Source organism: Streptomyces sp. NPDC059003 (assembly GCF_042740445.1).
In the GTDB taxonomy this organism is placed as follows: Bacteria; Actinomycetota; Actinomycetes; order Streptomycetales; family Streptomycetaceae; genus Streptomyces.
This window is the reverse complement of record NZ_JBHYJH010000013.1, coordinates 1-56,994: the sequence shown is the minus strand read 5'-3', so window position 1 is coordinate 56,994 and position 56,994 is coordinate 1. Positions and strand designations below refer to the sequence as shown.

Sequence of the window (56,994 nt, the reverse complement as noted above, 5' to 3'; positions counted from 1 at the left end):
GGGTCCAGACGGTGGCGGCGAGTTCGACGGCGAGGAGCACGGCGAAGGCCCGGCGCACCCCTGCGGCACCGGGCGCGTCGCGCCGTACGGCCGCCGTGAGCAGCAGCATCCCGATCACCGCGCCCGTCACCGCCACGCCGCTGCTGACGGTGTGCGCGGAGTGCGCCCAGGGCACCTGGCCCGCCTCCTCACGGGCCGCGCAGGCCGCGTCCACGGTGGGCGCGCAGCTCAGCGGGAGCCGTGAGTCGGCGGCGGTGGCCGCTCCGAAGAGGGCGATCCCGGCCCACCCGGCGACGGCAAGGACCCCGGGGTGCCGCACTCCGGGCAGCGCGGCGGCGCGCGGCCGCAGCAGCGCGCCCCCGGCGCCCGCGCACACGAGGACGCCCGCCGCGAAGTCCACCCCCCGGAAGAACGCCCCGTACGGCTGGTCCTCCGCGGCGAGTTCGCTCACGTACGTCCGCAGCGGCGACAGGCCCGTCGGCAGGAACGCTTCGAGGGCCCAGGAGGTGTAGGCGAGGGCCCCGAGCGTGAGGAGGACGGGGACGGCGGTGCGCGCCGCCGCGGTGGCCCGGAGCTCGGCAGGCATCGGCGTTCGGGTGCTAGTCCGCGCGGTTCGCGCTCTGGTGGTCAGGGTGGATCCACTCCGGTTTGCGGAACTTGAGGAACGCGGCGGGCGCCGCGACACCGATGGCGAGGAGCCCGCCGCCGACGATGAGGAGATAGCGCCACAGGGGCGCGTCGCCGAACTGGTCGGGCGGTACGAAGCCGATGACGAGCGCACAGGCCGAGGCGATGAAGCCGACCCCGGCGACGAGCGTCACGGCGGGCACGACGAAGCCGCGCTCCACCTGCGGCTGGGTCTTCCGCAGCCGTACGACGGCCACGAACATCAGCAGATAGGCGATCAGATAGATCTGCACGGTGATCACGGAGAACATCCAGTACGCGCTGGAGACATCACCGCTGAACGCGTACAGAACACCGATCAAGGTAGTGATGACGCCCTGCGCGACCATGATGTTCAGGGGGACGCCGTGCTTGTTGAACTTCTGCAGGAACGGCGGCAGATACCCCTCCTGCCGCGCCAGCGTCACCAGGCCCTTGGCGGGCCCCGCGAGCCACGTCAGCATGCCGCCGAGCGCCGCGAGGACGAGCATGATGCCGACGACCTTCGTCATCCAGCCGACGTGGAAGTGGTCGAAGAAGGCCTGGAAGGCCTGCATCAGACCGGCGGTGAGGCTGAGTTCCTCGGACGGCATGACCCAGCTGATGGCGAGCGCGGGAAGGATGAAGATCAACAGCACCAGCCCGGTGGCGAGGAAGATCGACCGCGGGTACTCGGTACGCGGCCGCCGCAGCGACGAGACGTGCACGCCGTTCATCTCCATGCCCGCGTACGACAGGAAGTTGTTGACGATGAGGACGAGGCTGGCGAGGCCCGTCCACGGCGGCAGCCAGTGGTCGGTCGTCATGGGCGCGGCGGGCTCGTTGCCCTGCCCCAGGAAGACGATGCCGAGCACCACCAGGACGACGCCCGGCACGAGCGTGCCGATGACGAGCCCGAGCGAGGAGAGGCCCGCGACGGTCTTGGTGCCGCGCGAGGTGACCCACACGCCGGTCCAGTAGATGACGACGATGACGATCGCTACGTAGAGACCGTTCTCGGCGAGGTCCGGGTGGACGACGTACGCGAAGGTCGAGGCGACGTACGCGAGCAGGCTCGGGTAGTACGCGATGGTCATGGCGAACTGGCACCACACGGCGACGAAGCCGAGCGGCTTGCCGAGCGCCTCGCTCACCCACCGGTAGATGCCGCCGGTCCAGCCGGAGGCCAGCTCGGCGCCGACGAGGGCGGTGGGCAGCAGGAAGACGACGGCGGGCAGCAGGTAGAGGAAGACCGCGGCGAGCCCGTAGATGGCCATGGTGGGCGAGGGCCGAAGGCTCGCCACCGAGGCGGTGGTCATAAGGGCGAGGGTCACCCAGGAGATGGTGTTCGGCAGGGGGACACCCCGCTGCGCCCCGTGCTCCCCGCTCCGCCCTTCCTGATCCGCTTGATCCGTCTGGTCTGTCTGGTCTGTCTGTGCCTTCCGTGCGACAACATCATCGATCGCCGTGACCGCGCCGCTGTCCGCGCCGCCGTCCGCCCCACCGGGTCCGCTCTGTCCCGGCCTGTCCGTAGTGCTCATGCGCCAATGATCAACGATCGCTCCGGGCCCCGCGAATCACGTGATACCGGGTAGGGGTAGGCTCCCGCCCATGACGACGAGGAGGACGACGACCGCGGGCAGGCTCCTGCTGCTCGTGGCACTCCTCTTCGGCATCGTGGCGATGCATACGCTGGGACATCCCCAGGAGCACGAAAGCGGGCCGCAGGCCACCGCGGCGCAGCCAGCGGCCAGGCACCAGGGGACACCGCACGGCGAGACCCCCGAAACGAAAGCCGCAGCGAAAACAGCCGCAGCCGCCCATGACGAGCAGGCAGCCGCACCCACCCCCCACGCTGCACCCGCGCCACACGCCGCACCAGCGCCCGAGCGCCCGCCGTCCCACGGCACAGGAATGAGCAGCACAGGCATGGACCCGCTGTCCATGTGCCTGGCGGTCCTGGGCGCGGCCCTCACCTTCGCGCTGCTACGCAGGGCAACACGGTCCCTGACGACCGCCACCACCGCCCCCACGCGGAAGCCCACCGGCGTCCTGGACGCGCTGCGCCCCAACCCGCCCCCGCCCCGCGCCCTGCTCTCCCGTCTGTCGGTACTGCGCATCTAGACCGGCGCACCGGCTGCTTCAGGCTGCCCGCACGTCCGCCTTCCCGAATCGGGAACCCACTTCCCGAATCGGGAACCCGCGGACGCCGACCGGTGTACCAGAAGCAGCAGACGCGCCCATCTGCACGCACAGCACACACCACACAGACGAGGTGCACTCAGCCATGCGCACACTCACCACCCGTACATCGCGCCGCGCCCTGCTCGGCGCCGCGCTCGCCACCGCCGGGACGGGGCTCGTGACCGCCTGCTCCGGCGGCGGAGGCTCCCACTCCGGCCACGGCGGCAAGGGCGGCCCGTCCACGGCGGACTATGTGACGCCCACCGGCCAGGAGGTCGCCGCCGCCGAGAAGAAGCGCCCCGGCGGCGGCCGGCTGCGCGAGCTGAAGCTCATGGCCATGCCGGCGACGCTCGACCTGGGCGACCGCACGGTCAAGTCCTGGGCGTACGGCGACGACCTGCCCGGCAAGGAGATCCGCGCCACCGCGGGCGACACGCTCGCGGTCACCCTCGCCAACCACCTCCCCGAGCCGACGACCCTGCACTGGCACGGCCTGGCCCTGCGCAACGACATGGACGGCGTCCCCGCCCTCACCCAGCGGGACATCAAGCCGGGCGCCGACTTCACGTACCGCTTCAAGGCCCCGCACCCGGGGACGTACTGGTTCCACCCCCACTCGGGCACCCAGCAGGACCGCGGCCTGTACGCACCGCTGATCATCGACGACCCCAAGGAGCCGCTGGCGTACGACAAGGAGTGGGTGATCGTCCTGGACGACTGGGTGGACGGCGTGGACGGCTCCACGCCGGACGCGATCCTGAAGGAGCTGCGCGGCGGCATGGGCGGCGGCATGGACCACGGCGGAGGCGGCGCCCACGAGGGCCACGACATGTCACAGATGTCCGCACCCACCCCTTCCAAGAACACCGCCCCCACCAAGAAGCCCACCCCCTCCCCCACCAAGGAACCCACCCCCTCGCGCACCAACAACCCCGCCCCCTCCCGCATGCTGATGGGGGCGAACAGCGACGTCCTCGGCCCGGACGCGGGGGACGTGGCGTACCCGCACTACTTGATCAACGGCCGGACGCCCGAGTCCCCCGCGTCCTTCCGCGCACGGCCGGGCGACCGCATCCGCCTGCGCCTGATCAACGCGGGCGGTGACACGGCCTTCCGCGTGGCCCTGGGCGGCCACGAGCTGACGGTCACGCACACGGACGGCTTCCCCGTGCGGCACACGAAGACGGACGCCCTCCTCCTGGGCATGGGCGAGCGCTACGACGTCCTGGTCACCGCGAAGGACGGTGTGTTCCCCCTGACCGCGGTGGCCGAGGGCAAGAAGGCGGCGGCCCAGGCGATCCTCCGCACCGGCACCGGCACCGGCACGACACCGTCCCCCTCCACCCGCCCCAAGGAGCTGAAGGGCCGCGTCCTGCTGGCGGACAAGCTCACGGCGGACGAGTCCGTGGCCCTGCGGCCCCGCAAGCCGGACCGGACGCTCAAGATCCGGCTGACGGGCGGCATGGCGAAGTACGACTGGGCGTTCGACAAGAAGCCCTACTCCCCCGACCAGCGCCACCCGGTGCGCGCGGGCGAGCGGGTCCGCCTGGAGTTCACCAACTCCACGTCGATGTGGCACCCCCTCCACCTCCACGGGCACACCTTCGCCCTGGCGAACGCCCCCGGCCGCCCCCGCAAGGACACGGCGATCGTGCTGCCGAACGGCTCGCTGACCGTGGACTTCGACGCGGACAACCCGGGCCTGTGGATGATCCACTGCCACAACGTCTACCACGCGGAGGCAGGCATGATGACGGTCCTGGGCTACCGCCGCTGACACCCGCCCCGTGAGCGGGCGGGAGCCGCCAGGCCCCCGCCCGCCGCAGCCCACAGCGCACCACCCACCGGGCCGCAGCCGCGAAACAACGGGAGGGGCCGTGCCGGTATGTCCGAACGGAGCCAGGTGACACGGGACGACCCGCGTCCGCCGTACGACGGATGCCATGCGGGCGAGTACGGACATACCGGCGCGGCCCCGCACCACGACGGACGAGGCGCACGCCGGGGCACACCCGCACCGAAAAGACGCACCCGGCGACCACGGTGCACCCTCCCCCGAAGGGGCCTCGCGGCCCCACCCAGGAGCATCGCGTCGCTTTGACGATTAGACTGAGCCCGTGCCTCAACTACGCCTCGCCCTGAATCAGATCGACTCGACCGTCGGCGATCTCACCCAGAACGCCGAGGCGATCGTCCACTGGACCCGGCACTCCGCCGAGCAGGGGGCGCACCTCGTCGCGTTCCCGGAGATGGCGCTGACCGGCTACCCGGTGGAGGACCTCGCCCTGCGCTCGTCCTTCGTCTCCGCGTCCCGCCACGCCCTGGTCGCCCTCGCGACCCGCCTCGTGGACGAGGGCCTGGGCGAACTCCCCGTCGTCGTCGGCTATCTGGACCGCACCGACGAGGCGAAGCCCCGCTACGGCCAGCCCGCCGGCGCGCCCCGCAACGCGGGCGCCGTGCTGCACCGGGGCGAGGTGGCCCTGACCTTCTCCAAGCATCATCTGCCGAACTACGGCGTGTTCGACGAGTTCCGCTACTTCGTGCCCGGCGAGACGCTGCCCGTCATCCGCGTCCACGGTGTCGACGTGGCCCTCGCCATCTGCGAGGACCTGTGGCAGGACGGCGGCCGCGTCCCGGCGACCCGCACGGTGGGGGCGGGCCTGCTCCTGTCCGTCAACGCCTCTCCGTACGAGCAGAACAAGGACGACCAGCGCCTCGAACTGGTCCGCAAGCGCGCCCAGGAGGCGGGCTGCACCACCGCGTACCTCGCGATGATCGGCGGCCAGGACGAGCTGGTCTTCGACGGCGACTCGATCGTCGTCGACAGGGACGGCGAAGTCATCGCGCGGGCACCGCAGTTCGCGGAGGGCTGCGTGGTCCTCGACCTGGAGCTGCCCGCGGCCGCGGCGACGCCACCGTCGGGCGTGGTCGACGACGGCCTGCGCGTCGAGCACGTGACGATCTCCGCGGACCCGCTGCCGCCGTACGAGGCGGAGCTCACCGGTGGCTACGCGGAGCGGCTCGACGACGACGAGGAGGTGTACTCGGCGCTCGTCGTGGGCCTGCGCGCGTACGTCGCGAAGAACGGCTTCCGGTCCGTGCTCATCGGGCTCTCCGGAGGCATCGACTCGGCGCTCACCGCGGCCATCGCCTGCGACGCGCTCGGCGCGCAGAACGTGTACGGGGTCGCCATGCCGTCCCGCTACTCCTCCGAGCACTCCATCGGCGACGCGGAGGAGCTGGCGCGGCGCACGGGGCTGAATCTCCGTACCGTGCCCATCGCGCCGATGTTCGACGCGTACATGGAGTCCCTGGGGCTCAGCGGGCTCGCCGAGGAGAACCTGCAGTCGCGCCTGCGCGGCACGATGCTCATGGCGATCTCCAACCAGGAGGGCCACATCGTGCTCGCGCCGGGCAACAAGTCCGAGCTGGCCGTGGGCTATTCGACGCTGTACGGGGATTCGGTGGGCGCGTACGGGCCCATCAAGGACCTGTACAAGACCGCCATCTTCCGGCTCGCCAAGTGGCGCAACGGGGCGGCCGCCGAGCGGGGGCAGACCCCGCCGATCCCCGAGAACTCCATCACCAAGCCGCCGAGCGCGGAGCTGCGCCCGGACCAGGTGGACACCGACTCCCTGCCGGACTACGAGGTCCTCGACGCGATGCTCGATCTGTACGTGGACCGGGATCAGGGGGCCGACGCGATCGTCCGCGCCGGGTTCGACGCGGGGCTCGTCGCGAAGGTGCTGCGGATGGTGGACGCCGCGGAGTACAAGCGGCGGCAGTATCCGCCGGGGACGAAGATCTCCGCGAAGGGTTTCGGCAAGGACCGCCGCCTCCCCATCACCAACGCCTGGCGCGAAAGCCTCTGACCAACCTTTCCCACCCGCCCACCCGTTTCCACCCCCACGCGGGGTGGACGCCCCTTGTGGGGGTTACTCGCCGTCGGCGCCCGCCCCTCCCCGCCACTACCGCGGCGATTCTCTCCCACCCGCCCACCCGTGACCCCCTCCCCCAGGGCGAACACCCCTCGTGGGGCTTGCACACCATCGGCGCCTGCGGCTCTCCGCCGCTACCGCGCCGGCAGTTCCCCACCCGCCCACTCGTGCCCCTCTCCCGCAGGACGAACGCTCCTCATGGTGGTTGCACACCATCGGCGTCTACCGCCCGGCAGACAGCCCCGCCGCTACCGCGGCGGTTGTTCCCACCCGCCCGCCCGTGACCCCCTCCCGCGGGGTGGATGCTCCTCGTGGGGGCTGCGCACCATCGGCGCCTACAGCCCGCAGACGCCAACGACGAACCACCCCCGCAAGGGGCGTCCACCTCACGTGGGGGTGGAAACGGGCGGGCGGGTGGGAAAAAACCGCCGCGGCAGCGACGGAGAGCCGCGGTACCCCAACGACGAGCAGCCACCGCCAGAGGCTCCCACCCCGCGTCCGGGTGGAAGCTGAGCGGCAGGGAGCCGCAGACGCCGGTGGCGGGCAACCAGCGCCAGGGGCGTCCACCCCGCGTGGGGGTGGAAACGGGCGGGCGGGTGGGAGAGAGCCGCGGCGGTAGCGGCGGGGAGGGGTGGGCGGGGAACCGTCGGGGTGGGTCAGGTGTGGACTCGGGTGGGGTGGGTGTTCGTGGCGATGAGGCGGCCCCCGGCGGACCCTCGACGGACGTCGACCGCGTAGGCGAGGCCCGCCACCCCCACCCCCAGAACGGCAAGCCCGGCCCCGGCCACGGCGGGGGACGTGACCCCGAAGCCCGCCGCAAGGGCGAGCCCCCCGATCCACGCACCACCGGCATTCGCGAGGTTGAACGCCGCCTGGTTCGCCGACGAGGCGAGGGACGGCGCGGCGGCGGCCTTCTCCATGACCATGAGCTGAAGGGGCGACCCCGTGACGAAGGCGGCCGTACCGAGCAGGGTCACGCCGACCGCGGCGCTCCACTCGGCCCGCATGAAGAGGGGGAAGAGCGCGAGGACGAGGGCCAGGGAGGCGAGCCCGCCGAAGAGGGTGCCGCGCAGGGCGTGGTCGGCGAGCCGCCCGCCGAGCAGGTTCCCGGCGGTGGCGCCGACGCCGAAGAGGGCGAGCAGCAGCGTCACGCTGGCCTCGGCGAACCCGGCGGAGTCGGTGAGCATCGGCGTGACGTAGCTGTACGCGGCGAAGAGGGCCCCGAAGCCCGCGACGGTCGTACCGAGGGCGAGCCAGACGGGCAGCGAGCCGAGCGCGCGCAGCTCGCCGCGCAGGCCGACGGCGGCGCCCTCACCGTGGTCGGCGGGGACGAGCAGGGCGAGGGCGGCGATGGCGGCGAGCCCGATGGCGCTGACGGCGAGGAACGTGGCGCGCCAGCCCAGCTGCTGGCCCATGAGCGTGGCGACGGGTACGCCGACGACGTTGGCGACGGTCAGACCGAGGAACATCAGCGAAACGGACCGCGCCTTGCGCTCGGGCGCGACGAGCCCGGTGGCGACGACGGCGCCGACGCCGAAGAAGGCGCCGTGCGGCAGGCCGCTGAGGAAGCGGGCGGCGAGGAGCAGGTGGTAGTCCGAGGCGGCGGCCGACAGCGCGTTGCCGACGACGAACAGGACCATCAGGCCGATCAGGACCCGGCGCCGGGGAAGGCGCGCGGTGACGGCGGCGAGCAGCGGGGCGCCGATGACGACGCCGAGGGCGTACGCGGAGACGAGGTGCCCGGCGATCGGGATGGATATGTGGAGGTCGTCGGCGACGTTGGGCAGCAGGCCCATCATCACGAACTCGGTGGTGCCGATGCCGAAGGCGCCCACGGCGAGGGCGAGCAGGGCCAGGGGCATGGAGGAACCTTCCAGGGGCGCGGGGGAAGCGGGCGAGGGGAACCCGTAAGTTTACGTACGGAACAAAGGCGGCCGCACCGAGTATTCCGCGCCGGGGTGCTCCACGGCGTCAAGAACGGATGACGGGCGACCGTCAGAGATCCACCCGCGCCGCCACCGGCAGGTGATCGCTGCCCGTCCGCCCCAGCGTCCAGGAGGCCACCGGCTCGACGCCCTTGACCATGATCTGGTCGATGCGGGCCATCGGGAACGACGCGGGCCAGCTGAAGCCGAAGCCGTCGCCCGCGGCGCCCTGCGTGGAGCGCAGCTGCGAGGTGACCGCGTTCAGGGCGCGGTCGTTCATCGTGCCGTTGAGGTCGCCGAGCAGGACGACCTTGCCGAGCTGCTCGTGGGAGATGGCCTCGCCGAGCGCGTCGGCGCTGTTGTCGCGCTGGTTGGCGGTGAAGCCCGCGTCGAGCTTGACGCGCACCGACGGCAGGTGCGCGACGTAGACGGCGACCTGGCCCTTGGGGGTGTTGACGGTCGTGCGCATCGCACGGGTCCAGCCCAGCTTGATGTCGACGGGCTTGGTGCCGGTCAGCGGGTACTTGCTCCACAGGCCGACGGTGCCCTGGACCGAGTGGTACTTGTACGTGCCTTCGAGGGCCTTCTCGTACGTGGGCACGGCGGCGGAGGTGAGCTCCTCGAGGGCGACGACGTCCGCGCCGGACGCGGCGACGTCGCGCGCGGTGCCCGCCGGGTCGGGGTTGTCCGCGTTGACGTTGTGCGTGGCGACCATGAGGTCGCCGCCGCTGCCGGACTTGTCGGTGATGAGGCCGCCGAAGGCGTCGAGCCAGACGATCACCGGGAGGAGGAGGGCGATCAGGGCGGTCACGGACTTGCGGACGACGGCGATGACGAGCAGGACCGGGACGAAGACGCCGAGCCAGGGCAGAAACGTCTCGGTGAGACTGCCGAGGTTGCCCACGCCGTTGGGGATCTGGGCGTGAAGGAGCATGATCAGGCCGAGCAGGACCGCGAGCCCGGCCGTGACGAGGCCGCGCCGCCAGATGCCGGGGTGGTCCCGCCAGCCGTCGGCGAAGCGCCGCAGCCGGGAGCCCGGGCGCTCGGGCCGCGCGCCACCGCTGTCCGTCTCCGCCTTGTACGCCTGCGCCATACTCTCGTCGCCTCACTGACTGCCGTGCACACCGTCGTCCCCGCCCTGGAAACCCTAGGCGATGATCGGGTGCGTCCCCGCCGTCCTGGAACGGCCGTACGGGCACGAGGACGAGCAAGGGGGCGCGAGAGGTTCCGGATGCGCCCGCAGGTCCGCGTACTGTGACGAAACGTGCATATTGCCCGCGGGTCATGGGCGGTTCAGGGGGCGCCACGCTAGCATCCCGGGGCCCGCGGCCGGGCGCACTCCGGGGCCTTGCTCCGGCGCCTCACTCCACGCTCGTACGCCCCGTCCGGTCCAGGGGCCGCAGCCCTTCGAGGACCGTGTCGACGATCCGCTCGGCCAGGTCCTCGTCGAGGGGGGCGTCGGGGCGCAGCACGGTGCGCAGCAGCATGGGGCCGACGAAGAGCTCGTTGGCGAGGACGATGTCGACGTCCCGGCGCAGCTCGCCGTTCTCGGCGCCGCGCCGCAGGACGTCGTACACCCTGCGGCGCTGCGGGTCGATGACCATCGCGTGGTAGGCGTCCCACAGCTTTGGCAGGCTCTTCATCTGCGCGAAGACATTGTGAAGAAGTGCGGAGGCGCGCATGTTGAGGCCGCGGCGGCGGAGCTGCTCGACGAGGGCGACGAGGTCGTCGCGCATGGAGGTGCCGGGCAGGACGGCGGGCGGCTCCTCCAGGGTGCGCAGGACGTCGACGAAGATCTCCTCCTTGCCGCTCCAGCGCCGGTAGATCGTGGCCTTGCCGACGCCCGCGGTGCGGGCGATCCGCTCGATGGACAGCTCGGCGAGCGGCACCCCGTCCTCGATGAGCGCGATGACGCCGTCGAGGATGGCCCGCTCGACGGCCTCGCTGCGGGGGCGGCCTCGGGCGGGGGCGCCTTCGGCGGGGTGGCCGTTCTCCACGGTGTCGACTCCTCTGCGGTTGTGCGGGTCCCGTGATTCTCCCTGGTCCCTGGTCCCGGGGCGTCCCCCTGATCCCTGAGCTCCGACTGGGCGGCGCCCGGCGCGTGGGCTGTGCCCACCCGTCCCGCCCTGCGGGACGATTGCCCACAGCGGTAGCGGCAGCGGCACCCGGCCCGCTGTTCCCGCTGTGGGCAGCTGGTCCGCCCAGAGGGCGGGACGGGTGGGCACAGCCCGCGCGCCGGGCGCCTGCCGGTAGAGCTCAGGGCATCCCCGGTCGGAGCTCAGGAGGACTTCGCGGGTACCGGGGCCTGGTCGTCCGTGGACTCGGTGGCCCGGTCCGTCGGCCGGGTGGGGGGCTTGCCCGGGAGGAACAGGGTGACGATCACTACGCCGAGGAGGGCGACGCCCGCCCCGCACAGGGCGGTGACGTGCATCGCGTGCAGGAAGGAGTCGTTGGCCGACGAGACCAGCGCCTCGCCCCGGGGCCCGAGCCGCGCGGCGGCGCCGAGCGTGGCCTCGATGGACTCGCCCGCGGTGTGCCGCATCCCCTCGGGCAGCATCCGCAGCTCGTCCTCCACCCCGCCGCGGTACGCCGTGGAGAGCACCGAGCCGAGCACGGCGATGCCGAGCGCGCCGCCGACCTGCCGGAAGGTGTTGCTGAGCGCGGACGCGGAGCCCGCCTTCTCGCGGGGCAGCGCCTGCATGATGACCACGCTGGTGGGCGTCATGATGTGCGCCATGCCCGCGCCCATGACGAAGAAGATGACCTCCATGACCCAGATCGGGGTGTCGGCGTCGAGCGTGGCGAAGCCGATGAGCGTCACGGTGACGAGCCCGAGGCCGCCCGCGCACACCGCCCGGACACCGAACCGCTCGACGACGAGCCGCGACCGCGGCGCGAAGATCAGCTGGGCGACGGCGAGCGGCAGCATCAACAGACCGGTCTCGAGCGGCGAGTAGCCGCGCACGCTCTGCGTGTAGAAGACCGCGAAGAACGTCACGCCCATGAGCGCGAAGAAGACGAGGGCGATCGCGGTGATCGCCGCCGAGAAGACGCGGTTCTTGAAGTACGAGATGTCGATGGACGGGTGGTCGCTGCGCTTCTCGTACCAGACGAAGCCGACGAGCACGGCGAGACCGGCGAGGACGGTGGCGAGCACCGCCGGGTCGGTGAAGTCGGCGAGCTGGCCGCCCTTGATGATGCCGTAGACGAGCAGCACGAGGCCGACGACCGACAGGGCGACGCCGACGAGGTCGATGCGGCCGGGCCTGGGGTCCTTGGAGTCCGGCACGAGGGCGAGCATCAGGACGACCGCGATGATCACGATCGGTACGTTGATGAGGAAGACCGAGCCCCACCAGAAGTGGTCGAGCAGCACGCCGCCGGTGATCGGGCCGATCGCGACGCCGAGGCCGACGCCGCCGGCCCAGATGCCGATGGCCTTGGGCTGCTCCTCGCGCTCGAAGACGTTCATGAGGACGGCGAGCGTCGCGGGCATCACGAAGGCGGCGCCGAGGCCCATCACCCCGCGGAACGCGATGAGCTGGACGGGCGAGCCGGACTGCGCGGCGAGCGCGGAGCCGATGCCGAAGACGACGAGTCCGCCGATCAGGATCTTCTTGCGGCCGATCCGGTCGCCGAGCAGGCCCGCGGTGAACAGCAGGCCCGCGAAGACGAGCGTGTAGGAGTTGATCGCCCACTCGAGCTCGCCCTGGGTGGCGCCGAGGCCGGTGGGTTCGGGTGTCGAGATGGTCTTGATGGCGACGTTCAGGATCGAGTTGTCGAGAACGACGATCAGCAGGCTGAGCATCAGGACGCCGAGGATCGCCCAGCGGCGCCGGTGGACGGCCTCCGGTATGCGGGGAGCGCCGGGGGCGGCAGGTGTTGTCATGCGATCCAGCCTAGACACATTTCGATACGAGACCGTCTCGTATTGGAAAAGGCTTTACCGGGGTTTTCCCTCCCGGGGAGCCACCAGAAATGGCTGGAAGAAACCCCCCTAGCCGCCGGGCGGCACGCGATGCCACCATGGAGGTGATCCGGGGACGCCGTCAGGGCGCCTCGAGACGACAGAAGGAGCCGTTGCGATGACGCAGCTTTCGGCTGCCCAGAGCCCTGCCCCCCAGGGGCAGACACCCGACAGCAGCAAGGCGCTGTACGGCGGCAAGGGCACGCGCCGCATTACCGTGCGCGACATCACCGCCGCCAAGGAGCGCGGCGAGAAGTGGCCCATGCTCACCGCGTACGACGCGATGACCGCGTCGGTCTTCGACGAGGCCGGCATCCCGGTCCTGCTCGTCGGCGACTCCGCGGGCAACTGCCACCTGGGGTACGACACCACCGTGCCCGTCACCCTCGACGAGATGGCCGTGATGGCCTCGGCCGTCGTCCGGGGCACGAGCCGCGCCCTGGTCGTCGCCGACCTGACCTTCGGCTCGTACCAGGAGGGCCCCGTCCAGGCGCTGCGCTCGGCGACCCGCCTGGTCAAGGAGGCGGGCGTCGGCGCGGTCAAGCTGGAGGGCGGGGAGCGGTCGCTCGCCCAGACCGAGCTGCTCGTGCAGTCCGGCATCCCCGTCATGTCCCACCTGGGCCTGACCCCGCAGTCCGTGAACACGATGGGCTACCGCGTCCAGGGACGCGGCGAGGAGGCGGCCCAGCAGCTGCTCCGCGACGCCAAGGCCGCGGAGGCCGCGGGCGCGTTCGCGGTCGTCCTCGAACTCGTACCGGCCGAGCTGGCCGCCGAGGTCACCCGGTCCCTGCACATCCCGACCGTCGGGATCGGCGCCGGCGTCGAGTGCGACGCCCAGGTCCTGGTGTGGACCGACATGCTGGGCCTCACGCCGGGCAAGATGCCGCGGTTCGTGAAGCAGTACGCGGACTTGCGCGGCGTCATGGGCCAGGCCGTGAAGTCCTTCGCACAGGACGTCGTGGGCGGTGCCTTCCCGGCCCCGGAGCACGCCGTCCACTAGCGGCCCCCCTAGCCATCCGGCACAGCGTGCCGCATCGCGAGGCACATTTTGAGCCACTGCGGCACCCTCGACAGCCCGCCGACAACCCCCTATCGGCGGGCTGTCGTCTGCCTGTAGGAGATCTGTCGGTGGATTGTCGGTGGTGCCTGATCTCATGGAAGGCATGACACGCATCGACAACAAGCCCCAACGGGGAGCGGGCGGCGCGGGCAGCGCCGTTTCGGTACGGGGTCTTGTCAAGCACTACGGCGAGACCAAGGCGCTGGACGGCGTCGACGTGGACGTCCACGAGGGCACGGTCCTCGGTGTCCTCGGCCCCAACGGCGCCGGGAAGACCACGCTCGTCCGCTGCCTCTCCACGCTCATCACCCCCGACTCCGGCACCGCCTTCGTCGCCGGGTACGACGTGCTGCGCCAGCCTCGCCAGCTGCGCCGCGTGATAGGCCTCACCGGTCAGTACGCCTCGGTGGACGAGAAGCTGACCGGCTGGGACAACCTCTACATGATCGGGCGCCTGCTCGACCTCTCCCGCAAGGAGGCCCGCTCCCGCGCGGACGGGCTCCTGGAGCGGTTCTCGCTCACGGAGGCCGCGCGGCGCCCCGCGAGGACGTACTCCGGAGGCATGCGCCGCCGCCTCGACCTGGCCGCGTCGATGATCGGCAGCCCGGCCGTGCTGTTCCTCGACGAGCCGACCACCGGCCTGGACCCGCGCACGCGCAACGAGGTCTGGGACGAGGTCAAGCGCATGGTCGGCGACGGCGTCACCGTCCTGCTGACCACGCAGTACATGGAGGAGGCCGAGCAGCTCGCGAGCGAGCTCACGGTCATCGACCGCGGCAAGGTCATCGCGGGCGGCGGCATCGAGGAGCTGAAGGCGAAGGTCGGCGGCCGCACCCTGCGCATCCGCCCGGCCGACCCGGCCCAGCTGCACCCCACGGCCACCGCCCTGGACGAGGCGGGCCTCACGGGCCTCGCCACCACCACCGTCGACGCGGAGACGGGCACGGTCCTGGTGCCGATCCTCAGCGACGAGCAGCTCACGGCGGTCGTGGGCACGCTCACCGCCCGCGGCATCACGCTGTCCGACATCGCCACCGAACTGCCCAGCCTGGACGAGGTGTTCCTCTCCCTCACCGGTCACAAGACCGGCGAGTCGCAGGACGCCGCGTCCTCGAAGGCCATCGACTTCGAGGGAGTCGCCGCATGAGTGCCACCACCGTGGAGGCGCCCTCCGCGCCGCCCGCACAGCAGCAGTCCGCCGCCACGTCGGCGCCCGACGCCCGCATCGGCCCGCGCGCCCACGTGCGGCACACCGCCGCCCTGGTCCGCCGCAACCTGCTGTGGATCAAGCAGGACGCGGAGTCGATGTTCGACGCCGTCCTGATGCCGATCGTCTTCACGCTCCTGTTCGTGTACGTCTTCGGCGGCTCGGTCGGCCAGGCCCTCGGCGGCGGCCGCGAGGAGTACGTCCAGTACGTCATCCCCGGCCTGATGGCCATGATGGGGATGAACATGGCCATGGGTGTGGGCACGGGCTTCAACCAGGACTTCCAGAGCGGTGTGATGGACCGCTTCAGGTCGCTGCCGATCGGCCGCTCGTCGGTGATGGTCGCCAAGATCGTGGTCGAGCTCCTGCGGATGCTCGTCGCCACGGCGATCCTGCTGGTCGTCGCCCTGATCATCGGCTTCTCCGTGGAGAGCGTCCCGGGCCTGCTCGCGTCCATAGGTCTCGCCCTGGCCTTCGGCGTGGGCCTGATGTGGATCTTCCTCACCATGGGCGTCGTCATGAAGAGCGCCCAGGCCATCCAGGGCATGGGCTTCCTGGTCCTGATGCCGCTGCAGTTCGGCTCGTCCATCTTCGCGCCGACGGAGTCCATGCCCGACTGGCTGCAGGCGTTCACGGACTACAACCCGCTGTCGTCGCTCGCCGACGCCGCCCGCGGCCTGATGAACGGCGGCGCGCCGGTCGCGCACGACGTGTGGGTGACGCTGATCTGGTCCGTCGGCCTGACGGCCGTGATGGCGCCGATCGCGATCCACAAGTTCCGTACGAAGACGTGAGCGTGACGGCGTGACGTCAGCCCCGCACGACGACGTGCACGTGTCGGCCGCCGGTCACAGGCCGGCCGCGGCGACGGCCTCCTCCCAGGTGAGGCCGTCGCCCTCGGCGTACGCGGCGGCGTAGGCAGCGTCGCCGAGCACCGCGCGGGCCGCGTGCTCGGCCGCGTCCCTGATCTCCCGCTCCAGGGCGGACGGCACATGGCCGGGCGGCAGCCGCAGGTCGGCCACGGCGAGCATGCGGGCCGCCTCGCGGCCGCGGTCCGGGTGGGCCGACGCGAGCGCGCGGGCCATGGTGCCCAGGTGGATGGCGAGCAGCTGCGGGGCCACCATCACCGACAGCGGGTCGGAGGCCTTCTCCAGGGCCTCGCGGGCGCGCGCGAGCGCGTCCTCGTGCCGGCCGTCGACCGTGTCGAGCCAGGCCTGCGTGGCGAGCACGGTGCCGTCGAAGACGGCGAAGCCGATACTCGTGAACTCCTCGCGCAGCAGCTCAAGTTGGGCGCGCGCCTCGGGGACGCGGCCGGTGCGGCCGAGCAGCCCGATGAGATAGATCCGGGCGGCGGGCAGCGCCTGGTGGACACGGCTGCCGCCCTTGTCCGCGACCCGCCTGAGCAGCGCTTCGCCCCGCTCGGCCGCGCCCGCCTCGACGAGCGCCGCGCCGAGCCGGGCCGTCAGGAGGGACACCTGCGCCTTGGCGCCCAGGCTCTCGGCGTACGCGATGGCGGCCTCGAAGTCCTCGGCCGCCCGCAGATAGGCGCCGCGCCGCTCATGGGCCTCACCGCGGGAGGCGAGGGCCTCGGCCATGCCCCAGGTGTCGCCGAGCCGCGTGAAGATCTCCAGGGACTCGTCGGCGTCGCGGCCCGCGTCGCCCGCCCAGTCGGTGCGGTTGGCGAGGATGTTGGCGCGCCACTGCAGGGATCCGGCGAGCTCCCAGGTGTAGCCGAGGGCGCGGCAGGTCTCGACGGTCTCGTCGACGATCGCCCGCAGTCGGCGGAAGTCACCGGTCATGAGGACGGCGTAGAACCACAGGGTGCCCGGGTTCCGGCAGGTCTGCGGCAGGCCCGCGCGGTAGGTGTCGCGGATCGCGCGCAGCTTGGCCTCGGCCTGCGGGGTCTGCCAGGCCTCCGGGTCCATGTCCATGCAGGACAGCTCCACGAGGTGCACACCGCGCCGGGCCTCCTCAAGGACCTCGGGGCGCAGGGGCGGCGGGGTGTCCGTGCAGCGCTCGTACAGCGGCGCCACGGGGGTGACGGGCTCCACGAACGGGTCGGGGCCGAGCGCGGTCACCTCGCGGGACCAGTGCCGGGCCTCGGTGCGCAGGTCCCGCATCAGCCAGAACCACGACAGGGAGAGGACCAGGCACAGCGCCTCCTGCTCGTCGCGGGCGGCGACGGCGCGGCGCAGCGCGGTGCGCAGGTTCTCGTACTCGGTCTCCAGGGCCGCGATGGCCTCGCGCTGCCCGTGGCCGCGCAGTTCGGGGTCGGTGACGCGGGCGAGCTCCCGGAAGTGCGTGAGGTGCGCCCGCTCGGCCGCAGTCCGCTCCCCCGCCTCGTCGAGCCGCTGCGCCGCGTACTCGGACACGGTTTCCAGGAGCCGGTAGCGCATCACGTCGCCGCGGGCCGAAGGGGCGGCCACGACCAGGGACTTGTCGACGAGCGACCCGAGCAGCTCAGGAATGTCCGCGACATCCATGACGTCCATGGCATCCGTGACGTCCGTGGCGCAGACGGCCTCCGCGGCGGCGAGGTCGCAGCCGCCCGCGAAGACCGAGAGGCGGCGCAGGACGGCGCGTTCGGCGGCGTCGAGGAGGTCCCAGGACCAGTCGACGACGGCGCGCAGGGTCTGCTGGCGCGGCAGGACGGTGCGGGCGCCGTTCGTCAGGAGCCGGAAGCGGTCGTCGAGGCGGTCGGCGATCTGGCGCGGCGTGAGCATCCGCAGGCGGGCCGCGGCCAGTTCGATGGCGAGCGGGAGGCCGTCCAGGCGCAGGCAGATCTCGGCGGCGGCCCGCGCGTCGTCGTCGACGCGGAAGCCGGGGCGTGCCGCCTGTCCCCGGTCGGCGAGCAGGCGCAGGGCGAAGGGCTCCGGGAGCGGTTCGACGGGGCGCAGCGACTCGCCCGGCACGCCGAGGGGTTCGCGGCTCGTGGCGAGGATCGTCAGGCCCGGGCAGTGGGCGAGGAGCCGCTCGGCGAGGCGGGCGGCGGCGTCGACGACGTGCTCGCAGTTGTCGAGGATGAGCAGCATGCGGCGCCGGGCACAGTGCTCGGTGAGGCGTACGAGGGGGTCGTCGGCGTGCCGTTCGGCCGCCGCCCGCAGCTCCTCGGCGCCGGCGCCGCGCAGCCGGGTCTCGCGGGCGCCGAGTGCGGTGAGTACGGCCTCCGGCACGTCGTCCGGGTCGTCGACCGGTGCGAGTTCGGCCAGCCACACGCCGTCCGGCGCGGCCTCGCCGACGGTCTCGGCGGCCTCCTGCGACAGCCGCGTCTTTCCGGCCCCTCCGGGCCCGATCAATGTCACGAGCCTGGCCCGCCGCAGGTCCCCCCGGATGGCATCGATGTCCCCCTCCCGCCCGACGAAGGAGGTGAGCCGGGCACGGAGGTTTCCGGGGGTGGGGGGTGAGGTGGGGGTTTGGGGGGTTGGGGTTTGGGGGGTGGGGGGCGGTGCGGGGATTTGGGGGGTTGGGGCTTGGGGGGTTGGGGTCTGGGGGGTGGGGGTCTGGGGCGGAGATGGGGGGCCGGGTGGGGTGGGGGTGAGGGCTGTGGGGGCGGGGGTGGCCTCGGGGGGCGCGGGAGCGGCGGGGGCCGCGGGAGCGGGGACGGGAGTCGCGGGTGCAGGGGCGGGGGGCGCGGGTGCAGGGGCGGGGGGCGTGTGGGGGGTGGTCGGTTCCGTCGCGTCGGAGGGCGCGGGTACGACGCCAGGGGCGCCGGAAGCAGGGGGAGTTGCTGGAGCGGAGACGGGGGTCGCGGGGCCGACGCCGGGCGCGGCGGGAGCGACGCCCGGGGCGGCAGGATCAGCGCCCGGGGCGGTGGGAGCTGCACCGGGGACGACGGGAGCGGCGCCCGGAGACGCGGGAACGGCGCCAGGGACGACGGGAGCGGCGCCCGGAGACGCGGGAACGGCGCCAGGGACAGCGGGAGCAGCGGTGGGAGCCGTGTGGGGGACGGCCTGTCCGGCGGCGTCGAAGGGTGCCGGTACGGCGCCCGGAGCGCCGGGAGTCGTGGTCGTGGCGGTCGGTCCCGTGGGGGGTACCTGGGGCGGGCTCGTCGGGGTCGGCCCGGGTGTCGTAGGGGCGCCGTGGACGGTGCCTTCGGCGGCCGGAGGTGTCTCGGTGGCGGCCCCACGGTTGGCCGGGGGTTGGCCGGAGATGGCCCCTCCGGATGCCGGGGGTGTCCCGAAAGTGGCTCCTCCGGATGCCGACGGCGACTCGGAAGCAGGCCCTCCGGACGCCGGGGGTTGGCCTGAGATGGCCCCTCCGGCCGCCGAGGGTGGCCCGAAAGCGGCTCCTCCGGATGCCGGGGGCGACTCGGAAGCGGACCCTCCGGACGCCGGAGGTATGTCGGAGGCGCCCTCCTCGGCGGCCGGGCGTGAGCCGAAGGCGGGCTCTCCGGACGCCGGGCGCGCTTCGGTGGCCGCGGGCGCCGGGGAGTCGGCACCGCCGCCGTCCCGGGCACCGCCACCCTCGCGAGCGGGGGCACCGCCCGGAGCAGGGAGGCCGTCCGGGCCGAGGACGCCTTCCCAGCCGGGGAGACCCTCCGGACCGGGGTCACCCTCCCCGCCGAGGGCACCCTCCCGACCAGGGACGTGCTCCCGACCAGGGACGCCTTCCCGACCAGGAACACCCTCCCCGCCGAGGACACCCTCCCGACCAGGGACGCGCTCCCGACCAGGGACGCCTTCCCAGCCGGGGAGACTCTCCGGACCGGGGACACCCTCCCGACCAGGAACACCCTCCCCGCCGAGGACACCTTCCCAACCAGGAACACCCTCCCACCCAGGAGCCCCCCCACCCCCCGACAAAGCCGCCGCCCCAGGAATCGCCGTGCCCCAAGGTGTGCCCGCCCCGGCCGAGGTGGCCGTTCCCTGGTGGAGCAACTGGTCGTGGAGGGCGCGCAGTTCGGGGCCCGGGTCGGTGCCGAGGCGGTTGGCGAGGGTGCGGCGTATGCCGTCGTACGCGGCGAGCGCCTCCGCCGCGCGGCCCGTGTCGCGCAGGGCGCGCAGGCGCAGGGCCTGGAGGGGCTCGTCCAGGGGGTGGGTGTCGCACAGGGCGGTGAGCTCCGGCAGCGCGGAGTCGGCCCGGCCGAGGGCGAGCGCCGCGGCGAGGCGGGCGCGCCGCGCGTCGAGGCGCAGGGCCGCCCAGCGGGACGCCTCCGCGCCGTTCCGCGGCAGGTCGGTGAAGGCGTCGCCGTGCCAGAGGGCGAGCGCGTCGTCGAGGGCGGTGGCCGCCTTGCCCGGGTCGCCGTCGGCGAGGGCGCGCGTGCCCTCGCCGACGAGGCGCTCGAAGCGGTGGGCGTCGACGTCGTCGAGGGCCGCGCACAGCCGGTAGCCGCCCTCCCCGGAGACGACGGCGTCGGCACCGAGCGCGCGCCGGAGCCGGCCGACCAGGGCCTGCAGGGCGCCGGGGGCGTCGGCCGGGGGCGTGCCGTCCCACACCTCGTCGACCAGGGCGGCGGCGGCGACGGTGCGGCCCGGCCGCAGGGCGAGCGCCGCGAGCAGGGCACGCAGGCGCGCGCCGCCGACGGGAACGGTGGTCCCGTCGGGGCGTACGGCCCGTGTGACGCCGAGGACGCGGTAACGCACGCCCCCATTGTCACCGCTCCGGGTGCGCACCCCGCCGCCCACCCTCGAGCACCCGCACAGGGTGTCCGAATACATGTGTCCGAATACTGGCCGTGCCCCCACCACCCCCGCGGAACCACCCCGCCGTCCCCGTACGTTCATCCACTCCTGCTGTACGGTCGGGCACGCCCCGCGCCGGGCGTACGGCGCCGCGCGAAACTGTGAGACCTCAGGAGCACCGCACCATGACCGGCCACTCCCACGGCGACCGCCGTGTCAGCCCCGTCTTCCTCGGCATCGCCGCGGTCACCGCGGTCAGCGGCTGGGCCGCGTGGACCGGGTTCGCCGACAACCCGGGCTTCGCGGTGTTCCTGTTCGTCACGGCGGCCTGGGTCGTGTCGCTGTGCCTGCACGAGTACGCGCACGCGCGCACCGCGCTGCACAGCGGCGACATCTCGGTCGGCGCGAAGGGCTATCTGACGCTGAACCCGCTGAAGTACACGCACGCGCTGCTCAGCATCGTCCTGCCCGTGCTGTTCGTGATCATGGGTGGCATCGGTCTGCCGGGCGGCGCCGTCTTCATCGAGCGGGGCCGGATCCAGGGGCGCTGGCGGCACAGCCTGATCTCGGCGGCGGGGCCGCTGACGAACGTGCTGTTCGCGGTGGTCTGCACGGCCCCGTTCTGGCTGGACGCGCTCGACGGCGTGCCGGACACGTTCCGCTACGCCCTCGCGTTCCTCGCCCTGCTCCAGGTGACGGCCGCGATCCTGAACTTCCTGCCGATCCCGGGCCTGGACGGCTACGGCGTCATCGAGCCGTGGCTGTCGTACTCCGTGCGCCGCCAGGTGGAGCCGTTCGCGGCGTTCGGCCTGCTCGCGGTGTTCGGCATCCTGTGGATCCCGGAGGTCAACGACGCGTTCTTCGACGCGGTCGACGCGATCCTGCGCGGCCTCGGCGTGGAGAACTGGGACACGTACTGGGGGCAGCGGCTCTACCGCTTCTGGCAGGGCGAGCCGGACATCCCGCAGATCAGCGGCTAGCCGCGGCCCGGCGGCTCACTGGCTCGCGGGGGCCGTCTTCGCCGCCCGCTCGATCTTGGCGCGCCGGTAGTAGTACCAGGTCATGTTGGACGACAGGCCCGCGAGCAACACCCACACGATCCCGAGGAGGCTGCCCTGGACGAAGGAGACCACCGCGGCGGCGACGGCCAGGACGCAGACGACGAGGGTGTAGAGCGCTAGGCGGGGCATGGGGTTCGGCTCCTGATCACAGCAACGCGGCATTCCGGACGGACGTACCGCACCAGTGTCCCCCATGCCCCGCCCGCGGCGGCAGGGACCTACACGTCGGTGACGCGCAGCCCCGCGTGCGCCTTGTACCGCCGGTTCACCGAGATCAGGTTGGCGACGAGCGACTCCACCTGGTGGGCGTTGCGCAGGCGCCCGGCGAAGACGCCGCGCATGCCGGGGATGCGGGCGGCGAGGGCCTGCACCACGTCCGTGTCGGCGCGGCTCTCGCCGAGCACCATCACGTCGGTGTCGATCTCCTCGATCGACTCGTCCTGGAGCAGCACCGCGGACAGGTGGTGGAAGGCGGCGGTGACCCGCGATTCGGGCAGGAGCGCGGCGGCCTGCTCGGCGGCGCTGCCCTCCTCGGGCTTCAGGGCGTACGCGCCCTTCTTGTCGAAGCCGAGCGGGTTGACGCAGTCCACCACGAGCTTGCCCGCGAGGTCCGCGCGCAGCGCTTCGAGGGTCTTCGCGTGCCCGTCCCACGGCACGGCGACGATCACGATGTCGCTGCGCCGGGCGCACTCGGCGTTGTCCAGGCCCTCGACGCCGAGGCCGAGCTCGGCGGCCGCGGCGGCGGCGCGCTCCGCGGCGCGGGAGCCGATGATCACCTTCTGCCCCGCGCGGGCGAGGCGGTAGGCGAGGCCGCGCCCCTGGTCGCCGGTCCCGCCGAGGACACCGACGACGAGCCCGGACACGTCGGGCAGGTCCCAGGGGTCCTTGGCGGGCGCGGGCGCCTTCTGCACACTCTCCGTAGAAGTCATGATCAGAGCCTACGTCCGCCGCCGCGGGTCCGGCGGGCGCGGTCAGGCGAGCCGGTCGAGCGGCACGCGCCGGAAGGTGATCGTCTCGTACGCGCCGAAGTCCCCCGTCTCGTAGAGGAGTCCGACGGTCGAGTGGTCGACGCGGACGAGGTCGGAGTAGGCGGCGGGCAGCCCGTCGACGGTGTGCACGGTCTTCCAGGTGGTGCCGCCGTCGTGGCTCTTGCGGATGCTCATCTGCGCGCGGAAGCCGGGGTCCGCGGGCCCGGAGAACAGCAGCAGGTCCGGGTCGCGCAGCTGGAGCACGGCGCACTCGACGACGGGCCCGGTGAGGCAGGACTGCGGCCTAAAGGGCTTGACGAGGCTCGCGCCGCCGTCGCGGGAGTGGGCGTCGGCGCGGTTGCCGGGGGCCGGGGAGTCGTTGCGGGTGTTGAAGTAGACGCGCCCGTCGGGGAGTTCGGCGGCGGTGGTCTCGTTGACGTTGATGTAGCCGTTGGTGTTGTCGTCGACGTACCCGACGCGCCAGTTCTTGCCGCGGTCGTCGCTCAGCAGGCAGTGCCCGCCGTTGTAGCGGCCCTCCGTGCCGTTGTCGGTGCCGGTCGGCGGCAGCGAGTGGTTGGCGGGGACGAGCACGCGGCCGCCGCTCAGCTGGATCGCGTGGCCCGGCGTGGTCGCGTACCACCGCCAGCTCGGCCTCTTCACCTGTGCGGTGATCTCCCGGGGCGTCGACCAGGTGAGCCCCTCGTCGTCGCTGTGCTGCACCCAGACGCGGCGGCCGTCGGCCGGGGACACCTGGCCGCGCCTGATGGCCTCCTCTGAGGCCGCGGCCGCGTTCCTGACCTGCACGAGGAGGATCCGCCCGGTGTCGAGGACGACGGGTGCGGGGTTGCCCGCCAGGTCCGTGCCGTTGGCGCCGACGACCTGGAGCGGCCCCCAGGTGCGGCCGCCGTCGGCGGACCGCTTCAGGACGACGTCGATGTTGCCGAAGTCCTCCTGCGAGCCGACGCGGCCCTCGCAGAACGCGAGGACGACGCCGCCGCGGGTGCGGACCACGGCCGGGATCCGGAAGCTGGCGTACCCCTCGCGGCCCGCCCGGAAGGGAACAGAAACCTCAACTCTCTCCACTGACATCCCCACCCCTTCCCCATCCCGGGGGAATTCGCGGTGAACACGCGCTGACGATTGCGCCGTTGAGGCAGTATGCGCCCCCATGGACGCCGTACGGGTCGCGCTGCTGCGCGAAATTCTCTCCGGGACCGAATGGCCCGCCGCCGCACGCCGCTTCGCGGGCGCGCTGCGCTCCAGCGTGCTGCCGCACGGCGGCGGCCTGCTCCTCGTGGGCACGCGGGAGTACGAGCCGTGGCACCTGGCCGCGCACCTCGACGACGAGGCCGCCTGGTCCGGCACGCCCGAGCTGTCCCCGACGCTCGTGCGGCACCGGACGCGGCCCGGGGCGCCCGCCCGGCTCTCGGTGGGCCTCGGCCGGATCGAGGCGGCGCGGCGCGGCGAGACGCTGCTCGTCGTCGCGCCCGGCACGCCCGCGCCCGCCCTGCTCGCCCGGGTCCACGACGCGCGGCGCGCGGGCGCCGCGGTCTTCGCGCTCGGCGCGCCCGACGACGACCTGGGCGCCCTCGCCCACGAGGCGCTCACCGTGCCGCGCGACGGCGACCTCGACCTCGACACGGTGCAGCACCTGGTGAGCGCGGCGGCGGGCGAGAACGGCGTGCCCGCGCCCCGGGGCCGGCAGCGCCTGCGGGACCGGCTCTCACGGCTCGCGGACCAGCTGACGACACCCCCGCCCGCGCGCTGGTGACCACGACGGCCTGACCGGCCCGGGGCTCACGTCCCGCCGCTACCGCGGCGGCTTCTTCCCGCCCGCCCACCCATGACCTGCCGCCCCGGCCGCACCCGCCGACGGCGGACGACCCCCACCGGGGGCGCCCACCCCGCGGGAGGGTGGAAACGGGCGGGCGGGTGGGAAGAACCGCCGCGCGCAGCGCGGCGAAACCACCCACCGGCCCGCACCCGCCCACCGACCGCACCAGGTCGGACGCGCCTCCGGCCCGCCGGCCCGCGCCCACCCCGCGGGCGGGTGGGCGGCACGCGCTCAGGTGTCTTCGGGCTCGCCGCGCGTGGCGGCATCGTGCCAGCGAGGGTCGGTGTCCCATTCCAGGTTCCGCTCCTGCGCCGTCTGCATGGCGTGCTCCGCCTCCTCCCGGGAGGCGTAGGGGCCGAAGCGGTCCTTGCCGGGGCACTCCGGCCCCTCCTCGACCTTCTGGTGCTCCAGGCAGTAGTACCACTCACCCGGCTTGCCGACGGTCCGCCGCTTGAAAAGGGGCATGTCCGGCTCCTTTCTCTCCCGCCATGCTGCCCCATCGCCGCTCGTTAGACTCGCTGGCATGTCTGGCCAGTCACTGCTCGTACCAGGGGAGCTGTCTCCCACCCGTTCCGTGCCCGGAAACATCAGGCGCCCGGAGTACGTCGGCAAGCCCGCGCCGACCCCGTACACCGGGCCGGAGGTGCAGACCCCGGAGACCGTCGAGCTGATGCGGACCGCGGGCCGCATCGCCGCGCGCGCGATGGCGGAGGCCGCGAAGGCGATCGCGCCGGGCGTGACCACCGACGAGCTCGACCGCATCGCGCACGAGTACATGTGCGACCACGGCGCCTACCCGTCCACGCTCGGCTACCGCTCCTTCCCGAAGTCGCTGTGCGCCTCCGTCAACGAGGTCATCTGCCACGGCATCCCGGACTCCACCGTCCTGAAGGACGGCGACATCATCAACCTCGACGTCACCGCGTACATCGGCGGCGTGCACGGCGACAACAACGCGACGTACCTCGTGGGCGACGTCGACGAGGAGTCGCGCCTGCTCGTGGAGCGGACCCGCGAGTCGCTGAACCGCGCCATCAAGGCGGTCAAGCCCGGCCGCCAGATCAACATCATCGGCCGGGTCATCGAGTCGTACGCGAAGCGCTTCGGCTACGGCGTGGTCCGGGACTTCACCGGCCACGGCATCAACACGTCGTTCCACTCCGGCCTGATCGTCCCGCACTACGACAACCCGCACGCCACGACCGTCATCCAGCCCGGCATGACGTTCACCATCGAGCCGATGCTGACGCTCGGCACGCACGAGTACGACATGTGGGACGACGGCTGGACCGTCGTGACCAAGGACCGGAAGCGGACCGCGCAGTTCGAGCACACGCTGGTGGTGACGGACTCCGGGACGGAGATCCTCACGCTGCCGTGAGTCCGGGGGGCGGGTAGCGTTTTTACCGACAGGGCGTCGGGAACCGGTTGACTTAGGTAAGCCTAACTTGCATGATCGGTCCTGGCCACACTGGTTTCCCGCCCTTCCTCGGCACCGGAGGTCCCTCATGGACTCGTCGTCGACCACCGACCGCCCCCCGTTCTCGACGCTCATCCGCACCGCGTCCCACGAACAGCACACCGAGGCGGAGACGTCGACCTTCATGAGCGACCTGCTCGGCGGCCGGCTGGGCGTGGACGCGTACGCGCGGTACACGGAGCAGCTCTGGTTCGTGTACCGCGCCCTCGAGGACGGCGCGACCGCCCTGCGCGACGACCCGGTCGCCGGGCCCTTCATCAAGACCGAGCTGCTGCGCGTCGCCGAGCTCGAGCGGGACCTCACCCATCTGCGCGGCGCCGGCTGGCAGGACCGGGCCACGGCCCTGCCCGCCACGGCGGCGTACGCGGCGCGGGTGCGCGAGTGCGCGCGGACCTGGCCCGGCGGCTATGTGGCCCACCACTACACCCGCTATCTGGGCGACCTGTCCGGCGGGCAGATCATCCGCGGCAGGGCCGAGAAGACGTGGGGCTTCGCGCGCAAGGGCGACGGCGTGCGGTTCTACGTCTTCGAGGGGATCGCCAACCCCGCGGCGTTCAAGCGGGGCTATCGGGAGCTGCTCGACCGGCTCGATGTGGTGGTGCCGGACGAGTTGGAGCGGCACCGGATCGTGGACGAATGCCGGCGGGCTTTCGCCCTGAACACCGCGGTCTTCCGTGAGCTGGGGGAAGAGTTCCCCCAGTCTGCGTGACCCCTGTATATGGGGCTTCGCCCCTTTCCCCCTTTGTTGGCGCTTCGCGCCTCGTCCTCAAACGCCGGACAGGCTGAATTACCGCAGCACCACTCTGCCGCCTATCTCGATCAGGCCCTCAGGCGCCGGTGCCGTCAGGATCTGGGAGCCCCTGCCCTGGGTGATGTTGAGGGCGCGGCCCAGCTCGTGGGTGAGGAGGAGCGCCGCCGCGCCCGTCGCCTCGTCCTCGACGATGCCGTCGTCCCGGCCGGGGAAGGCCCGCGCGCGTACGCGTCCCGCGGCCTCGTCCTCCCAGGCCCAGGCGTAGATCCACTCCCCTGAGGGCGGCACGGGCAGGGCATCCACCTCCGCGGCCGACCCGTACCGCCGCAGGGTCCGCGGCGGCGCCCACTCCGCGCGGGCCGTGATCCAGGTGAACTCGCCGTCCTGGCGGGCCTCGACGACGCCCGCGGGGGTGACGAGTTCGGGCACGTCCAGGAGCCACGAGGTGCCGACGCACGGATGTCCGGCGAAGGGCAGCCGGGTGGTGGGCGTGTAGATGTCGATGACGCCGCGCTCGGGGTCGTCGACGAACACCGTTTCGCTGAAGCCGAGTTTCCCGGCGAGCGCCTGGCGTTCCTCGCGGGCGGGCATCCGGCTGCCGTCCCGCACGACGCCGAGTTCGTTGCCGTACCGCCCGTCGGGCGCGCAGAAGACGCGCAGGACGTCGATGCCGGCCTGCACGTCGAGTGTGTCGAGTACGCGTTCTTCGCTCACCTGGGCATTGAAGCATCAGGCGCCGCGCGAACGCGCGGCGCCTGAGCGGATGTTCAAAGGGTCACACGGTTCCGCCGTGGCCCGACTGCCGGCGCCGCGCCGCGTACACCGCCCCCGCGCCCGCCACGACGACCGCGCCCGCGATGCCGAGCAGCGTCCCCGACGGCGCCCCGGAACCCGTCTCCGCGAGGGACTCGGCGGCCCCGCCCACGGAACCGCCGCCGCCCACGGAACCGCTGCCCACCGGGCCGTTGCCGCCGCCCATGCCGGACGCGCCTGCGCCGTCGGACGACGACGGGATCCGGGCGCCGTCGGTCAGGGTGAGCGCGACGGTCACCGGGTCGATCCGGTCGCCCTTCTTGTACATCGAGCCCATGGTGTCGTTGGCGAACTGCTCGGCGCCCGCGGCCGTGAACCGTGCGGGGACCTTCTTGAAGAGGACCACGTCGTTCTTGGCGGCGTACGACACCCCGGACAGGTCGAGCGTCGCGAACTCGACGTCGTTGCTGGTGCGGGTCGGCGTCTTCACGTCGACGTACAGCGTGCCCTTCGTGCCGCTCGCCTTGATCTTCACGTCGCTGAACGTCATGTCGATGCCGTGCGCCTTGTAGAGGAAGCGCACGCTGCCGCCGAAGGACGCGTTCAGCTTCTTGGCCCCGGCCTTCCAGTCCGCCTTGGCGTACGGGAAGTCGTAGCCGTTCGCCTTCTTCTTGGCGCCCTTGGCCGTCTTCACCTCGCCGCCCGTGGAGATGTAGCGGCGGAAGCTCTCCTTCATGCCCCAGGACAGTTTCCCGCCGACGATCTTGCCGGTGGTCCGGCCGGGCCGGGGCTCGGGCTTGGTCGGGGTGGTGGTCGGCTTCGGCTTGGGCTTCGCGGTCGGCGTCGGCTTCGGCTTGGGCTTCGGCTCCTGGGGCGTGCTGGGCGTGGGGGACGGCGCGGGCGCGGAGCCGCCGGGCACCACCGTGAGCGTCGCCGGGTCGAGCGCCTGGCCCGCCTGGTACATGCCGTTGAAGGCCTTCGCGCCGTCGGCGGTGAGCTTCGCCGGGATGTCCTTGAACGTCATGGCGCCGCCCTGGCCGTGGCCCGGCCGGATGCCGTTCAGGTCGAGCTTGGCGAGGTCGATGTCGTTCTGCTTGGTGCCGTTGAGCGTGACGTCGGCCTTGATGGCGCCCGTCGTGCCCTTCGTCCGCACCTTCACGTCCGCGATTCTGATGTCGAAGCGGTGGGCCGTGGAGGTGAAGCGGACGGCGCCCTTGAGCGAGACCTTGGTGGTGTGGGTCGACAGGTCGTACGTGCCCTTGGCGCCGACGAACGTGAACACCCCGTTGCCGGCCGCCTGCTTGGCGCCGCCGCTGGTCGTGATCCTGCCCGCGGCCATGCCCGTGACGTACTTGCGGAAGGACTCCTTCAGGCCCCAGTCCAGGGTGCCGTCCGTGATGGTGAACACGGTCGGCGCCTGCTTGCCCGCGGGAGCCTGCTGCTCCGTCGGGGCGTCGACGGGCTCGTCGGCGGCGAACGCCGGGAAGGCGAACACGGTGGCGCCGAGCGCGACGGCCGTCGCGACGGCGGCGGCACGGACGGTGGGGCGGCTGGTGGCTGCCATGGTCAGTGGGCTCCTCGGAAGGAAGGGGGGTGGGAGGGGGAAAAGGGAAGGAGCTAGCGCGTCGCGCGGCGGCGGCGTACGACGCCGAAGGCCACCGCGGCCGCCACGAGCAGCGCCGCGACCGCGCCCAGGGTGATCGGCAGGGCGTTGGACGAGGAGTCGGAGTCCTCGGACTGCGCGACCGGCTTCGGTTCAGGCGTGGCCGCCGCCTTCTTGGGCTCCGGCGCCGCGGACGAGCCGAGGTCCGGCAGGGCGGGCAGTTCCGCCTTGTCGTCGACGGCGACGGCGAGCGACACGGGGTCCATCGCGGTGCCCGCCTTGTACATGGAGCCGAAGGCCTTCGCGCCGTCGGCGGTGAGCTTCGCGGGGGCCTCGGTGACGGCGATCAGGCCGTCGTGCGGCTTCAGTCCGGTCAGCTCCTTGCCGGTGAAGGTGACGAGCGGCGCCTTCTTCTCCGTGAAGTCCTTGCTGTCCACGTCGGCGTAGAGCGTGCCCCTGCCGTCCTTGACGCCGACGGCGACCTTGCTCAGGCCGAGGTCGAGGCCGTGCCTGCCGGTGAAGCGGACGGCGCCGGTGAAGTCGGCGGCGAGGGTGCGCTTCTTCTCGTCGTACGCGCCCTTGCCGCGCGGGAAGCGGAACAGGGCGCCGCCGTCCTGGGCGCCGGACGACAGCGTCCACTTGCCCTTGGCGATGGACCCGGAGACGTACTCGCGGAACGTGCGGCGCACGCCCCAGTCGACGGCGGCGTCCTCGATGCGCCCCGCGGCCTTCGGCTTCTTGCCCTTGTCGTCGGTGGGCTTCTTCGACGGTGTGCCGTCGGGCTTGTCGTGCGGCTTCTTGTCCGTTTTCGGTCGCGCCGCCGTCAGGTCCGTCGACAGGCTCACCGGGTCGAGCCGGGTGCCCGCCGCGTAGTACCCGGCGAAGGCCTTGGCGCCCTGGGTGGTGAGCGTCGCGGGGATATGGGTGAGGGCGATCGGTCCGGTGCCGCCCTTCATGTTGATGCCGGAGAGGTTGAGTGCGGCGAGCGGGACCTGGGCGGTCGAGGTGACCTTTCCGGTGCCCTTCTCCTTGCTGACCATGTCGGCGTAGAGCGTGCCGCGGCCGCCGGTGACCTTGACGGTGGGGCGGCTGATCGTCAGGTCGAGCTGGTACGAGCCGCCCTTCTTGTGGCCGGTGAAGTGCACGCCGCCGGAGAAGCCCGCGCTGAAGGCGCCGCTGTCCGGGTCGTAGGAGCCGGTGGCCGAGTGGAAGCGGAAGTCGCTGCCGCCGACCGTCGCCGCGCCGCCCTGGAGGTTCCAACTGCCCTTGGCTATCGGCCCGGTGACATAGCTCTGGAAGGAGGATTTGATGCCCCAGTCGAGCCTGCCGCCCTTCACCGTGCGGTCCTGCGCGTGAGCGGCGGCCGCCGGGAGCAGTGCTGCGACGAGTCCCGCGAGGACGGCCACGGCTCCGGCACGGACACCGTGGCCGCGGCGCGCACGCGGCGGTCTGGACGACGGCATGGGTCCCCTCCAGGTCTAGCTCGATAAGGTAAGGCTAACCTAAACTAAGATCACCTCAACGGGGAACCACACGACAGGACGGTGGACTTCGGTGCGCATGCCGCGCTCACTCCGCACGGTCGGCGCCTTGGCGGCCGTACTCGCGCTCGCCCTCACCGGCTGCGGCTCTTCGGACGACGCAGGCCCAGGCGGCGGCACGCCGCAGGCGAAGGCCGCCCACGCCGACCGGGTGGAGCCGCTGGCGGCGAAGCCCGCGGCGCGGCTCCCCGTGACCGTCACCTCCGCCGACGGCAAGAAGGTCACGGTGAAGGACACCCGCCGCATCGTGCCGCTCACCGGCAGCCTGAACGAGATCGTGTTCACGCTCGGGCTCGGCAAGAACGTGGTGGCGCGCGACATCACCGCGACGTTCGCGCAGGCCGAGAAGTTGCCGGTGGTGACCCGCGCGCACGACGTGTCGGCGGAGAGCGTGCTCTCCCTGAAGCCGACGGTCGTCCTCGCGGACACCACGACCGGTCCGTCCGAGGCCCTCGACCAGATCCGCGACGCGGGCGTCCCGCTCGTCGTCCTCGACCCGGCCAAGAGCCTCGCCGACGTCGGCCCGCGCATCGAGGCGGTCGCCCACGCGCTCGGCGTCGACAAGGCGGGGGCCGCGCTCAAGTCCCGTACGGAGAAGCGGATCGCGGCCGTACGCAAGTCCGTGCCCGCGCGGGGCAAGAAGCCGCGCGTGGCCTTCCTCTATCTGCGCGGCTCGGCCTCGGTGTATCTCCTTGGCGGCCGTGACTCCGGCGCGAGCTCGCTCCTCGAAGCCGCGGGAGCGGTCGACGCGGGCAAGGAGTCGGGGCTTGAGAAGGACTTCACCGCCATCACCAGCGAGGCCCTCGCCAAGGCCGCGCCGGACGCGATCCTCGTGATGACGAAGGGGCTCGACTCGGTGGGCGGCGTCGACGGGTTGGTGAAGATCCCGGGCGTGGCCGAGACCCCGGCGGGCATCGACCGCCGCGTCGTGTCGATCGAGGACGGCGTCCTGCTGAACTACGGGCCGCGCACCGACCGGGTCCTGAAGTCGCTCGTCGACCAGCTCTACAAGGACGCCAAGTGACCCTCGCCACCAAGCCGGTCGGCGTGGCCGCGCCCCCGGCGGACGCCCCGCGCCGCGCCCGCCGCGGCGCCCCCTACCTCCTGACCGTCGGCCTGGCCTGCTCGCTCGTCGTGCTGTGTCTGCTGTCGGCGGGGATCGGCGCGTACGACATCCCGCTCGGCGACGTCCTCGCGTCCGCGCGGCACAAGGCGGGGCTCGGCGGGCACGCGCTCGACCGGGTCGCCGAGAGCGTGCTGTGGAACGTGCGGTTCCCGCGGGTGGTGCTCGCGCTGCTCGTGGGCGCGTCGCTCGGCTGCGCGGGCGCGCTGATGCAGGGCGTGTTCGGCAATCCGCTGGCCGAGCCGGGCGTCATCGGGATCTCGTCGGGGGCGGCCGTCGGCGCGGTCGCCTCGATCGCGCTCGGCCTGAGCTTCTTCGGCAACTGGACCGTGACCGTCTGCGCGTTCGTCGCCGGCCTCGCCACGGTCCTGCTCGTGTACGTCCTCTCGCGCGAGGGCGGCCGGACGGAAGTGGTGACGCTGATCCTCACCGGCATCGCCGTGAACGCCTTCGCGGGCGCGCTGATCGGCCTGTTCATCTTCTTCGCCGACAACGCGCAGATCTCGCAGATCACGTTCTGGCAGCTCGGCTCGCTCGCCCAGGCCACCTGGCCGAAGGTGCTCGCCGTGCTGCCGTGCGCGGCGGCCGGGCTGCTCGTCGCCCCGCTCCACGCGCGCAAGCTGGATCTGCTCGCGCTCGGCGAGCGGCCCGCGCGGCACCTGGGCGTGGACGTCGAACGGCTGCGGATGGTGCTCGTGCTCGTCGTGGCGCTGCTGACCGCCGCGGCCGTCGCCGTGGCCGGAATCATCACGTTCGTGGGTCTGCTCGTGCCGCATCTGCTGCGCATGGCCGCCGGACCCGGGCACCGGTTCCTGGTGCCGGGGAGCGCGCTCGCCGGTGCCGTGGTCCTCGTCGGCGCCGACCTCGCGGCCCGTACCGTCGCCGCGCCCGCCGAACTGCCGCTCGGCGTGCTCACCGCGCTGGTCGGCAGCCCGTTCTTCTTCTGGCTGCTCCGCAGGACCCGCCGCAAGCACGGAGGCTGGGCATGACGACCCTGATCACACGCCTCGGCCGGGGGCTCCTCGGCGGCCGCGAGCGCGCGCTGCCCGCACCGGTCGCGCCCGGCGAGGTGCTCGCCGAGGCCGACGAGCTGCGGGTGGGGCTCGGCGGCCGCGAGGTCCTGAAGGGCGTCTCGGTGGCCGCCCGCGCGGGCGAGGTGCTCGCCCTCGTCGGGCCCAACGGGGCGGGCAAGTCGACCCTGTTGGCCGCGCTCGCCGCCGATCTGCCCGCCGACTCCGGTGTCGTACGCGTCTGCGGCCGCCCCGCCGCCGAGTGGCCCGCGCCCGACCTGGCCCTGCGCCGCGCGGTGCTGCCGCAGTCCGCGGTGCTGTCCTTCCCGTTCCCGGTCGAGGACGTGGTCCGGATGGGGCGGGCGCCGTGGGCCGGTACGCGCCTGGAGGAGGACGACGACAAGGTGGTGGCCGCGGCGATGGCGGCCACGGAGGTGAGCGAGTTCGCCGCGCGGCCGTTCTCCGCGCTCAGCGGCGGCGAGCGGGCCCGGGTCGCCCTGGCGCGGGTCCTCGCCCAGCGCGCGCCGCTGCTCCTGCTCGACGAGCCGACGGCGGCCCTCGACCTGCGCCATCAGGAGCTGGTCCTGCGGATCTGCCGGGAGCGCGCGGCCGCCGGCGACGCCGTGGTGGTCGTCCTGCACGACCTGGGGCTCGCGGCGGCGTACGCGGACCGGGCGGTGGTGCTGCACGGCGGGGCGGTGGCGGCGGACGGCGCCCCGGCGGACGTGTTTGGCGAGAAATTGCTCACGGAGGTGTACCGGCAGCCCATCGAGGTGTTCCCCCATCCCCGCACAGGAACACCGCTGGTCACACCGCTGCGCGGCCGTTACGAGGAGGGGCGATTTCAGGACAGCGCTTGACCTGCGCTTTACTCCCCCGTGGCCGTGACCGAAGTAAAGCTCAGCTAAGTTAGGGTCCCCTCACTGGCACGGTGCCAGTCCCCGACCCCTGGAGCTCGCATGCGCCGCGCCCGCATATCCGTCGTGACCGCAGCCGCCACCGCGGCCGCCCTCGCCGCCGTCACCGGCTGCACCGAGAAGAGCGACGCCAAGGGCGGCTCCGGCGCCGTCAGGGTCACCGCGAGCGACGACAAGTGCGAGGTCTCGAAGAAGGAGTTCCCGGCCGGGCACGTGGAGCTCGCCGTCGAGAACAAGGGCTCCAAGGTCACCGAGGTCTACGTCCTCTTCCCCGACGACCGCATCGTCACCGAGCGCGAGAACATCGGCCCCGGCACCAAGCAGACCCTGACCGCCGAGGTGAAGGCGGGCGACTACACCATCGCCTGCAAGCCCGGCATGAAGGGCGACGGCATCCGCCAGAAGGTCAAGGCCACCGGCGGCGGCAAGACCGCCAAGCGCGACCCGCGCCTGGACAAGGCGGTCGCCGAGTACCGCGCGTACGCGCAGGCGCAGGCCGACGAGACGCTCCCCAAGGTGAAGGTCTTCACGGACGCGGTCAGGAAGGGCGACCTCGATGCCGCGAAGAAGGCGTACGCGCCCTCGCGCATCGGCTGGGAGCGCACCGAGCCGGTCGCCGAGTCCTTCGGCGACATCGACCCGAAGGTGGACGTCCGCGAGGACGGCCTCGCCGACGACCAGGACCCCGAGAAGGACTGGACGGGCTGGCACCGCCTGGAGCGCGCCCTGTGGCAGGACAAGAAGATCGGGCAGCGCGAGAAGGACCTCGCGACCCGGCTCGACAAGGACCTCACCGACTGGCGCAAGCGCGTCGGCAAGGCGGTGATCACCCCCACGTCGATGGCCAACGGCGCCAAGGAGCTCCTCGACGAGGTCGCCACCGGCAAGGTCACCGGCGAGGAGGAGCGCTACTCGCACACCGACCTGGTCGACTTCAAGGCGAACGTCGAGGGCGCCGAGAAGGCGTACGCCCTGCTGCGGCCCGTGGCGGCCGAGAACGAACCGGCGCTCGCCAAGGAGCTCGACAAGCAGTTCGCGGCCCTGGACAAGCTGCTCGACCGGTACCGCAAGGACAAGAGCGGCTACGACTTCACGTCCTACGACAAGGTCGGCAAGGCGGACCGCAAGGAGCTGCAGGACGGCGTGAACGCGCTCGCGGAGCCGCTGTCGAAGCTGGCCGCGGCCGTCGTCAAGTCCAAGTAGCGGCAAGGGGGAACGATGACTGAGGACAACTCCCGCACTCCGTCCCGGCGTTCGCTGCTCGGCTGGGGCGGCGCGGGGCTCGCGCTCGGCGCCGCGGCGGCGGGCGGCGCGGTGGCGATGACCCGCACCGACGGCGGCGCCGACGACGCGGTGCCCGCCGCCGCGGAGGGCGCGGCCGTCGCGTTCCACGGCGCCCACCAGGCGGGCATCGCGACCGCCGTGCAGGACCGCCTGCACTTCGCGGCGTTCGACGTGAAGACGGACGACCGCGAGGAGTTCGTCGCGCTGCTCAAGGAGTGGACGAAGGCGGCCGCGCGGATGACCGCGGGGCAGTCGGTCGGCGAGGGCGCGTTCGGCGGGCTCGACGAGGCGCCGCCCGACGACACGGGCGAGGCCCTCGGCCTCAAGCCCTCACGGCTGACCCTGACGATCGGCTTCGGGCCCTCGCTCTTCGAGAAGTACGGGGAGCGGTTCGGCATCGCGGGCAAGCGGCCGAAGGCCCTGGTCGACCTGCCGAAGTTCCCCGGCGACAACCTCGACAAGGCGCGCAGCGGCGGCGACCTGTGCGTCCAGGCCTGCGCGGACGACCCGCAGGTCGCGGTGCACGCGATCCGCAACCTGGCGCGCATCGGCTTCGGCAAGGTCGCCGTCCGCTGGTCGCAGCTCGGCTTCGGCAAGACGTCGTCGACGACGCCCGACGCGCAGACCCCGCGCAACCTCATGGGCTTCAAGGACGGCACCCGGAACGTCTCCGGCACCGATGACGACCAGCTGGCCAAGCACGTCTGGGTCGCCGGGAAGGACGGCCCGGACTGGATGGTCGGCGGCTCCTACCTCGTCGCGCGGCGCATCCGCATGAACATCGAGACGTGGGACCGCACCTCGCTGCGGGAGCAGGAGGACATCTTCGGCCGCGACAAGGGCGAGGGCGCCCCGGTCGGCAAGGCCAAGGAGCGCGACGAGCCGTTCCTGAAGGCGATGAAGCCCGACGCGCACGTGCGGCTCGCGCACCCCGACTCCAACGCCGGCGCGACGATCCTGCGCCGCGGCTACTCGTTCACCGACGGCACCGACGGGCTCGGCCGCCTGGACGCGGGCCTGTTCTTCCTCGCGTACCAGCGGGACGTGCGCAAGGGCTTCATCCCGGTGCAGCGCTCGCTCGCGGCGACGGACGCCCTCAACGAGTACATCCAGCACGTGGGTTCGGCGGTCTTCGCGATCCCGCCCGGCGTGCGCGACAAGGACGACTGGTGGGGCCGCGCGCTGTTCACCGGGAAGGCGTGACGCCGTGTTCGGCAACTATCTGATCGGCCTGCGCGAGGGCCTCGAGGCCAGCCTGGTCGTGTGCATCCTCGTCGCGTACCTGGTGAAGACGGAGCGGCGGGACGCGCTGGCTCCGGTGTGGACCGGCATCGGTGTCGCGGTGGCCCTGTCGCTCGGCTTCGGCTGCGCGCTGACGTTCGGCTCGCAGGAGCTGACCTTCGAGGCGCAGGAGGCGCTCGGCGGCTCGCTGTCGATCCTCGCGGTGGGCCTGGTGACGTGGATGGTCTTCTGGATGCGGCGCACCGCCCGGCACCTCAGGGCGGAGCTGCACGGCAGGCTCGACGCGGCCCTGCAGATGGGCACGGCCGCCCTGGTCGCGACGGCGTTCCTCGCCGTCGGGCGCGAGGGCCTGGAGACCGCCCTGTTCGTGTGGGCGTCGGTGCGGGCGTCGAACGACGGCACGCACGCGCCGCTCGCCGGCGTGATCCTCGGCCTGCTCACGGCCGTCGCGCTCGGCTGGCTGTTCTACCGCGGCGCCCTGCGCATCAACCTGGCGAAGTTCTTCACCTGGACCGGCGCGATGCTGGTCGTGGTGGCGGCGGGCGTGCTCGCGTACGGCGTGCACGACCTCCAGGAGGCGCGGTTCCTCGGCGGCCTGGAGAACAAGGCGTTCGACATCAGCACGACGGTCCCGCCGGACAGCTGGTACGGCACGCTCCTCAAGGGCGTGTTCAACTTCCAGCCCAACCCGACGGTCCTCCAGGTGATCGTCTGGTCCCTGTATCTGGTGCCGGTCCTCACCCTGTTCCTGCTCCCGTCCCGGGCAAGCTCCCGCAAACCGGCCCCGGAGCCCGTGAAGGCCGACGCCGCCGGTTCCTGAGCCCGGCGCCCGGCCGCTCGCGCGGCGCCGGGCCCCGGTAGGGTTCGGGCCCGGGAAGGGGAAGGTGAAGGGGTCCGATGATCAGGGTTCGCAGGGTGGGGCGCCTCGCTGCCCCGGCGGCGACGGCGGTCGCCCTGTCGCTGGCGGCGAGCGGCTGCGTGACGGTGCACGGTGAGCGCGAGGTCATCCCGACGGCCACGAAGGCCGAGGCGGCCCGCGCCCTCAAGAGCTTCCTCTCCGCGTACAACAAGGCCGACAAGGCGTACGACCCCGCGCTCGACGCGGCCCGCGTCACCGGGCCGCTCGGCGCCATCAACCAGGCGGGCCTGAAGGCGCGGCAGGCGCAGCACCCGGACGGCAACTCCCGGTACGTGCCGCTCGAACTGACGGATGTGAAGTACTCCATCCCCAAGAAGGCGGGCTGGCCCCGGTTCTTCGTCGTGGACGCGGCCGCCAACCGCAAGCCGCACGGCTACCGCTGGCTGATCGTCTTCACCCGCGGCAGCGGGGACCAGCTGTGGGAGGCCACCTATCTGAACCTGGTCCTGCCGGAGCGGATCCCCGCCCTGAAGAAGGACGAGGACGGGTACGTGGAGCCGGTCGCCGCCGGCCGGGCGGGCCTCGCGGTGCCGCCGCGGCGGCTCGGCAAGGAGTACACGGCGTTCCTGAAGTCCGGCGGCGACACGTTCGCGGCGGGCCCGCACACCTCGCAGTGGAAGGCGGCCCGCGACCGGAACAAGCGGCGGCTCGGCCTGGCCGTCCAGTACCTCGACGACCCGCGGAACGACGGCGCGTTCGCCCCCGTCGGCCTGCGCACCCGCGACGGCGGCGCCCTCGTCTTCTTCTCCACCCACCACTACGAGAAGCAGACCGCGTCGACGGGCCGCAACGTCCCCGTGGAGCCGGACGTCAAGGCCCTGATGAAGGGCGACGCCAAACAGTCCGTCACCCTGGAACGCGTCTCGAACCAGCTCTCCCTGACCCCGAAGGGCAAGGGAAAGGTGACGATATTGAGCCGGATGCAGGGCTTGGTGGGCGCGAAGGGCGAATGACCGGCCGTCCCTGCTGTGGGCAATCGTCCCGCAGGGCGGGACGGGTGGGCACAGCCCACGACCAGGGCACCCTAAGACCAGAGTCAGCCCCTCAGGGGCCAGGCGGCCGCATCCTCCCGGGGCTCCCCCGCGTACCGAGCACACTCATCGGTAAGGATCTCAAGCAAGGTCAGAGGATCAGGAAGCGGAAACTCCGGCCCCCGCACCCAGCTGACCGCAAGGTCACCCGGCAGTCGCGCAGGCGGCACCAGCACATAAGACCCACGACAGTGCCACCGCAGCCCCGGATGCTCATCCATCGTCTCGGGATGACAGTCGAGCTCGCACGGCCACCACTCGTCCTCGTCCTCCGGCGTACCCCGCGTGGTGGTGAAGAAGAGCATCCGCCCGTCGTCGTGCGCCCCCGCGGACTCGGCCACGGGCCCCACGTCGACGCCCTGCGCGAGCAGCCGCTCCAGGGCGGGCCGCCCCGCGTCGAGGGGGACGTCGAGGACGTCGTGCACCATGCCCGTCGCGGTGATGAAGTTGGCCAGCGGCTGGTGCCGGGCCCAGCGCTCGATCTGGGCGCGGTCGGTCGTGGACTGCGTCTGCCAGGCGAAGGACACGGGGTGCCGTGCGGGCGTGGGGCAGCCGATGCGGTCGCAGGAGCACCGGTATCCGGCCGGGTGCGCGGCGGGGGCGAGCGGCAGTCCCGCCGCGGCGACGGCGAGCAGCAGGTCCTCACGGCGCGCGCCTTCGGCGGCACCGTCCGTGCCCGCGCGGCCGCGCCGGCGAAGCCACTGGGAGATCCTGCCCTGCGCGCCGGACGTCCGGCCGAACTCTGCGCCCATCTATCCCCTCACCTCGCCGTCGTGCGGAACAGCATGACCTATGGTCCCACCATCCTGCTCCTCGGGTGGCCGTAGCCCACATCCGGGGTAGCTGGGGTGATGCAAGGCTCTGGGTGACATAGCGCGTCATTGCGCACTAATAGGGGATTTTCGCTCCTACGGTGGTCGCCATGGTCACACGGACTGTGCTGTCAGGAGTCGCCGCCCTGGCCCTCACCGGGCCGACCGCCTTCCTGACCCCGCTGGAGTGGGGTGGCGGCCCGCTCACCGTCGACGCGCTGCCGCCGGTCGTCTACACGGCGCACCGCGGCGGCGCCCTCGAAGTGCCCGAGAACAGCATGACCGGCCTGATGGCCGCGTTCGAGCGGGGCACGGCGCAGGTCATCGACTTCGATACGCGGATACTGCGCGACGGCACGATGGTGGTGATGCACGACGCGACCCTGGACCGCACGACGTACAGCGCGGGCCCGGTGCGCAGGCTGTCCGGCGGCGACTGGCAGGGCGTGCGCCTGCGGCCGCCGCGGCACGTGCCGGGGCGCTGGCGGGCGGAGCGGCCGCCGACGGTGGCGGAGGTGCTCGACCGGTTCGGCGGCCGGGTCATGCTGATGCTGGAGGCGAAGGACCCGGAGAGCGTGACGAAGCTGGGCGCGATGATCCACGCGCGGGGCCTGGCCCGCTCGGTGTTCGTGAACTCCAACAAGCCGTGGGTGGCCGAGCGCGCGCACCACATCGGCCTGCTCTCCCAGCTGTGGCGCTCGCGGAACCAGATGCGCCACGACCGCCCGGAGCGCTGGGCGCGGTTCGTCGACGTCCTGGACGTGGACTACAAGGCGCGCGACCGGGACCTGATGCGGGCGGTCAACTCGGGCGTCCCGCGCGTGTGGGCGCACACCGTGACCACGCCGCGACAGCGCGACCGCGTCCTGCGGCTCGGCTGCAACGGCGTCATCACGGACGCGCCCGGGCTGCTCTCGCGTACGCCGATCAGGGGCGCCGCGCACGGCAAGGGAGGGCGCGGCGGCAGGGGCGGCCCGGTCAGCGGGGCGTGATGCCGTACAGGGCGTACTCGACCAGCTTGTCGGCGTACTCGTGGGTGAGCGGGCCCGTGCGCTGCAGCCAGCGCTGGGCGAGGGGTCCGGTCCACAGTTCGAGGGCGACGCGCGGGTCGATGTGGGCCGCGATCTCGCCGCGGTCCTGGCTGGCGCGCAGCCGCTTCACGTAGAGCTGGAGCTGCGGTTCGAGCAGCTTCTCGACGAATTCGGCGCCGAGGGCCTCGTTGACGACGCCCTCGGCGGCCAGGGCGCGGGCCGGCGCGTCGAACTTGGGGTCGGTCATCTCGTCGACGGTGGCGCGCAGGACGAACTTGAGGTCGGCCTCCAGGTCCCCGGTGTCGGGGATGTCCTGCTGCGGCTCGGCGAGCCCAGCCTGCTCGCTGAGCTGGGCGCTGGCCTGCTCGGCGAGGTCGAGGAAGGCGTCGAGGAGGACCGCGCTCTTGGAGGACCACCACCGGTAGATGGTCTGCTTGCCGACGCCGGCGCGGGCGGCGATCGCCTCGATGGTCATCTTGCCGTAGCCGACCTCGCCGACCAGGGCGAGAGCGGCGTCGTAGATCGCGCGGCGCGAGCGCTCGCTGCGGCGCGTGGAGTCAGGGGCGGTTTTCTGAGCCATGCCGTCGAATGTAGCAGCGCCACGAGACGCTCCGTCTCACCTAGCGCCGAGGCCGCCGCAATTCCCTCGACAAGACGCCCCGTCTCGTCTACAGTCGAGGGCATCGACGAGACGATACGTCTCGTAAGAAATCGAGGCGCCCCCGGACGGGGACGCGGATACGGAGGTGCGGACATGGCGCGAGGCGGATCCGGAATGCTCGGCGTGGGCGGTACGCGCAGCAACCTCTCCCGCAAGGCCCTGCGCGGCGGCCGGGGCGCGGGGCGCGTCGGCGGCGGGCTCAGCCCGCAGGAGCAGAAGCGAGAACTGCTGCGCAGGCTGCAGGAGGGCCGGTCGGCGAACGACGGCTCGTAACGAGGGCCCGTGTCGGCGGCACGTACCAACAGCCCCTGCGGACAGCCGTGTCGACAGCCGCATGACAGCGGTGTCGACGGCCCATTTCGCAGGTTCATGAAGAAAATCCCGCGCGCGACACTGTGCAAGGGGCGCAGATCACTGCGCGAAGGCTCCTCAGACCGCACCATGGGCAGCAACAGCCCCTGCGGTTCGTGAGGAGCCTTCATTGCACCGAGTTGCCCGGCGCGCCACACCCCGGCGCTACCTGATGTGCCCACCCGCGCACTTCAAGGTCACGTACTCCATCAACCCGTGGATGGACCCCGCGAAACCCGTGGACGTCCCCCTCGCCGTCGCCCAGTGGGAAGACCTGCGCGACCGCTACCGCTCGCTCGGCCACACCGTCGAGGAGCTCACACCCCACCCCGACCTGCCGGACATGGTCTACGCGGCCAACGGCGCCACCGTCGTCGACGGCCGGGTCCTCGGCGCGAGCTTCGCCCACCCCGAGCGCCAGGCCGAGGCCGCGGCGCACCTGGAGTGGTTCCGCGCCAACGGCTTCGCGCACGTCCACGAGCCGACCCACATCAACGAGGGCGAGGGCGACTTCGCCGTCACGTCCTCGTACGTCCTCGCGGGCCGCGGCTTCCGCGCCAGCCCGCTGTCCCACGGCGAGGCCCAGGAGGTCTTCGGCCGTCCCGTGATCGGGCTCGACCTGATCAACCCGCGCTACTACCACCTGGACACCGCCCTCGCGGTCCTGGACGACACGACGGACGACGTCATGTACTACCCGGGCGCGTTCTCGCCGGGCAGCCAGGCCGTGCTGAAGCGGCTGTTCCCCGACGCGCTGATCGCCGAGGAGGCGGACGCTCAGGCGCTCGGCCTCAACGCGGTGTCCGACGGTCTGCACGTGCTGCTCCCGCAGGCCGCGACCGGTCTGTTCGAGCCGCTGCGCGAGCGCGGCTACGAGCCGATCGGCATGGACCTGAGCGAGCTGCTCAAGGGCGGCGGCAGCGTGAAGTGCTGCACGCAGGAGCTGCGCGAGGGCTAGTCCCTTCCGCCGACCATGGGTGCGGGTGGCCGTGCGCCGCCCGCACTTTTGCATGCGGCAGCTGTACGTGCGGCCGTGTCCCGTACAACGGGACGGGGGCCGGTCACGCCTCGTCGGCGGGCCAGGCGTCGCCCCACTCCACGTCGCGGGCCTCCCGGTAGCGCTGGCCGTGGCGCTTGGTCACCGTCTGCCCGCGCAGGACGCCGTCCGCGTCGCACAGTTCGAGGAGGACCTGCCCCTTGCGGATCTGCGGCTTGCGGACGACGCGGCGCGCGGCGGGTTCGAGCCCTTCGGCCGCGCCGCCGTCGCCCCGGACCGCCGCGACGTAGCTGAACTTCTCGTCCTCGTACGCCAACGAGCCGCCCTTGACCTTGCGGTGCAGCGAGGAGCGGCTCACCCGGGCCGAGAAGTGGCACCAGTCCGTGCCCGGCACGATCGGGCAGGCGGCGCTGTGCGGGCAGGGCGCGGCGACCTCGAACCCGGCCGCGACCAGGCGGTCGCGGGCCTCGATGATCCGGGCGTAGCCGTCCGGGGTGCCCGGCTCGATCACGACGACGGCGTCGGTGGCGGCGCGGGCCGCGGCGTCCACGACCGACGCGCGGTCGTCGTCCGTGAGCTCGCCGAGGACGTACGAGATGGTGACGAGGGCGGTGGGTGCGAGGGTGAGGGTGGCGCCGATGCGGGCGCGCTGCCACTGGGACGAGGCCAACTCGCCGTTGGCGGCGGCCAGTTCGCGGCCCAGGGTGAGGGCGGGCTCCGCCCAGTCGAGCACCGTGACGGGGCGCTCGCCCGGCCAGGTGGCGTTCACCGCCCAGGTCGCGGCACCCGTGCCGCCGCCGACGTCCGTGTGGCCGGTCGGCGCCCACCCCTGCGGGGTCGTCTCGGCGAACGCGCGCAGGGCGGAGTGGACCGCCTCGAAGGTGGCGGGCATGCGGTAGGCCGCGTAGGCGGTGACGTCGGCGCGGTCCCGTAGGACGGGGGCCGTGGTCGGGGTGGTTCCCCTGTAGTTGGCGATCAGCCGCTCCACCGCCTGGGCGGCGGCCCGTGGGGGGAGGTCCTCCAGGAGGCCGGCGAGGGCGGTGCGGAGGGTGTCTGCGGGGGAAAGGTGGTCGTGCACCTGGCGATTTTAGACTCCCCCACCCCGCCCCTTCCCGAACTGGGGGCTCCGCCCCCAGGCCCCCTTCCATCCGGCGCTGCGCGCCTCGTCCTCAAACGCCGGACGGGCTGGATCTTCCGGCAAGATTCAGGGGCGCACCGCGTGGGCCAGGGTCGTGGCCGCCTCGGCGCGGGGTGCGTTGGACGCGGGGCGCCGTCGGGGGTGGACCGTGTTGGCCAAAAGGATCAGGAAGGCGTCCGAGGCGGGGTCGAGGACCAGGGACGTGCCGGTGAAGCCGGTGTGCCCGGCGGCCCCGCGCCCCGCGAGCGCCCCCATGAACCACTCCTGGTCGACGGCGAAGCCGAGCCCCGGCGCGGCCAGCATGAGGTCGACGTACGCGGGCCCCAGAACGCGCGCCGCCCCGTACGCACCGCCGCACAGCAGCGCCCGGCAGAACACGGCGAGATCCCGCGCCGTGGAGAACAGCCCGGCGTGGCCCGCCACGCCCCCGAGGGCCCACGCGTTCTCGTCGTGGACCTCGCCGCGCAGCATGCCCCGGTCGGCCTTGGCCCAGGGCGTGCGCTGGTCCTCGGTGGCGGCGGCGCCGGGGCAGGGGCCGAACCGGGTGGCGGTCATGCCGAGCGGCCGGGTGATGCCGTCGCGCACGAGGGCGTCGAGGGGGCGGCGGGTGACGCGCTCCAGGACGTGCTGGAGGAGGAGCAGGTTCAGGTCGGAGTAGAGGTGGGCGCCCTGCTCGTGGGACGGCGCCTCGGCGCGCAGGGCGCGCAGCCGGGACGGGGCGTCGGGCAGGGAGTACAGGGGCAGTTCGGGCCGCAGGCCCGAGGTGTGGGTGAGCAGCTGCCGCACGGTGATGCCGTGCCGGGCGGCGGCCGTGAACTCGGGCAGGTACCGCGCGAGCGGCCGGTCGAGCCCGATCGCGCCGCGCTCCAGCTGCTGCACGGCCGCGACGGTCGTGAACAGCTTGGTGAGCGAGGCCAGGTCGAAGGGCGTGTCGACGGTCATGGGCACGCGCCGCTCCGGCGGCAGCTCGACGCCGGCGTCGGCGCGCTCGTCGTACGCGGCGTACCGCACCGCCCAGCCCGCCGCCTCCTCCACCGCGATGACCGGCCCGCGGCCCGCGAGCACGACGGCGCCCGCGCACCACGGCCGCGGCCCGCGCGTCAGGTCCTTCACGTCGCGTACGAGGCGACGCATCCCGTCGGCGTCGAGTCCGGCGCGGTCCGCGGTGCCCGGGCGCAGGACCCGGGGCGCGGTCAGCGGTCCGTCTCCCGGTCCTTGACCGTCCGGGGCTCGTGGGTCGTGTGCTGCCACGGGCGGCACAGTCCCACGAAGCAGCCGACGGCCGCCAGCGCGCACGCCAGCTGGACGACGGCCATCGGCACGGCCGTCCTCTCGCCCGCGACGCCGACGAGCGGCGAGGCGACCGCGCCGATCAGGAAGGACGAGGTGCCGAGCAGCGCGGACGCGGAGCCCGCGGCGTGCTTGGTGCGCATCAGGGCGAGGGCGTTGGTGTTGGGCATGGCGAGGCCCATCGCCGACATCAGGACGAACAGGCCGACGGCGATCGGCGCGAGCCCGACGTCGCCGAAGACACCGGTCGTCATCAGGAGCAGCGCGGTCGCGGCGACGGTGATGACGGTCAGGCCGAAGGCGAGCGCCTTGTCGAGGCTGACCCGGCCGACGAGCAGCTTGCCGTTGATCTGGCCGACGACGATCAGGCCGACGGAGTTCACGCCGAACAGGAGGCTGAAGGTCTGCGGGGACGCGCCGTAGATCTCCTGGATGACGAACGGCGACGCCGAGATGTACGCGAACAGCGCGGCGAACGCAAAGCCGCCCGCCACCATGTAGCCCGTGAACACGCGGTCCGCGAGCAGCCCCCGCATGGTCCGCAGGGCCTCGCCGACCCCGCCGCCGTGCCGGTCACCGGGCGCGAGCGTCTCCGGCAGGCGGCGCCACACGAGGAGCGTCAGCGCCACGCCGATGACCGTCAGGACGACGAAGATGCCGCGCCAGTCCGTGAGGCGCAGGACCTGGCCGCCGATGAGGGGCGCCACGATCGGGGCCACGCCCGAGATCAGCATCAGCGTGGAGAAGAACCGGGCCATCTCCACGCCGTCGTAGAGGTCCCTGACCACCGCCCGCGCGATCACGATCGCGGCCGCGCCCGCCAGGCCCTGGACCAGGCGGAAGGCGACGAGGAGCGCCGCGGTGGGCGCGAACGCGCAGATCGCTGTCGCGAGGACGTACACGAGGAGGCCGATGAGCAGGGGCCTGCGCCGGCCCCACTTGTCGCTCATCGGGCCGACCACCAGCTGGCCGAGGGCCATGCCGAGGAGGCAGGCCGTGAGGGTGAGCTGGATGGTGGCGGCCGGGGCGTGCAGCGCGTCCGTGACCTCCGGCAGGGCCGGGAGGTACATGTCCATGGACAGCGGGGGCATGGCGGTGAGGCCGCCGAGGATGAGGGTGACGAGGGTGCCGGTCGCCACGTGGCGGGGGGGGGGGGGTGGGGCCCCCCCCCCACGGCTGGGTCATGCGTTGAGCGGCACGTATCGCGAGTACGGTGCAAAGTCGGTGCGCTCCGTGGCGGTGACGTAGAGGGTGAGGCCTTCGGCCTCGGCTGTCGCTAGGCCCCGGCGCAGCAGTGTTTCGATGTCCCGCAGCGCGCGGTTGCGGCTCTGCTGGCCTTGCGGTGCCCACGGCTGGTCTGGGTGCAGCCGGGTCTCTAGCCGGTAGGTGTCTGCGAGTTCGGGTACCCAGGCGAATCCGCAGTCGTCGGCGAGGACGATGCGGGCTCGGGTGCTGCGCTCGGGACGGCGCACCCACACCACCGTGCGCTGCGGGTCGTCGTTGGCGACGGTGAGGCCGCTGGTGCTCAGCGTGTGCTCGTAGGCGTTGAGTACTGCTTGGACAACGGGGAGGTCACGGGGCTCGTAGGGCGCATGCAGGGGGGCCTGCCGGTTGTGGCTGTGGATCACCATCACGTGGTCGGGTTCGAGGGGTGAGGCAGTCACGCAGAATCCCCACGCGGTGTCCTCCCCGCTGGCCGCCGCCAGCGGTGCGTATCCGCCGTGGCGCAGGAGGCCTGCGACCTGGTGGACGAAGTCGTCGGCTTCTGGGTCACACCCCAGGGCGGGGGCGGGGAGTTCTGGCAGGTCGAGGTCGTGGGGTGCCTGGAACGGTGCGGCGTCGTGGAGCGGTGAGTGCTCCCGCAGCCAGCCTGCCTTTTCCATGGCGGCGATGCACCGTGTCATCAGTGCGCGCCATTGGGCGGCGTTCTCCCGTTGCCCGGGGTAGGGCTGGTGCCGGTGGCCTGCCGCGTGGACGATGATGCGCACGCTGCGGGGATCGCCGTCGGCGGCGAACACCAGGGCGCCCTGGCCGTCCTGCATTCCTTTGGGCAGCAGCGGAACCTGTGCGGCGTGCAGTACCTGACGGGCGCGGCGTACGGCGGGGGTGTGGGCGAGGAACTCGCCGCCCAGTTCCGTCTCGCCGCGGCTCTCCCATCCGGCGGCGTTCAGTGCCTTTCGGGCGGCTGCCATGAGGCGGACCCATTCGGCGCGGACGTCGTTCAACTGGTGTATCGCCCGGGGGAGGCGTTCGTTGCCGTTGATAACGGGTACGACCCGCACACGGTCGGCGAAGTGCCGCGCGCGGCACACTCGGACGCCGTCCCCGGTGCTGGTCTTGTCGAGGACGGGGAGCGAGGCTGCGCGCAGTGCGGTGGCCGCATCGCGGATGTGGAAGTCGGTCAGGGCTGAGGTGGGCATAGAGGTCCTCCGGGGCGCGTGTGTGATGGCAGGGAAGAGACGAGGGGAATGCAGTGGGGTGGCCGCCCCCCGGCCGGTGCGTGCAGAGCCCCGGCCGGGGAGCGGCTGCTGGGTCAGACGTCGCCCGTACGGGTTGCGGGGCCAGCCGTGGGCTGGCTGGCGGTGTCGGAGTCTTCACGCAGGTGGGTGAGGACCTGGTCGATGTCCCGGGCCTCGGTGATGGCGTAGGCCCGGCGGTCGCGGATCAGCCTGTTCACCGCATTGGACTGGGGTGAGTCGATGGGCCCGGGCACGGCGAACACCGGACGTCCTGCGGCCTCTGCTGCCGCGGCCCGCTTGTTCACAGCGCAGTCCTCGACGATGACGGTGCCCAGGCTCAGGTGCGCCATCAGTTCTTGGCGCTGCTGCTGACGGGTGATGCTGGTGGGCACGCCCTGGGCGTACATGCTGACGACGAGTCCGCCCTCGGCGACGATGTGGTCGGACTGTTCCCGGGCGCCGCGGCCGGTGTGGAGGCCTGCGGAGCACACGGCGACCGGCACCGCCTGTGCCGTCCCGCCGTGCGCTGCGCTGAGCAGTGCGGCGTGGCTGATGCCGCAGCTGATGAGTGCAGTGATGACGCTATACGTCATGTCGGCGAGTTCGTAGGCGAGGGTCTCGGCGACGTCCGTGCCGTATTGGGTCGGAGCGTTGGTGCCGGTGATGGCGACTGAGCGGGCGGTCGCCTCGGCGAGTGAGGGCTTGCCCCTCACCAGCAGGCCCAGCGGGGTTGTGGGGTCAAGGGCATTGAGGGCTTCGGGCCACTCGGCATCGCCGGGCAGGAGAAACCGGGCTCCTTCTGCTTCGGCACCGTTCAGGATGAAGTCGCGGTGGTTGATGATGGATGTGTACGTCTGCTGGCTGGTCCCGCCGTGGGCGGCGCGCTTGCGCAGTGCCTCGATGGCATCGACGGCGGTGGACTTCTCCAGGAGGAGGGCCGCCGTCTCGTGGCCCACTGCGTGGATCAGGCAGATGCGGGTCACTCGTTCGGCTCGGGAATCGGGGGCGGTAGAACGCATGCTGGGATGCCTCATTTCGTCGGGGTAGGTGGTGCCCGGGGCTTGTGGCGCGGTAGCCGGGAGTGCCCTTGGTTCCGTGCTGGGCTGGCTCGGTGCCCGGGGCTGGCAGAGCGGCCCTTCGTCGGCTGGAGAGCAGCGGGGCCGGTGTCGCGGTAGGACGCTAGGTGTTATCGGCTGTCCGCGGGACGCCGCTGACCTGCGAATTCGCGCAGGCTTTGAGGGAATGGCTCTGGGGTGGGCGCGGCAGGGGGCCCTGCGGTTGTCGCCTGGGGTGTGGTCGCGCGGAGCAGGCGTGCGCAGTGGTGTGGTGGGCAGCCCCGCGCTGGGATTCGCGAACGGCCAAGGTGGTGCGGCGGCCCTCGCCGGGTGCGGTCACACGGGGCGAGGGCCGGTGCGGATGGGGCGTGGGTGTGTCGGTGTCAGTGCAGGGTGGGGTGCGCGAAGGTCCAGCCGTCGGTGGCTCTGTTCACCACTGTCCAGCCGTTGGTGGTGAGCGCGTCCTGGTAGGCGTGCATCCATGCATCCCAGCGTTTGCCTTCGGGCGAGTGGGCCGGGCGGCGGTGCAGTCCCGAGCTGACGCGGGAGACGATCACTTGGTTGTCGTGGTCCGCGACCGGCCGGACCCAGGCGGCGGACGCCCTGGAATCGGGTCGGGCCACGGGCGCGAGGATGGTGTCGGGTATGGCCTCGGCAATGATCTGTTGTGCCCAGGCCACCACGAGCGGGCAGATGCTGATGCTGCGGGTCCTGAGTCGGTCTCTGAGTCCGCTGGATGTGTAGGCGGGGATCTCCGCATGCCAGAAGGCCCCGCTGTGGTGCAGGCTCAGCCGCGGGGAAGCGCCTGCCCACAGCAGCTCGGGTCCGGCCTCCCGACGGGCCTGGTCAAGGAGTTGGCGGGCTGGCGCCCCGGTCATCGTGATGGCGTCGTGGCCGGTCTGGCGGACTTCGTAGCGGGTTTCCTCGTTGAGGGCTTGCAGGGCGCTGGCTTCACCAAGCGCTGCGCGTCGCACCCTGATCATTTCTGTGGCGATGGCCTGTGTGGCTTCTCGCCCGTTGTGGTAGGTCCAGAAGTGATAGAGGGGCTGGGGCGCGTCGTCGGCCCGGAGCTCAACGACGACGCGGGGGCCCTCCCGGCGGATGTTGACGGTGTGCCCGTCCAGGCTCGGCAGCTGCTCAGGTTCAGTCATGGTGGTGGCCTCCACACGTGCGCAAGAAGGTGGGGCGGGCTCCTGCTGGGGTGCTCCGCCGTTGAGGACACCGTGGAAGCTATGGCCCGGCAGCTTCCGGCGACGGATCGGTGAGCAGCCAAAATGCGGCAGCTGCGGGGCCGTTGGCGGTGCGTGGGCATGTGACGTGCTCCAGCGGCAGCTCGAAGGCCAAGGGGTGCGTGCACAGGTGGGCTGCTGGCCGGGAGTCGGCCGAGTACGACAAGGGCCGACACCCTATAGCCTGGGCCCGTACTTCTCGCTGGAGGACACGGTTTCTGTCTGCTGAACTCATGAACAGTGATGTGCGGTCTGACCGGAAGGCTCGCGGTCACTGTCATGGCGGCCGGGGCAGTGACCGGTCCTGCGCCTGCGCCTGCGCCCAGGTTGATCCTGGTGTGGCGCTGCTGGACCAGCGGCTCAGCCGGACTCCTTCGGGCAAGGTGCGCTCCTCCGCCCGCAGGCGGAGGAGCAAGGGCTCAGCCGACGGTCACGGGATCACCCAGTACTTCGAGGCCACGCCGTAGAGGGGTATCTCCCGTCCGCTGGCGTCCTTTCCGTAGCGGAGGCTGTGCTCCGTGCGCAGGGCGATGATGGTCAGGGGCTGGCCCGTGGGCCGGGTGCGGTCATTCGCCGGGCGAAAGCCGCGCTCGGTCTCCTCGCCAAGGATCTGGAAGGGAAGCTTCATCCCCTTCAGGGTGCGCCACTGCGGCGACTGTGAGGCCTGTGCCTTCTCGTGCTGTTTGCGCAGGGCCAGTGCGGCCTGGCCGGTCAGTTCGGCGTCGTCGTCGGTCACGGGCGCCAGGTACACCGCGTGAGGCCCTTTGGCCTGCCACCGCGTCGCCAACTCATCTGCGGCATCGAGGACCTCGGCCAGCGAGATCCCCAGGGCGCGGGCGAGGTCTTCTCCCGAGCGGGGGTGCAGTGCGTCGATCGCATCTGCTGCCTCCTGCAGGGAGTTGTAGAAGCCGACGATGCCGTTGCGCAGGCCAGCCTTCAGCGACCAGGCGGCGAAGGGGCGGCGGCGCAGTCCTGCCGCCGTCTCATCGAAGATCACGCCGATGTGTGCGCGGTTGAGCCACACATCGAACTGGGGGATGCTCTGCCGCAGTTGCGGAGTCACCACCAGCTCACCAGGGGCCGCTTCCTGGACGGCTTGAGGCGGGGGTTCATCGTCGAAGTCAGCGGTGGTCATACCGGGCTCCTTGCTGTGGCTGTATCAACTGGATGCATTGGCGTCTGCGCATGGCGGTCGGCATGCGGGCAGCGCGGTGTCCACATGGCCCGCCCGTTTCCATGACGGGGGGCTTGCGGCCCCGGCCCGTGGGGCCAGGGCCGCCTGCTTGGGGAATGTAGGCCTGGGCGCCAGGGTGAGCCCAGCCTGTGACCTGCTACTTCGCAGCCGCGGCCGGTTGAGCGCACTGGCAGGGACCGTCCTCCCCAGTCGCAGACGTTCAGTGCGCGGCCGGTTTGGGTGCGTGTGGCCGCTCCGCGAGGGCAGTGACCGCCGTCTGCACGGTGGCCACTGCCCTGCCTGGGTGTGCGGCGCTCTAGTCCTCCTGCGCCGTTGCTGGGGCGGCAGTCAGCAGGTCCATCGTCTGGCGCTGGCCGAACTGGCGCAGGAGGTACTCCAGCTGTGCGTCGGCCCCTGCGTCGGTCGCCCTTGCTTCCTGGGCGGCTGCTGCACCGTGGATGGCGTTGCTGAGGTTTTCCGCAGTGATGCCGTGGTCCTGGCAGTAGCCGGTCAGCCACCTGACTGCGGCAGCCAGGTCCTGCGCAGCGGTCGCCCCGGGTTCGGGGGCGAAGGTGTCCAGGATGCGGCACTGATCGCCCGGCTGGGCGTCTTCCAGACAGCCGCAGTCGCCGCGGCTGTCTGGATGCTCCAGGAGGTGGATGTAGCACGTGAGGCTGGCCCCGGAAGCGGTGTTGAGGGTGTCGAGTTCGTGTCGGATCTCCTCGAGTTGAGCTCGTGTGCTGACGAGGTCGGGAAGGTTGTCGGCGATGCCGTCCCAGCTGTAGGCGATGCCGTCGCGTTCGGCATACAGGCTGTAGGTGGACGCAGGATGAGGTTGCACAGGACCTCCAGTTGGCGAGATCGGATTCCAGCAGGCGCAAGGGCGCTGCCGTGCGGCACCGAAGGGCGCGGCCACGTGCTCCAGGGGCTCACCGGGAGCGGTGGAACGCTACTGGGGATCGCTGCTGATTGGGTCGCCGGTGACCTGCGTAAATGAGCGAACGGGGAGGGTCCGCCCGGTGGGTGGCCGGTGTACGCGAGCCGACCGTAGGCAGACAAGAGAGAGGACCGAGAGGATCTCGTCCTGAGCGCGGGCGCTCTCAGCGCCGCGGTTGTCGTGCAGGGCGCCGGTGGCGGAGCCCAGGCCCGATCGCGGCCTCGTGAGAGCGGTGGCCGGCCTCGCGGCGGCCCTTGCCGACCGGCCCGGTCAGGATCCTGGCGCGCCAGGGCCCGTGCAGCGCGATGCCGGGCAGCTTCGGTTTGCAGCGGGTAGCCGCGCCCCGTTGACGGCGTCGGCGGCCCGGCAGGGCAGGATGTCGATTGCCGCGCCGGGGTGCCCGTGGCCGAGGGCACGTGTCATGCCGTTGTACTGCGTGGCGGTGGGAGTGGGCCACTGATCGCTGGGCTGTCGGGGCCAGGTGCGCGTGAGCCAGAGCCACGTGATCACCATCGAGTCTCCGGCAGTGGCCACGGTTGCCGGGTCGGTGTCGAGTCCATGCGCCAGGCGTTCACCGACGAGCGGAACCGCGAGGGCACGCAGGTGTTCAGGGCCTTGCTCGCAGTGTTCCTGGAGCGCGTCAAGGGGCACCGTGGCAGGGCTCGACCCGGTGTGCTCGGCGAGTGCATGCAGGACGACGGCCAGGAGCCCGCGTATGGCGACGTAGTCCCAGTGCTGCTCGGTGCGCAGGCTCGGCGGGTGGTCCGCCGCAGCAATGTGCGCGGCGCGTTCCAGTGCCTGATCCCACCGGGCCGCGTTCGAGGACGCATTCATGTGCCGAGCCTATGACGCCGTGTTGCCCCTTCGGAGACTCATCGGCGTCGGGGAGGTCGCGATCGTGGCGATGGCCTCGGGGAGCTGCTCGCGCGGGACGGTCTGCTCGATCAACGACCAGGCGTCGGAAACCGAGACCATCTCGGTGCCAACGTGGCCTCGTGGGACGCCAGGACAAGAGTGTCGCCAACAAGGAGACAGCAGGAGCGAACCGACTGAGACCCAGCCGACGCCACGCTGCGCCAGCAGTGGGAGGCCACCGTCCTCGAGTTCGCAGGGCACACCGCCGCGGCGACGACGCTGACCCCGGCCGACTCACCGTGGTGTCTGGAGTCGAAGGCCTGGGCAGCGGCTCTGCGCCGGGGTGCGGAAGGAACGCTCGAGGCGCACGGTGGACTCGGCGGCTGCCTGCAGGCCGGAATCGAGCGGCAGACAGTCTGAGCGTGCGGCTGCAGAGCCGGCCACTGGTTGCGGCGACTCGGGCAGGCTGCCGCTCTGGTACTCACCAAGAATGGCACCGGCTTCCGCTGCACCATGCGAGCATGGCGCAGGGTCCCGCCCGGCGCCGCGGGCGGGGCCCACACCACACGATCTGGGTGGACTACTCATCCCCGTCTGTCCAGACAAGGGTTCCTGGGAAGTCGAGATCCACGTCTGTGGCCTCCCATTCCTCGTCACCGGACGTCCTCGCGATCCACGGGGGCGGTGAGACTAGAGCGTTGCCGACCAGCTCCAGCACGCTGGCGAGGCATCTCCACAGCGGTCCTTCGAACCAGCGGTAGCCGGCGTCCTCGATGTCCCATTCACCGATGCGGCCCGTGCGTGTGTTGACGACGAGCTTGGTCACATTCAGCGCGCCGATGGGGACGATCCGGCGGCTGTCGTACCGGCCGTACAGGTCGTCCTCAAGCCGGTACTCAAGCGAGCCGGCGTACACCTGAGCGATCTGCTCAACCCCGTAGAGCACGAACCCGGGCGGGATGATGTCGGTCCGCCCTGAGCCGTCATGGCGCAGGAGCGACCGTTCGATGTCGTCCGGCAGCCGCACCCCGATACGCTCATACAGGCTTTCCAGGTCGGCCCGCGTACACGGTTCCGGCAACGGATCCTCTTGGGGAGCCTGCTGGGCCAGCCACCGTTCGATGTTCTCCCAGGACTCCTCAACGGGTGTCTCGTCGCCTTTGGGGCCCCACTCATCAAGGCCTCCCGGGACGTTGTCGGTCCAGATCAGCCGTCCAGGGATGTGCGGCCACACGCACGTGGCCTGCCATTTTCCATCATCGCGCGTGAACCAGGGCGGTGGTGAGGCCAGAGCGTGCCCGGCGTTGTCCAGCAGACTGCAGAAGGAGGATCGCCACAGCGGCGGCGGGTCCTCGAACGGGCCGTAATACGGCATTCTGCTCCCCCAGTGCCCCATGCCCCCTGTCCTGGTGTTGACCACGAGCTTCGTATCGCCCATCCCGCCGACAGGCACGATCAGACTCCCGTCGAACGGCCCGTATCGATCCCTCCCGAACCTGCGCTCGGGTGAATTGCCGTGTTCCCGCGCGATCTGCTCGACGTCGTACAGGACGAAACCCGGTGGGGTGACGGCGGTGTGCCCGGAGCCGTTGTGCCGCAGCAATGAGCGTGCGACGTCCTCAGGCAGCCGCACGCCGAGGCGTTCATGCAGGCGTTCCAGGTCTGCATGAGTGCAGGGCCCCGGGAGGGGGGCTTCCTCGGGGGCATGCTGGGCTATCCAGCGTTCGATCTTCTTCCAGGACTCCTCAACGGACACGATCCCTGCCCCTCCACTCAATCAACAATGACGGCGCTCGGCCCACATCCGCGCCGCTCGGGGCCGCCTGGCCGATCAGCAGGCATCGGCGAGATCCTCAAGCTCGTCGGCGAGCTGCCGCTCGGGATGGTGGACCTGGACGCCGTCGATGCCGTCGGCCTTCCAGTCGGTCAACGACGTCACGGAGCGCCCTCCACCAAATGAAGATCGCCCTTAGCGTCAGGCACCCGGCCCTGCTCGGCAAGAAGGTTGCCCATCATCGTTACCGGACGGGCGTCCACCAACTGGCCGGATCGGGCCTGTCGTCGGCTCGCGGCGGCACGGCGGAATCTCAGCGCTTCGCCTGCTTGCTGTTCGCCCCCGGAAGTCCGCCACCGTCCCACGCAGCCGGAACCGGCCCAGGGCGCCCGGGGAGGCGCTGCGTCCTGCGGAGCGGGAGGCCGCGCGGCGGCTTCCCGGGGTGCGGGAGTGGTCGGCGTGCTCTCCCGGCGGGCCTTGCCGCTGTAGCGCTGGCGCCGCAAATGTCACTGCCCAGCGGCAGGCGTGCGATGGCCGTGTGGTGTGTCCGTGCGGCGTAGGAGCCAGATGTGGTCGTCACCCCCGTTCAGTCCGGGCCCTCAGCCGTCGTCGGGCTGGAACCCGCAGTGGGCTACCGGGAGTTGCTGCGTCTTCGGTACACCGTGCGGCTGCTGGGCAGCACGCTGACTGGGCGTCTACCGAACGCGATGGCCCCCAGCGCGGTGCTGATGGCGGCCGCGCAGGAGAGGGGGTCGCTGGCCGCTGGCGGAGGCCTTGCCGGCGCGTATCTGGTGGCGTTCGCAGTGGGTCAGCCGGTGCTGGGCAGGTGTGCTGACCGGTTCGGATTCGTACTCCCGCTGCTGGGAGGTGCGGTGTGCGCGGCGGCTTGTCTCGGCGCCCTCGCGTGGTTCGGCACCGCGAGCCTGCCGCTGGCCCTGGCATGGACGATCGCGGCGGGATTGTTCAATCCCCCGCTCGAGGGCTGCCTGCGGGTGCTGTGGCCGACGGTGCTGCCCGGGTCGCAGGCGGCCCGCGCCGCGTATCTCCGCGTGGCCTACGCGCTGGACAACGGAAGCCAGGAGGCCGTGTACGTGGTGGGCCCGCTGCTTGCCGGGGCACTGGCAGCGCTGTCACCACAGGCAGCGCTGGGAGGCACGGCCCTTCTGGGATTGGGTGGTGCCTTCTCCCTCGGATGCTCGCGACCGGCGCGCGTGTGGGTGCCTGCCTGCACCGGGGGCAGAGGACGGTGGCTCGGGCCTCTGGCGTCACCGGCGGTGCAGGGGTTGTTGGTCACGATGGTCTGCGCGGGCACTGCTGTGGGGGCGCTGCGGGTCTGCGCCCTCGCGCATGCCCAGCACAGCGGGGCCCTGTGGCTGCGGGGTGCACTGCCCACCCTGTTCTCGCTGGGCGGGCTGGTGGGCGGGCTGCTGTACGGGGCGCGGGGGTGGTGGGGTGCCCCGGTGCAGCACCTGCGGCTGCTCGCCGTTGGTGGCGCGGTGGCGTGGCTGCCGATGCTGGCCCTTCCCACGCCCGGGTTGGCGGCGTTGTTGGTGACACTGCCTGGGGTGTGCTTCACCACGATGCTGTGCGTCGGCTGCCTGCTTTTGAACGCGGCTGCTCCGCCGGGAACGGGGGCAGAAGCCTTCGGCTGGCTGATTGCGGCGGTCAACGCCGGTCTGGCACTGGGCTCCGCGGTCGCAGGCATGGCCGGTGGGAGTTACGCGGTCTGTCTCCTGGCCGCTGCGGCGGCCGCCGCGGTTCTCGCCGCGACGGGAGGCAGGCTCCAGGGACGGCACGGCGCGGTCCCTTTGCGTCCGTGCTCAGGCCGCGGTGGACTCGCGGCGCGGGATGCGGGCACGGGCACAGAGGTGACTGCCGTGGGTAGCAAGGGCAGCAATGCGGCCTGAGCGCGGTGGCGGGACGCAGTTCGCGACAGCGAACACGAACTGCCCGGCGGCGCGCTGCCCCGACCCCTGCTGGCCGCTCCAGCACGAGAGCCCGCCTGCACAGGACGCCCGCGACCGAGTCACGAGCGGATGCGGGCTGATCGCTGAGTTGTAGGTGCCGGCTGGTAAGCTCGGCGCGGCGCACCTCGTTTGTGCGTGCCGGCCCGGGCCCACCCTCGAAGCACCGGTGAACCGTGCTGCCGCGCGGGGGCGAGCGACGACTGGTGCCCTTTTTCAAGCCGTGCACCCTGGCCATGCTCGTGGTGGGACGAACAGCAGGCGTCAGGGTGTGACGAAGGAGAAGGATGTCCTCCAGCAACACCACCAACCAGGAGCGGGTCGCCCGTGCGCTGAACCGCCTGACCGGCTGCGGCTACCAGAAGGCCCTGCAGCGCGTGAGGGCCGCGGCCGCCGCCGGCCAGCTGCCCGCCAAGCTCGACCATGTCGGCCGCGACCAGGCTGTGCGGGAGCTCGCCAAGGGCCACTCCCGGCCCGACCTGACAGCCGTGCCTGGCGAGCAGGACGCGGGCGACGAGCAGAAGCACCAGGTGCCGCCGGACGATCTGCTCGACCTGATGATGGAGACGCACCAGGCAGCGGAGAGGCTGCGGGCCCTGCGGGACAAGGAGCGGACCGTCGCGGCCATGCGGGCGCAGAGGGACGAACGCCTGAACTTGGAGCGGCGGCTGGAGCGCGGCGGCGAGGACAAGACGGTCATCTCTCAGCTGGCCCGCCTACTCGGCGGGCAGCAAGGCGCGGACCGGGTCCTGGCAATCGACATGGACCCGCTCCCCTCCTCGCTGGGCTGGCTGCGGCACGCGGCCGCGCTGTCGCCGGAGCCCGGGTACAAGCCGGTGTTCGTCGATGTGAACACCCTGCCGTCCCGCGCCCCCGAACTGACGCCGCGGGAGAAGGAGGAGCTGCTGCGCCAGCTCACGTCCGACGACCCGCAGTAGCCCTGCCTGGTGGTGGCCTGACGCAAAGGCAGGCCACCACCAGGTCAGCGCCCATCGACACCGCTGCAGGCCGGGCCGCAACACATGGGTGCACATGGGTGCACACGCCTGCCCACGCCATCGAAGTCGGGCTGACGCCCGGGGAGCGCTAACGCTCCCCGGGCGTCAGCCGCACCCTCTGGCTGCGGGAGCAGCGGGCGGCTCGCACGGCCGCTGTGCAGGAGAGCTAGGGGGCTTTTGGTGTGCGCGGGCGGGCCTCCAGGCC

Annotated in this window: 48 protein-coding genes and 1 pseudogene (1 of these 49 only partly in view); 22 read left to right on the top strand and 27 right to left on the bottom strand. The window is 72.1% G+C overall.

Translation table 11 applies throughout. The annotated features are described in order from the left end of the window. Both ACFWZ5_RS08575 and ACFWZ5_RS08570 read right to left on the bottom strand, forming a co-directional pair. Positions 1-586, bottom strand: partial view of a DUF998 domain-containing protein gene (locus ACFWZ5_RS08575; protein ID WP_384799887.1) — the 5' portion only. The gene continues 152 nt to the left of window position 1, outside the view; the window shows 586 of its 738 coding nt (coding positions 1-586); the start codon lies at positions 584-586; its stop codon lies beyond the left edge, outside the window. A 13-nt stretch (positions 587-599) separates the two neighbouring features. Beyond that, positions 600-2,000, bottom strand: a complete 1,401-nt coding sequence (locus tag ACFWZ5_RS08570) for an APC family permease (RefSeq protein WP_384799924.1) — start codon at positions 1,998-2,000, stop codon at positions 600-602. A gap of 559 nt (positions 2,001-2,559) precedes the next feature. Here ACFWZ5_RS08570 and ACFWZ5_RS08565 point away from each other — a divergent pair. From ACFWZ5_RS08565 to ACFWZ5_RS08555, 3 genes are all read left to right on the top strand, one after another. Continuing rightward, positions 2,560-2,769, top strand: coding sequence for a hypothetical protein (locus ACFWZ5_RS08565; RefSeq protein WP_384799890.1), 210 nt, complete (start codon positions 2,560-2,562; stop codon positions 2,767-2,769). A 163-nt stretch (positions 2,770-2,932) separates the two neighbouring features. Then, positions 2,933-4,606 carry a multicopper oxidase family protein gene (locus tag ACFWZ5_RS08560; RefSeq protein ID WP_384799893.1) on the top strand — a complete coding sequence of 558 codons (1,674 nt, stop codon included), beginning with the start codon at positions 2,933-2,935 and terminating at the stop codon, positions 4,604-4,606. A gap of 340 nt (positions 4,607-4,946) precedes the next feature. Continuing rightward, on the top strand, positions 4,947-6,701 hold the full coding sequence (locus tag ACFWZ5_RS08555; protein ID WP_384799896.1) for an NAD+ synthase: 1,755 nt from the start codon (positions 4,947-4,949) through the stop codon (positions 6,699-6,701). Positions 6,702-7,423: 722 nt separating this feature from the next. On the opposite strand, the gene ACFWZ5_RS08550 is transcribed toward ACFWZ5_RS08555, so the two are convergent. The 4 genes from ACFWZ5_RS08550 to ACFWZ5_RS08535 form a co-directional block, all read right to left on the bottom strand. After that, positions 7,424-8,629, bottom strand: coding sequence for an MFS transporter (locus tag ACFWZ5_RS08550; protein ID WP_384799899.1), 1,206 nt, complete (start codon positions 8,627-8,629; stop codon positions 7,424-7,426). A gap of 133 nt (positions 8,630-8,762) precedes the next feature. Then, positions 8,763-9,785, bottom strand: a complete 1,023-nt coding sequence (locus tag ACFWZ5_RS08545) for an endonuclease/exonuclease/phosphatase family protein (RefSeq protein ID WP_384799903.1) — start codon at positions 9,783-9,785, stop codon at positions 8,763-8,765. A 268-nt stretch (positions 9,786-10,053) separates the two neighbouring features. Next, complete coding sequence (locus ACFWZ5_RS08540; protein WP_384799906.1) at positions 10,054-10,689, bottom strand: TetR/AcrR family transcriptional regulator; 636 nt, start codon at positions 10,687-10,689, stop codon at positions 10,054-10,056. 281 nt (positions 10,690-10,970) lie between these two features. After that, positions 10,971-12,581 carry an MFS transporter gene (locus tag ACFWZ5_RS08535; RefSeq protein ID WP_384799909.1) on the bottom strand — a complete coding sequence of 537 codons (1,611 nt, stop codon included), beginning with the start codon at positions 12,579-12,581 and terminating at the stop codon, positions 10,971-10,973. Positions 12,582-12,777: 196 nt separating this feature from the next. Between ACFWZ5_RS08535 and panB the strand changes: the two genes are divergently transcribed. From panB to ACFWZ5_RS08520, 3 genes are all read left to right on the top strand, one after another. Beyond that, a complete protein-coding gene (gene panB, locus ACFWZ5_RS08530; protein ID WP_384799912.1) occupies positions 12,778-13,659 on the top strand; it encodes a 3-methyl-2-oxobutanoate hydroxymethyltransferase in 882 nt (293 codons plus the stop codon). A 163-nt stretch (positions 13,660-13,822) separates the two neighbouring features. Beyond that, a complete protein-coding gene (locus tag ACFWZ5_RS08525) occupies positions 13,823-14,866 on the top strand; it encodes an ATP-binding cassette domain-containing protein (RefSeq protein ID WP_384799915.1) in 1,044 nt (347 codons plus the stop codon). Beyond that, positions 14,863-15,720 carry an ABC transporter permease gene (locus tag ACFWZ5_RS08520; RefSeq protein WP_384799918.1) on the top strand — a complete coding sequence of 286 codons (858 nt, stop codon included), beginning with the start codon at positions 14,863-14,865 and terminating at the stop codon, positions 15,718-15,720. Before ACFWZ5_RS08525 ends, ACFWZ5_RS08520 begins: the two co-directional genes overlap by 4 nt. 54 nt (positions 15,721-15,774) lie before the next feature. On the opposite strand, the gene ACFWZ5_RS08515 is transcribed toward ACFWZ5_RS08520, so the two are convergent. Further along, positions 15,775-18,228, bottom strand: coding sequence for an ATP-binding protein (locus tag ACFWZ5_RS08515; protein ID WP_384890562.1), 2,454 nt, complete (start codon positions 18,226-18,228; stop codon positions 15,775-15,777). Between the two features lie 1,476 nt (positions 18,229-19,704). Next, positions 19,705-20,583 (bottom strand): annotated as a pseudogene (locus tag ACFWZ5_RS08510) (BTAD domain-containing putative transcriptional regulator); the annotation flags it as partial. 149 nt (positions 20,584-20,732) lie between these two features. Here ACFWZ5_RS08510 and ACFWZ5_RS08505 point away from each other — a divergent pair. Further along, positions 20,733-21,527: a site-2 protease family protein gene (locus tag ACFWZ5_RS08505; protein WP_384796868.1), complete on the top strand. Its 795-nt coding sequence runs from the start codon at positions 20,733-20,735 to the stop codon at positions 21,525-21,527. A 15-nt stretch (positions 21,528-21,542) separates the two neighbouring features. On the opposite strand, the gene ACFWZ5_RS08500 is transcribed toward ACFWZ5_RS08505, so the two are convergent. Genes ACFWZ5_RS08500 through ACFWZ5_RS08490 form a run of 3 tightly spaced genes read right to left on the bottom strand, consistent with a single transcriptional unit; the run spans position 21,543 to position 23,665 of the window. Then, positions 21,543-21,803 (bottom strand): hypothetical protein, encoded by a 261-nt coding sequence (locus ACFWZ5_RS08500; protein ID WP_384796865.1) that lies wholly within the window; start codon positions 21,801-21,803, stop codon positions 21,543-21,545. A 23-nt stretch (positions 21,804-21,826) separates the two neighbouring features. Then, complete coding sequence (npdG, locus tag ACFWZ5_RS08495) at positions 21,827-22,537, bottom strand: NADPH-dependent F420 reductase (RefSeq protein ID WP_384796862.1); 711 nt, start codon at positions 22,535-22,537, stop codon at positions 21,827-21,829. Between the two features lie 42 nt (positions 22,538-22,579). After that, a complete protein-coding gene (locus ACFWZ5_RS08490; protein ID WP_384796859.1) occupies positions 22,580-23,665 on the bottom strand; it encodes an exo-alpha-sialidase in 1,086 nt (361 codons plus the stop codon). 79 nt (positions 23,666-23,744) lie between these two features. On the opposite strand from ACFWZ5_RS08490, the gene ACFWZ5_RS08485 reads away from it, so the two are divergent. Next, complete coding sequence (locus tag ACFWZ5_RS08485; RefSeq protein WP_384796856.1) at positions 23,745-24,347, top strand: hypothetical protein; 603 nt, start codon at positions 23,745-23,747, stop codon at positions 24,345-24,347. Between the two features lie 294 nt (positions 24,348-24,641). On the opposite strand, the gene ACFWZ5_RS08480 is transcribed toward ACFWZ5_RS08485, so the two are convergent. Continuing rightward, the gene (locus ACFWZ5_RS08480; protein WP_384796853.1) at positions 24,642-24,875 is read right to left on the bottom strand and encodes a hypothetical protein; all 234 of its coding nucleotides are present in this window, start codon (positions 24,873-24,875) and stop codon (positions 24,642-24,644) included. A 58-nt stretch (positions 24,876-24,933) separates the two neighbouring features. Here ACFWZ5_RS08480 and map point away from each other — a divergent pair, with 58 nt between their 5' ends. Continuing rightward, entirely contained in the window at positions 24,934-25,791 is an 858-nt protein-coding gene (gene map, locus ACFWZ5_RS08475) for a type I methionyl aminopeptidase (protein ID WP_384796850.1), read from the top strand. 127 nt (positions 25,792-25,918) lie between these two features. Then, a complete protein-coding gene (locus ACFWZ5_RS08470) occupies positions 25,919-26,599 on the top strand; it encodes a heme oxygenase (biliverdin-producing) (protein ID WP_384796847.1) in 681 nt (226 codons plus the stop codon). A gap of 78 nt (positions 26,600-26,677) precedes the next feature. On the opposite strand, the gene ACFWZ5_RS08465 is transcribed toward ACFWZ5_RS08470, so the two are convergent. From ACFWZ5_RS08465 to ACFWZ5_RS08455, 3 genes are all read right to left on the bottom strand, one after another. Beyond that, a complete protein-coding gene (locus ACFWZ5_RS08465; protein WP_384796844.1) occupies positions 26,678-27,355 on the bottom strand; it encodes a PhzF family phenazine biosynthesis protein in 678 nt (225 codons plus the stop codon). A 61-nt stretch (positions 27,356-27,416) separates the two neighbouring features. Continuing rightward, positions 27,417-28,958 (bottom strand): HtaA domain-containing protein, encoded by a 1,542-nt coding sequence (locus ACFWZ5_RS08460; protein ID WP_384796842.1) that lies wholly within the window; start codon positions 28,956-28,958, stop codon positions 27,417-27,419. 53 nt (positions 28,959-29,011) lie between these two features. Then, on the bottom strand, positions 29,012-30,460 hold the full coding sequence (locus ACFWZ5_RS08455) for an HtaA domain-containing protein (protein WP_384796839.1): 1,449 nt from the start codon (positions 30,458-30,460) through the stop codon (positions 29,012-29,014). A 97-nt stretch (positions 30,461-30,557) separates the two neighbouring features. Between ACFWZ5_RS08455 and ACFWZ5_RS08450 the strand changes: the two genes are divergently transcribed. From ACFWZ5_RS08450 to ACFWZ5_RS08420, 7 genes are all read left to right on the top strand, one after another. Beyond that, on the top strand, positions 30,558-31,562 hold the full coding sequence (locus ACFWZ5_RS08450) for a hemin ABC transporter substrate-binding protein (protein WP_384796836.1): 1,005 nt from the start codon (positions 30,558-30,560) through the stop codon (positions 31,560-31,562). A 23-nt stretch (positions 31,563-31,585) separates the two neighbouring features. Further along, on the top strand, positions 31,586-32,650 hold the full coding sequence (locus ACFWZ5_RS08445; RefSeq protein ID WP_384796878.1) for a FecCD family ABC transporter permease: 1,065 nt from the start codon (positions 31,586-31,588) through the stop codon (positions 32,648-32,650). Next, a complete protein-coding gene (locus ACFWZ5_RS08440) occupies positions 32,647-33,531 on the top strand; it encodes a heme ABC transporter ATP-binding protein (protein ID WP_384796833.1) in 885 nt (294 codons plus the stop codon). Before ACFWZ5_RS08445 ends, ACFWZ5_RS08440 begins: the two co-directional genes overlap by 4 nt. Before the next feature lie 99 nt (positions 33,532-33,630). Beyond that, the gene (gene efeO, locus ACFWZ5_RS08435) at positions 33,631-34,791 is read left to right on the top strand and encodes an iron uptake system protein EfeO (protein ID WP_384796829.1); all 1,161 of its coding nucleotides are present in this window, start codon (positions 33,631-33,633) and stop codon (positions 34,789-34,791) included. Positions 34,792-34,806: 15 nt separating this feature from the next. Beyond that, positions 34,807-36,075 carry an iron uptake transporter deferrochelatase/peroxidase subunit gene (efeB, locus tag ACFWZ5_RS08430; RefSeq protein WP_384796826.1) on the top strand — a complete coding sequence of 423 codons (1,269 nt, stop codon included), beginning with the start codon at positions 34,807-34,809 and terminating at the stop codon, positions 36,073-36,075. Positions 36,076-36,079: 4 nt separating this feature from the next. Next, positions 36,080-36,934, top strand: coding sequence for an iron uptake transporter permease EfeU (efeU, locus tag ACFWZ5_RS08425; protein WP_384796823.1), 855 nt, complete (start codon positions 36,080-36,082; stop codon positions 36,932-36,934). A 77-nt stretch (positions 36,935-37,011) separates the two neighbouring features. Further along, positions 37,012-37,986, top strand: a complete 975-nt coding sequence (locus ACFWZ5_RS08420; RefSeq protein ID WP_384796820.1) for a hypothetical protein — start codon at positions 37,012-37,014, stop codon at positions 37,984-37,986. 83 nt (positions 37,987-38,069) lie between these two features. Here ACFWZ5_RS08420 and ACFWZ5_RS08415 read toward each other — a convergent pair whose 3' ends face one another. Next, positions 38,070-38,816, bottom strand: a complete 747-nt coding sequence (locus ACFWZ5_RS08415) for a bifunctional DNA primase/polymerase (RefSeq protein WP_384796817.1) — start codon at positions 38,814-38,816, stop codon at positions 38,070-38,072. 170 nt (positions 38,817-38,986) lie between these two features. Here ACFWZ5_RS08415 and ACFWZ5_RS08410 point away from each other — a divergent pair, with 170 nt between their 5' ends. Next, positions 38,987-39,868 (top strand): glycerophosphodiester phosphodiesterase, encoded by an 882-nt coding sequence (locus ACFWZ5_RS08410; RefSeq protein ID WP_384796814.1) that lies wholly within the window; start codon positions 38,987-38,989, stop codon positions 39,866-39,868. Here ACFWZ5_RS08410 and ACFWZ5_RS08405 read toward each other — a convergent pair. Beyond that, positions 39,855-40,487, bottom strand: coding sequence for a TetR/AcrR family transcriptional regulator (locus ACFWZ5_RS08405; protein ID WP_384796811.1), 633 nt, complete (start codon positions 40,485-40,487; stop codon positions 39,855-39,857). The two genes, ACFWZ5_RS08410 and ACFWZ5_RS08405, sit on opposite strands and share 14 nt — an antisense overlap. Positions 40,488-40,661: 174 nt before the next feature. Here ACFWZ5_RS08405 and ACFWZ5_RS08400 point away from each other — a divergent pair, with 174 nt between their 5' ends. Together ACFWZ5_RS08400 and ddaH are read left to right on the top strand one after the other, a co-directional pair. Next, the gene (locus ACFWZ5_RS08400; RefSeq protein WP_384796808.1) at positions 40,662-40,841 is read left to right on the top strand and encodes a DUF6243 family protein; all 180 of its coding nucleotides are present in this window, start codon (positions 40,662-40,664) and stop codon (positions 40,839-40,841) included. Positions 40,842-41,049: 208 nt separating this feature from the next. Beyond that, positions 41,050-41,877 (top strand): dimethylargininase, encoded by an 828-nt coding sequence (ddaH, locus tag ACFWZ5_RS08395; RefSeq protein WP_384796805.1) that lies wholly within the window; start codon positions 41,050-41,052, stop codon positions 41,875-41,877. 103 nt (positions 41,878-41,980) lie between these two features. Here the strand turns inward: ddaH and ACFWZ5_RS08390 are convergent, their stop codons facing one another. The 10 genes from ACFWZ5_RS08390 to ACFWZ5_RS08345 form a co-directional block, all read right to left on the bottom strand. Further along, positions 41,981-42,994: a small ribosomal subunit Rsm22 family protein gene (locus ACFWZ5_RS08390; protein ID WP_384796802.1), complete on the bottom strand. Its 1,014-nt coding sequence runs from the start codon at positions 42,992-42,994 to the stop codon at positions 41,981-41,983. 126 nt (positions 42,995-43,120) lie between these two features. Beyond that, positions 43,121-44,188 carry a serine hydrolase domain-containing protein gene (locus tag ACFWZ5_RS08385; protein WP_384796875.1) on the bottom strand — a complete coding sequence of 356 codons (1,068 nt, stop codon included), beginning with the start codon at positions 44,186-44,188 and terminating at the stop codon, positions 43,121-43,123. 59 nt (positions 44,189-44,247) lie between these two features. Next, on the bottom strand, positions 44,248-45,435 hold the full coding sequence (locus ACFWZ5_RS08380; protein WP_384890560.1) for a multidrug effflux MFS transporter: 1,188 nt from the start codon (positions 45,433-45,435) through the stop codon (positions 44,248-44,250). Positions 45,436-45,525: 90 nt separating this feature from the next. Then, positions 45,526-46,764: a hypothetical protein gene (locus tag ACFWZ5_RS08375; RefSeq protein ID WP_384890557.1), complete on the bottom strand. Its 1,239-nt coding sequence runs from the start codon at positions 46,762-46,764 to the stop codon at positions 45,526-45,528. A 113-nt stretch (positions 46,765-46,877) separates the two neighbouring features. After that, positions 46,878-47,822, bottom strand: coding sequence for a DNA-processing protein DprA (locus tag ACFWZ5_RS08370; RefSeq protein WP_384890555.1), 945 nt, complete (start codon positions 47,820-47,822; stop codon positions 46,878-46,880). Between the two features lie 419 nt (positions 47,823-48,241). Continuing rightward, a complete protein-coding gene (locus ACFWZ5_RS08365; RefSeq protein WP_384890553.1) occupies positions 48,242-49,024 on the bottom strand; it encodes a hypothetical protein in 783 nt (260 codons plus the stop codon). Positions 49,025-49,517: 493 nt separating this feature from the next. Next, a complete protein-coding gene (locus ACFWZ5_RS08360; RefSeq protein ID WP_384890551.1) occupies positions 49,518-50,222 on the bottom strand; it encodes a hypothetical protein in 705 nt (234 codons plus the stop codon). Positions 50,223-50,577: 355 nt separating this feature from the next. Then, positions 50,578-51,102 (bottom strand): hypothetical protein, encoded by a 525-nt coding sequence (locus tag ACFWZ5_RS08355; protein ID WP_384890549.1) that lies wholly within the window; start codon positions 51,100-51,102, stop codon positions 50,578-50,580. A 366-nt stretch (positions 51,103-51,468) separates the two neighbouring features. Continuing rightward, positions 51,469-52,032 carry a hypothetical protein gene (locus ACFWZ5_RS08350; RefSeq protein ID WP_384890547.1) on the bottom strand — a complete coding sequence of 188 codons (564 nt, stop codon included), beginning with the start codon at positions 52,030-52,032 and terminating at the stop codon, positions 51,469-51,471. Between the two features lie 601 nt (positions 52,033-52,633). Further along, complete coding sequence (locus ACFWZ5_RS08345) at positions 52,634-53,809, bottom strand: SMI1/KNR4 family protein (RefSeq protein WP_384890545.1); 1,176 nt, start codon at positions 53,807-53,809, stop codon at positions 52,634-52,636. Positions 53,810-54,396: 587 nt separating this feature from the next. On the opposite strand from ACFWZ5_RS08345, the gene ACFWZ5_RS08340 reads away from it, so the two are divergent. Together ACFWZ5_RS08340 and ACFWZ5_RS08335 are read left to right on the top strand one after the other, a co-directional pair. Beyond that, entirely contained in the window at positions 54,397-55,734 is a 1,338-nt protein-coding gene (locus tag ACFWZ5_RS08340; protein ID WP_384890543.1) for a transporter, read from the top strand. 344 nt (positions 55,735-56,078) lie between these two features. Further along, positions 56,079-56,729: a hypothetical protein gene (locus tag ACFWZ5_RS08335; RefSeq protein ID WP_384890541.1), complete on the top strand. Its 651-nt coding sequence runs from the start codon at positions 56,079-56,081 to the stop codon at positions 56,727-56,729. Positions 56,730-56,994 lie beyond the last annotated feature (265 nt).

Bases quoted from the DNA above. Each gene is read 5' to 3' on its own strand.
- ACFWZ5_RS08565 (WP_384799890.1), top strand. From the start codon at position 2,560: ATGAGCAGCACAGGCATGGACCCGCTGTCCATGTGCCTGGCGGTCCTG.
- ACFWZ5_RS08560 (WP_384799893.1), top strand. From the start codon at position 2,933: ATGCGCACACTCACCACCCGTACATCGCGCCGCGCCCTGCTCGGCGCC.
- ACFWZ5_RS08550 (WP_384799899.1), bottom strand. From the start codon at position 8,629: ATGCCCCTGGCCCTGCTCGCCCTCGCCGTGGGCGCCTTCGGCATCGGC.
- ACFWZ5_RS08545 (WP_384799903.1), bottom strand. From the start codon at position 9,785: ATGGCGCAGGCGTACAAGGCGGAGACGGACAGCGGTGGCGCGCGGCCC.
- ACFWZ5_RS08535 (WP_384799909.1), bottom strand. From the start codon at position 12,581: ATGACAACACCTGCCGCCCCCGGCGCTCCCCGCATACCGGAGGCCGTC.
- panB (WP_384799912.1), top strand. From the start codon at position 12,778: ATGACGCAGCTTTCGGCTGCCCAGAGCCCTGCCCCCCAGGGGCAGACA.
- ACFWZ5_RS08525 (WP_384799915.1), top strand. From the start codon at position 13,823: ATGACACGCATCGACAACAAGCCCCAACGGGGAGCGGGCGGCGCGGGC.
- ACFWZ5_RS08520 (WP_384799918.1), top strand. From the start codon at position 14,863: ATGAGTGCCACCACCGTGGAGGCGCCCTCCGCGCCGCCCGCACAGCAG.
- ACFWZ5_RS08505 (WP_384796868.1), top strand. From the start codon at position 20,733: ATGACCGGCCACTCCCACGGCGACCGCCGTGTCAGCCCCGTCTTCCTC.
- ACFWZ5_RS08500 (WP_384796865.1), bottom strand. From the start codon at position 21,803: ATGGGGGACACTGGTGCGGTACGTCCGTCCGGAATGCCGCGTTGCTGT.
- npdG (WP_384796862.1), bottom strand. From the start codon at position 22,537: ATGACTTCTACGGAGAGTGTGCAGAAGGCGCCCGCGCCCGCCAAGGAC.
- ACFWZ5_RS08490 (WP_384796859.1), bottom strand. From the start codon at position 23,665: ATGTCAGTGGAGAGAGTTGAGGTTTCTGTTCCCTTCCGGGCGGGCCGC.
- ACFWZ5_RS08485 (WP_384796856.1), top strand. From the start codon at position 23,745: ATGGACGCCGTACGGGTCGCGCTGCTGCGCGAAATTCTCTCCGGGACC.
- ACFWZ5_RS08480 (WP_384796853.1), bottom strand. From the start codon at position 24,875: ATGCCCCTTTTCAAGCGGCGGACCGTCGGCAAGCCGGGTGAGTGGTAC.
- map (WP_384796850.1), top strand. From the start codon at position 24,934: ATGTCTGGCCAGTCACTGCTCGTACCAGGGGAGCTGTCTCCCACCCGT.
- ACFWZ5_RS08470 (WP_384796847.1), top strand. From the start codon at position 25,919: ATGGACTCGTCGTCGACCACCGACCGCCCCCCGTTCTCGACGCTCATC.
- ACFWZ5_RS08460 (WP_384796842.1), bottom strand. From the start codon at position 28,958: ATGGCAGCCACCAGCCGCCCCACCGTCCGTGCCGCCGCCGTCGCGACG.
- ACFWZ5_RS08455 (WP_384796839.1), bottom strand. From the start codon at position 30,460: ATGCCGTCGTCCAGACCGCCGCGTGCGCGCCGCGGCCACGGTGTCCGT.
- ACFWZ5_RS08450 (WP_384796836.1), top strand. From the start codon at position 30,558: ATGCCGCGCTCACTCCGCACGGTCGGCGCCTTGGCGGCCGTACTCGCG.
- ACFWZ5_RS08440 (WP_384796833.1), top strand. From the start codon at position 32,647: ATGACGACCCTGATCACACGCCTCGGCCGGGGGCTCCTCGGCGGCCGC.
- efeO (WP_384796829.1), top strand. From the start codon at position 33,631: ATGCGCCGCGCCCGCATATCCGTCGTGACCGCAGCCGCCACCGCGGCC.
- efeB (WP_384796826.1), top strand. From the start codon at position 34,807: ATGACTGAGGACAACTCCCGCACTCCGTCCCGGCGTTCGCTGCTCGGC.
- ACFWZ5_RS08420 (WP_384796820.1), top strand. From the start codon at position 37,012: ATGATCAGGGTTCGCAGGGTGGGGCGCCTCGCTGCCCCGGCGGCGACG.
- ACFWZ5_RS08415 (WP_384796817.1), bottom strand. From the start codon at position 38,816: ATGGGCGCAGAGTTCGGCCGGACGTCCGGCGCGCAGGGCAGGATCTCC.
- ACFWZ5_RS08410 (WP_384796814.1), top strand. From the start codon at position 38,987: ATGGTCACACGGACTGTGCTGTCAGGAGTCGCCGCCCTGGCCCTCACC.
- ACFWZ5_RS08405 (WP_384796811.1), bottom strand. From the start codon at position 40,487: ATGGCTCAGAAAACCGCCCCTGACTCCACGCGCCGCAGCGAGCGCTCG.
- ACFWZ5_RS08400 (WP_384796808.1), top strand. From the start codon at position 40,662: ATGGCGCGAGGCGGATCCGGAATGCTCGGCGTGGGCGGTACGCGCAGC.
- ACFWZ5_RS08385 (WP_384796875.1), bottom strand. From the start codon at position 44,188: ATGCGTCGCCTCGTACGCGACGTGAAGGACCTGACGCGCGGGCCGCGG.
- ACFWZ5_RS08380 (WP_384890560.1), bottom strand. From the start codon at position 45,435: ATGCCCCCGCTGTCCATGGACATGTACCTCCCGGCCCTGCCGGAGGTC.
- ACFWZ5_RS08375 (WP_384890557.1), bottom strand. From the start codon at position 46,764: ATGCCCACCTCAGCCCTGACCGACTTCCACATCCGCGATGCGGCCACC.
- ACFWZ5_RS08370 (WP_384890555.1), bottom strand. From the start codon at position 47,822: ATGCGTTCTACCGCCCCCGATTCCCGAGCCGAACGAGTGACCCGCATC.
- ACFWZ5_RS08360 (WP_384890551.1), bottom strand. From the start codon at position 50,222: ATGACCACCGCTGACTTCGACGATGAACCCCCGCCTCAAGCCGTCCAG.
- ACFWZ5_RS08350 (WP_384890547.1), bottom strand. From the start codon at position 52,032: ATGAATGCGTCCTCGAACGCGGCCCGGTGGGATCAGGCACTGGAACGC.
- ACFWZ5_RS08335 (WP_384890541.1), top strand. From the start codon at position 56,079: ATGTCCTCCAGCAACACCACCAACCAGGAGCGGGTCGCCCGTGCGCTG.